The organism is Stenotrophomonas sp. STEN046 (genome assembly GCF_056759755.1).
This window is the reverse complement of the sequence record NZ_JBRRDR010000040.1, coordinates 1-44,099: the sequence shown is the minus strand read 5'-3', so window position 1 is coordinate 44,099 and position 44,099 is coordinate 1. Positions and strand designations below refer to the sequence as shown.

Here is a 44,099-nt window from a genome sequence, read left to right as displayed (position 1 = left end):
GTGGGGGGGGGGGGGGGGCGGGCGTGCGCCCCCACCACCCTCCCCCCTCGGTGGCCCGCCCCCGCCCCGCGCCCGGGGGTGGGCGCCCCCCCCCCCCCCCCCCCCCCCCCCCGCCTCCGACAATTTCCCGGTGACGGCAGTAGATCCACGCCATGCGTGGATGAGGTGTATCGGAAAACAGGAAGGGGTGGGGTACCTTTTGCGGCGGGAAACGGTGCCGGCCCCCCCCCCCCCCCCCCCCCCCCCCGGCCCAATCACGCAATCCAGCTTCTGAACCGACACCGCAGAGGGGGCTCAGCCCGGTGGCCGGGAAACCTCAGTACCCCGCCGCCTGCCCATCCTTGCGACTCTCAGACGCGCCGTAATACACGCCCGTATCCGGATCACGCAGGATCGCCTGGTAGCCACCGTAGGGACCGTCGGCGAACACCACGCGATGACCCTTGCGCATCAACGCGCGCACCGTCTCGTACGGGAATCCGGTTTCCAGATTCACTTCACCACCGTCGCTCATTGCCGTCGCCTGCCCGGTCGGTTCGGTCGAGCCTTCATGCTGGATGCGTGGCGCATCGCCGGCCTCCTGCAGGTTCATGCCGAAGTCCACCAGGTTCATCACGATCTGCGCGTGACCCTGCGGCTGCATCGCTCCCCCCATCACGCCGAAGCTGGCATACGGCTTGCCGCCCTTGGTGATGAAGGCCGGAATGATGGTCTGGAACGGGCGCTTGCCCGGCGCATAGCCATTGGGATGATTCTTCTGCAGCACGAACATCTCGCCACGGTCCTGCAGGATGAAGCCCAGCCCCGGCGGCGCCATGCCACTGCCCATGCCGCGGTAGTTGGACTGGATCAGCGATACCATCATGCCGTCGGCGTCGGCCACGGTCATGTAGATGGTGTCGCCCTGCTCCAGCTGCTTCGGCGTGCCCGGCTGCACTTCCTTCAATGCCTTGTCCATCGAGATCAGCGCGCGACGCTGCGCGGCGTATTCCTTGGACACCAGCTTCTGCACCGGTGCCGGCTGGAACGCCATGTCCGCATAGAAGCGCGCACGGTCGGCGAAGGCCAGCTTCTTGGCTTCCACGAACAGGTGCACATGTTCGGCTGAGCCGAACGGAATCTTCGAGAAGTCGTAGCCTTCCAGCACGTTGAGGATCTGCAGCGCGGCGATGCCCTGGCTGTTCGGCGGCAGTTCCCACACATCGTAGCCACGGTAGTTGCTGCTGACCGGTTCGACCCACTCACCGTGGTGGTCGGCCATGTCCTGGTAGCTCAGGTAGCCGCCGTTGGCCTTGAAGTAGTCACCGATGGTGCGGGCGATGTCGCCCTTGTAGAAGGCATCGCGGCCGCCGTCGGCGATCTTCTGCAGCGTGCTGGCCAGATTCGGGTTCTTCCACATCTCGCCCTTGCGCGGGGCATGGCCGTCGATGGTGAACTGCTCCTTGAAGCCGGGGTACTGCGACAGCTTGGGTACCGAGCGGTCCCAGTAGTAGGCAATCACTTCGGCTACCGGATGGCCTTCGCGCGCATAGCGGATGGCAGGGGCCAGGTTGTCGGCCATCGGCTTGCGCCCGAAGCGGTCGTGCAGTGCGAACCAGCCATCCACCGCGCCTGGCACCGACACCGGCAGCGGGCCGGTGGCCGGAATCTCCTTCAGGCCGCGACGCTGGAACTCGGCCAGCGTGAGCGACTTCGGCGAGCGGCCGGAACCGTTGTAGCCGTAAAGCTTCTGCGTCTTCGGGTCCCACACGATGGCGAACAGGTCGCCACCCACGCCGTTGCCGGTGGGTTCCATCAGGCCCAGTGCCGCATTGGCGGCGATGGCGGCGTCGACCGCCGAACCGCCGGACTTCATCACATCCAGCGCGATCTGGGTGGCCAGCGGCTGCGAGGTGGCAGCCATTGCATGCGGGGCAATCACTTCCGAGCGGGTGGCGAAGCTGTGGCCGGTGATGCGGTCGGCCGCCAGGACCAGTGTGGGGGCGGCAACGAGGACAGCGGCAGCCAGCAGGGAACGGGCAAGACGTCGGGACACGGTCGGGTTCCGGTGGAAGGGTGATGCCCGATCTTCGCCGTTGTGGCGCCTGGGGGATATCGGGCATAGGTCATGGACGGCACCGAGGTTCAGCCGGGCATGGCCCGGCGAGCGCAGCGGCGGATATCGCCGGAATCCGCGCAAAAAACCCGCTGAAAAGAGTGAATTCCGGTTCACCGAAACACTTTCAGGGGCAACCATCCTTGTGCCGCAAGCGATTGCGCTGGATGCAGCGGAAACCGACGGAAATTCCGTCACGAGGGTTGACACCGCCGAAAGGGCTGTGGTTTTCTCGATCACATGTTGCAACGCCACACGCCACCGCGAACCCACATTGAAGCCGCCGATACCGGCGCCGCCTCGCTGCGTTCGATTCTTGTGCTCGTACTTATTACCCAACCAACAGGTGCGGGACGAGCCAGCGTGTAAGCAACACACACACCGGAACTCATCAAAAACCCGCACCCGCCCAGGTGCGGGTTTTTTCATTTCAAGACCTGGTTACAGAAGCAACCACTCCCATGACCACTGCCTTCCGCACAACCCGAACCTGCTGCACCACAAGTCCTCGTGGTGGCAGCGCCTGTGCGACGGGCACTTCCTCCCCCGCGTTTCCCTGACCGGCCGGTACGTCGCTTCGACTGCCGGCCGTCTTTTTCTCTTCCCACCGCAAGGAACCTCCCCCATGAGCACCAACGACCTGCCCCAGACCAAGATCGCTGTCATCGGCTATGGCAGCCAGGGCCGCGCACACGCGCTCAACCTGCGTGAATCCGGCTTTGATGTGGTGGTAGGCCTGCGTCCGGGTGGCCCCACCGAGGTCAAGGCGCAGGCCGATGGCTTCACCGTCAAGGCGCCGGCCGAGGCAGTGAAGGATGCCGACCTGGTCGCCGTGCTGACCCCGGACATGGTGCAGAAGAAGCTGTACGACGACGTGCTGGCGCCGAACATGAAACAGGGTGCCGTGCTGCTGTTCGCGCATGGCCTGAATGTGCATTTCGACATGATCAAGCCGCGCGAGGACCTGGACGTGGTGCTGGTCGCACCGAAGGGCCCGGGTGCACTGGTGCGCCGCGAATACGAAATCGGCCGTGGCGTGCCGTGCATCTGGGCGGTCTACCAGGACAAGAGCGGCAAGGCCGCCGAGTACGCCCTGGCCTACGCCGCCGGCCTGGGTGGCGCCCGCGCCAACCTGATCCAGACCACCTTCAAGGAAGAAACCGAAACTGATCTGTTCGGTGAGCAGGCGGTGCTGTGCGGTGGTGCATCGGCGCTGGTGCAGGCCGGCTTCGAGACGCTGGTGGAAGCCGGTTACCAGCCGGAAATCGCCTACTACGAAGTGCTGCACGAACTGAAGCTGATCGTCGACCTGTTCTACGAAGGCGGCATCTCGCGCATGTTGGAGTTCATCTCCGAAACCGCGCAGTACGGCGACTACGTCAGCGGCCCGCGGGTGATCGATGCCGGCACCAAGGAGCGCATGAAGGAAGTACTGAAGGACATCCAGGACGGAACCTTCACCAAGAACTGGGTGGCCGAGTACGAAGCCGGGCTGCCGAACTACAACCGGTTCAAGCAGGCCGACCTGGAACATCCGATCGAGAAGGTAGGCAAGGAACTGCGCGCCAAGATGGTCTGGTTGCAAGGTCAAGCCGCGTAACCACGCGGCACCCCCACCCGCTCTGCAAGGTTCCCCCATGAACTCTTCCACACAACGCAGCGCGCCGCCCAATGGCGCGCGCTGGCTGACCCAGGCGCTGGAGGCCGAGGGTGTCGGTACGCTGTTCGGCTACCCCGGTGGCACCATCATGCCGTTCTACGACGCGCTGGTGGATTCGTCGCTGAAGCACATCCTGGTACGCCATGAGCAGGGCGCGGCACTGGCCGCCAACGGCTTTGCACGCGCCAGTGGCCAGGTCGGCGTCTGCGTGGCCACCTCGGGCCCGGGTGCCTCCAACCTGGTCACCGGCATCGCCGATGCGATGCTGGATTCGGTGCCGATGGTCTGCATCACCGGCCAGGTCGCCACCCCGCTGCTGGGCACCGATGCGTTCCAGGAGCTGGATGTGTTCGGCCTGACCATGCCGATCGTCAAGCACAGCTGGCTGGTGCGCAGCGTTGATGACCTGCCGCGCGTGGTGGCCGATGCCTTCCGCATCGCCCGCGAGGGCCGTCCCGGCCCGGTGCTGATCGACCTGCCCAAGGATGTGCAGCTGGCCGACGCCAGCCACCTGCCGGCGCACGTACCGGCCAGCGTGGAACCGCCACCGGCCCCTGCCGACGAGGCCATCAGCGCAGCCATCGCTGCACTGGCCGCGGCGGAAAAGCCGGTGGTCTATGCCGGCGGTGGCATCGCGTTGGGTGATGCAGTGCAGGACCTGCGCCACTTCGTCGAAGCCAGCGGCATTCCCACCGTGATGACCCTGCGTGGCCTGGGTGCGCTGCCGGCCAGCCACCCGCAGTCGCTGGGCATGCTGGGCATGCATGGCACCCGTGCGGCCAACATGGCCGTGCAGGAAAGTGACCTGCTGCTGGTGCTGGGTGCACGATTCGATGACCGCGCCACCGGCAAACTGGCCGAGTTCGCACCGTTCGCCCGCGTGGTGCACATCGATGCCGACGCCTACGAGATCTCCAAGCTGCGCAGCGCCGACGTCGCCGTGCCCGGCAATGTCGGCCATGCCATCCGCGCCCTGCATGCGGCCTTCCCCTCCCCCAAGGCCCACCAAGACGCATGGCGCAAGCGCTGCGCGCAGCACCGCGAACGTTTCGCCGCACGCTACGACGCGCCGGGCCAGCACATCTATGCGCCGGCCATGCTGAAGCGGTTGAGCGAACTGGCCCCGGCCGACGCGGTGATCGCCTGCGATGTCGGCCAGCACCAGATGTGGGTGGCACAGCACTGCCGCTTCAATCACCCGCGCAACCACCTGACCAGTGGCGCGCTGGGCACCATGGGCTTCGGCCTGCCGGCCGCGATGGGGGCGCAGTTCGCCTGCCCCGAGCGCACCGTGGTGCTGGTGTCCGGCGACGGCAGCTTCATGATGAACGTGCAGGAGCTGGCGACCATCGCCCGCTGCCGCCTGCCGGTGAAGATCGTGTTGCTGGACAACAGTTCGCTGGGCATGGTGCGGCAGTGGCAGGAACTGTTCTTCGCCGAGCGCTACAGCGAGATCGATCTGTCCGACAACCCGGACTTCGTGGCCCTGGCCAAGGTTTTCGGTATCGCAGCCAGCCGCATCGATGCCCGTGACGACGTCGAAGGCGGCCTGGCCGCGCTGCTGGCCGAGCCCGGCCCGGCACTGCTGCACGTGGCCATCGATGCACGCGCCAACGTGTGGCCGCTGGTGCCGCCCAATACCGCCAACAGCACCATGCTGGAAAGCAACCCTGCACATGCACGCCAGGAGATCCCCAATGCAATACCGGCTTGACCTGGTGCTGCAACCGGCCGAGGGCGCGCTGCTGCGCGTGATCGGCATGGCTGAACGACGTGGCTTCGCACCGCGCGCGATCACCGGTGCGCCGGTGGCCGCCGACGATGGCCGCTGGCACCTGCAGCTGGTGGTGGACAGCCAGCGTCCACCGGAAACCCTGTGCCGGCAGATGGAAAAGATCTACGACTGCGTTTCGGTGCAGATGACCGCACTGGAAGGAGTATCCGCATGAATGCCCGTACCGTTTCCAACACGGTGCCGGTACGGAGGCGCCTTCTTCGCCGCCCGTGCCCGCAGGCGGTGGCCTGCAGCCATCGGGTGGCCCATGCCGGCCGCTGATGGCAGCAAGGAAAGCGATGTTGGCGACGTAACCGTCGCCGATGTGCTGGCAGCGCAGGCCCGCCTGCGCCGCTTTCTGCCGCCCACGCCGCTGCACCACGCTGAACGTTTCGGCACCTGGCTGAAGCTGGAAAACCTGCAGCGCACCGGCTCCTACAAGGTGCGCGGCGCATTGAACGCGCTGCTGGCAGGCCGCGAGCGTGGCGACGCGCGGCCGGTGATCTGCGCCTCGGCCGGCAACCATGCCCAGGGCGTGGCCTGGGCCGCCTACCGCCTGGATGTTCCGGCCATTGCGGTGATGCCGCACGGTGCACCGGCCACCAAGATCGCCGGCGTTGCCCATTGGGGCGCGACCGTGCGCCAGCACGGCAACAGCTATGACGAGGCGTATGACTTCGCGGTCGAACTGGCGCAGCGCCATGGCTATCGCTTCCTGTCCGCCTTCGACGACGCCGACGTCATCGCCGGCCAGGGCACCGTCGGCATCGAGCTGGCCGCGCATGCGCCGGACGTGGTGATCGTGCCGATCGGTGGCGGCGGGCTGGCCTCCGGGGTCGCGCTGGCATTGAAATCACAAGGCGTGCGCATCGTCGGGGCGCAGGTCGAGGGCGTCGATTCGATGGCCCGTGCGATCCGTGGCGACGTGCGCGAGATCGCGCCGGTGCCGTCGCTGGCAGACGGCGTACGGGTGAAGATCCCCGGTTTCCTGACCCGTCGCCTGTGCACTTCACTGCTGGACGACGTGGTGATCGTGCGCGAAGCCGAACTGCGCGAAACCCTGGTACGCCTGGCACTGGAAGAACACATCATCGCCGAGGGCGCCGGTGCACTGGCACTGGCGGCCGGTCGTCGCGTTGCCGGCCGCCGCAAGTGCGCGGTCGTTTCCGGCGGCAACATCGATGCCGGCGTGCTGGCCGGGTTGCTGACCGACATCCGCCCGCGGCCGCCGCGCAAGCCGCGCCGCCGCCGCGCGGAAGCGGCCCGTCCGCCACCCCGCCCGCCCACCGGTGCCAACGCACCTGCCGCTTCCACTTCTTCCCCTACCCACCTGCACGTCGTCGCACCCGCTGTCGAGGAGATTTCCCTGTGACCACCATCGAACGAATTACCACCCCGCGCATCCGCATCTTCGACACCACCCTGCGTGACGGCGAGCAGTCCCCCGGCTGCAGCATGAGCCCGCCGCAGAAGCTGGTGATGGCGCGTGCGCTGGACGAACTGGGCGTGGACATCATCGAGACCGGCTTCCCGGCCAGCTCGCAGTCCGACCGCGAAGCGATGGCCCTGATCGGCCGTGAGCTGCGCCGCCCGAGCTTGACCCTGGCGGTGCTGTCGCGCTGCCTGCAGGCCGACATCGAAACCTCGGCACGTGCACTGGAAGCGGCGGTCAGCCCGCGCCTGCACGTGTTCCTGTCCACCAGCCCGCTGCACCGCGAGCACAAGCTGCGGATGACGCGCGAGCAGGTACTGGAGTCGGTACGCAAGCACGTATCGCTGGCACGCTCGTACATCGACGACGTCGAGTTCTCCGCCGAAGATGCCACCCGTACCGAGCTGGACTACCTGATCGAAGTGTCGCGCGCGGCGATCTCCGCCGGCGCCACCACCATCAACCTGCCTGACACCGTCGGCTTCACCACGCCGGAAGAGATCCGCGCGATGTTCCAGCAGGTGATTGCCGGCGTGGCCGATGTACCGAACGCGGCCAACGTGATCTTCAGCGCGCACTGCCACAACGATCTGGGCCTGGCCGTGGCCAACTCGCTGGCCGCCATCGAAGGTGGCGCGCGCCAGGTCGAATGCACCGTCAACGGCATCGGCGAGCGCGCCGGCAACTGCTCGCTGGAAGAGATCGCGATGGTGCTGAAGGTGCGACAGGCGTTCTACGAGCAGGACAGCGCGATCAACACCCCGCGCATCGTCGCTACCTCGCAGCTGCTGCAGCGCCTGGTGGGCATGCCGGTACAGCGCAACAAGGCGATTGTCGGCGCCAATGCCTTCGCCCACGAATCGGGCATCCACCAGCACGGCATGCTGCGTCACCGCGGCACCTACGAAATCATGCGCCCGGAAGACGTGGGCTGGGAAGATTCGCAGATGGTGCTGGGCCGCCACAGTGGCCGCGCCGCCGTCGAAGCGCGCCTGCGCGCACTGGGGTTCTGGCTGGAAGAGGACGAGCTGAAGCTGGTATTCGAACAGTTCAAGGGCCTGTGTGAGCAACAGCGCGTGGTCACCGATGCCGACCTGCAGACGCTGATGCAGGGCGGGTCCACCACGCAGGGCTATCGCCTGGCATCGATGACCATCAGCGACGTCGGCAGCCGCGCCAACGCGCTGGTCGAACTGTCTGACCCGGACGGCAACCGCGTGGCCGAGACTGCACAGGGCGATGGCCCGGTGGATGCGCTGTTCGGCGCCTTGTCTGCCGCCACCGGCGTACAGCTGATGCTGGACAGCTACCACGTGCACAGCGTCGGCATCGGTGCCGACGCGCGCGGTGAGGCCAACCTGAGCGTGCGTCACGAAGGCGTGGAGTACGACGGCACCGGCACCAGCAAAGACATCATCGAAGCCTCCGCGCTGGCCTGGCTGGATGTGGCCAACCGCCTGCTGCGCCAGCGCCAGGCAAACGCTGCCAGCACCACTGAAGCACCCGCCCCCGCTACTGCCTGAGGAACCTGAGATGAGCGCCTTCGACTCCGCCGTGACGCCCGCCTGCCAACAGTGGAACGCGCAGGACTATGCGATCGATGCCGGCTTCGTGCCACAGCTGGGCAGCGCCGTATCGCGCCTGCTCGACGCACGTACGGGCGAACGCATCCTCGACCTGGGCTGTGGCGATGGCGTACTCACCACCGAACTGGCACTCAGCGGTGCGCGCATGCACGGCGTCGATGCATCACCGGAGATGGTGATCGCCGCCCGCGCGCGTGGCGTCGATGCACAGTTGATGGACGGCCATGCGCTGACGTTCGAAGGCGAATTCGATGCGGTGTTCAGCAACGCCGCGCTGCACTGGATGGGCAACCCGGACAGCGTGCTGGAGGGCGTGCGCCGTGCGCTGCGCCCGGGTGGCCGCTTTGTCGCCGAGTTCGGCGGGCATGGCAACGTGGCCACGATCGTCGCCGCGGTACAGGCTGCGCGGCTGGCCCATGGTCATGCTGCCAGCACGTTCCAGTGGTACTTCCCCACTGCCGACGCCTACGCCGACCGCCTGCGCCAGCATGGCTTCCAGGTGCAGCTGATCGAATGCATGCCGCGCGCGACGGCGTTGCCGACCGGTGTTGCCGGCTGGCTGCGGGTATTTGCCGCACCGCTGCTGGACGATCTGCCGGTCGAGGCGCGCGCCACCGTGCGCGCGTCCGCCACGGCCCTGCTGGACGAGCTGCCGCGCAATGCCGGCGGACAACCGCTGGCCGACTACGTGCGGCTGCGTGTGCTCGCACGCCGCCGCTGACCCGCCCCTGTTACTTTCATTCCCGATGTCCGCACCTTCGTACTCCTGCCAGGCAAACGCATGACTTCCGCACCCCGCACCCTGTACGACAAACTGTGGGACGCCCACGTGGTGGTTCCCGAAACCGACAGCGCGCCTGCCGTGCTGTATATCGACCTGCACCTGATCCATGAAGTGACCTCGCCGCAGGCGTTCACCGAGCTGCGCGAGCGCGGCCTGGCGCCGCGTCGACCGGATCGCACCAAGGCGACGATGGACCACTCCACGCCGACCCTGCCTGTCCGCGCCGACGGCACGCTGCCCTACGCCAGCGCCGCCTCCGAGGCACAGGTCGCCACGCTGGCGCGCAACTGCGCCGAGCACGGCATCGAGCTGTTCGACATGGCCTCGGACAACCGTGGCATCGTCCACGTCATCGCCCCGGAGCAGGGTTTCACCCAGCCGGGCATGACCATCGTCTGCGGCGACAGCCACACCTCCACCCACGGCGCATTCGGTTCGCTGGCCTTCGGCATCGGCACCAGTGAGGTCGGCCACGTGCTGGCCACGCAGTGCCTGCTGCAGCGCAAAGCGAAGACCCTGGCGATCACGGTCGATGGCCAGGTCGCGCCCGGCATCGGCGCCAAGGACGTGGTGCTGCACATCATCGGCGTGATCGGCGTCAACGGCGGCACCGGCCATGTCATCGAGTTCCGTGGCAGCACCATCGAAGCAATGGACATGGAACAGCGCATGACCCTGTGCAACATGTCGATCGAGGCGGGCGCGCGCGCCGGCATGGTCGCCCCGGACCAGGTGACGTTCGACTTCGTTGCCGCCACCCCGCGCGGCCCCAAGGGTGCCGACTTCGAGGCGGCCGTCGCACGCTGGACGCAGCTGCGCAGCGACGAAGGCGCGCGCTTCGACAGCGAGGTGCATATCGACGCCGCCGATATCCGCCCGACGCTGACCTGGGGCACCCATCCCGGCACCGCCATCGCGGTGGATGCACCGATTCCCGCTGCCAACGACGCCGCTGCGCAGAAGGGCCTGGACTACATGCATTTCCAGGCGGGGCAGACGCTGGCCGGCACCCCGGTGGACGTGGTCTTCGTTGGCTCGTGCACCAATGGCCGCCTGAGTGACATGCGCGAAGTGGCGCAGGTGCTGCGTGGCCGCCGCATCGCCGAGCGCGTGCGCATGCTGGTGGTGCCGGGGTCGGAAATCGTCAAGCGCCAGGCCGAAGCCGAAGGCATCCATGAGATCGTGCGTGCGGCCGGTGCCGAGTGGCGCGAGCCGGGCTGCTCGATGTGCATCGCCATGAACGGCGATCTGGTCGCCCCCGGCCAACTGGCCGTAAGCACCAGCAACCGCAACTTCGAAGGCCGCCAGGGGCCAGGATCACGCACGCTGCTGGCCTCGCCGATGAGTGCCGCCTGGGCCGCCGTGCAGGGGCATGTTGCCGATGCCCGCGAGCTGTTCGCACAGGAGGTGGCGTGATGAGCGGGTTCCGCACCCTGAGCTCGGCCAGCGTGGTGCTGCGCCAGACCAACATTGATACCGACCAGATCATCCCGGCGCGGTTCCTGTCCACCACCGAGCGCGCCGGCCTGGGCCGCAATGCCTTCAATGACTGGCGCTGGCAGGCCGATGGTTCACCGGTGGCCGACTTCGCCTTCAACCAGCCACATAACGCCGGCCGCAGCATCCTGCTGGCCGGACGCAACTTCGGCTGCGGTTCCTCGCGCGAGCATGCGCCCTGGGCGTTGACCGACCTCGGCCTGCGCGCGATCGTCAGCAGCGAGATCGCCGACATTTTCCGTGGCAACTCGCTGAAGAACGGCCTGCTGCCGATCGTGCTGGACGAGGCCGATGTGCAGGCGCTCATGCAGCGCCCGGACGATGAACTGACCATCGATGTGGCCAGCCGCGAGCTGCGCACGCCCGATGGCCGCGTCTATACCTTCCCGCTGGACGGCTTCTCGCAGACCTGCCTGCTGGAAGGCGTCGACCAGTTGGGGTATCTGTTGGGCCGTGTCCCTGAAATCGAACGTTACGAGAGTGAGCATGCACGCTGAGATCGTTGTACTCCCCGGTGATGGCATCGGCCCGGAAGTGGCCGCCGCTGCGGTTGCCGTCCTGAAAGTCGTCGCCGAGCGCTTCAACCACACCTTCACCTTCAGCGAGCACGATATCGGTGGCATCGCCATCGACCGCCATGGCGAGCCGCTGCCCGCTGCCACCCTGACCGCCTGCCAGGCCGCCAACGCGGTGCTGCTGGGCGCCGTCGGCGGCCCGAAGTGGTCCGACCCGAACGCCAAGGTGCGTCCGGAGCAGGGCCTGCTGGCGATCCGCAAGGCGCTGGGCCTGTATGCCAACCTGCGACCGGTGCGTACCCACGATGCGGCGCTGCATGCCTCGCCGATCAAGGCCGAGCTGCTGCAGGGCGTGGACTTCGTGGTGGTGCGCGAGCTCACCGGCGGCATCTACTTCGGTGACAAGACCCGCGACGCCGACAGTGCCAGCGACTTGTGCCGCTACACCGTGGCCGAGATCGAGCGCGTGCTGCGCAGTGCTTTCCGCCTGGCCCGGCAGCGCCGCGGCAAGGTCACCTCGGTGGACAAGGCCAATGTGCTGGAAACCTCACGCCTGTGGCGTGATGTGGCCGCGCGCATCGGCCGCGAGGAATTCCCGGACGTTGCGCTGGAGCACCAGCTGGTCGATTCGATGGCAATGCACCTGCTGGCCAAGCCGCGCGAGTACGACGTGATCGTGACCGAGAACATGTTCGGCGACATCCTCACCGACGAGGCCTCGATGCTGGCCGGCTCGCTGGGCCTGCTGCCGTCGGCATCGCTGGGCGAGCCGGGCGCGGTCGGCATCTACGAACCCATCCACGGTTCGGCGCCGGACATCGCCGGCAAGGGCATCGCCAATCCCTACGCAACGATCTTCAGTGCGGCGATGCTGCTGCGCCATTCGTTGGGGCTGGAAGCAGAAGCCGCAGCCGTGGAGGCGGCCGTGCATGCCGTGCTGGACGATGGCGTGTTCACTGCCGACCTGGCCGCGAAGGGAACAGCGGTGAGTACGGCGGCGGCCACCGATGCGGTGCTGGCCAGGCTGGGCTGAGTGATCGGGGTACCGGGCGGCGTCCGGTACCCGCTCTCTGCGCATCCCGCACTGGCTCACTCCGTGCGGGATGTTCGCGCTCTGCGGATCGCTCGCGGCCGCGCGCATCTGCGAACTGCTGCATCCGGTCAGGACAGTGCCGTCGTCAGCTCTGGCCACCACGCGTTCATTGATTCGGAGGCTGCCCGAAGGCAAGCCGCTGCGCGACGCTTCGCGTTGCCAGACCTGCACGCCGGCCTGCTGGTGAGCAGTTGTCAGACCGGCATCGAGCAACACGCCTGCCACGTTGATTCTGCCAAGGTCTGCAGCGAACAGGCCAGCCGGTGCGACCAGCACCTTGTCGGTGGCGATGCCCTGGATCTGCAGCGGCGTCTGCAGTTCGATCTGGAAGGCGGGAAGCACCGTGCCCTTGATCGCATGCGAAGACGCCGACACTGCACGGACCTGTTCCGGCCATCCGCTCTGCGGCTGTTCCATCACCTGCTGCAGCAAGCGCCCGACACGGCGCAGGGCCGCATCGTCGGCACGGCACTCGATGGCCGCCGTGAGGTCATTGGCATCTGCACGCTGCTGCCGATCCAGTGGCAACGTTTCCTGCGTGCTGGCAGCTGGGGCAGTACATCCCAACCGATAGCCGTCGCCATCGCTGCTCACCATGATCGACGGGGCCGACGTGTTGCCATCAACCGGTCGTGTGGTCCACACCCGGAAGGGTTCACGCAGCGTGCTCGACTGCAGCTGCAGGCCATGGCGGGCAACGATGCGATCACGCGTTGCAGCGTCGATGACAATGGACAACCCCTGCGCGTCTGCGAAAACGCGCTGGGTCCGGACGCCCTGCGCGGTCAACGGCACCGGCATATCGATGACCGTCACCGAAGCAGCGTCGGCGTCTCCGGCCTGCTCGAAATGCCAGTCACGCAGATGTAGCGGGCGACCGGCTGGATCGCCGTAGCGTGCCGTACGCAGGGTGCTGGCGACGCTCTGCCGGGTATCTGCGCTGGCGCGGCATTCCAGCACGGCAATCAGGTCCTGCTGGAACCGCAGGGTATCGGTCGCTGCCGGCCTTGCATCGGCAAGACCGCTGCAGGCAACCAGCATCAGCGTGCAGGCGGGGATCGTGCGAGGGAACATGCAGGCACTCCGGCCGCTGGACAGCCGGCTATTGTGCCGCGATCCCAGCCAGGATCGCGGCACTTTCTACCGTCCACTCGGAATGTTGCCAATCTGCCGGGGGTTGGCAGTAGATCCACGCCATGCGTGGATGAGCGCAGCCAGAACAAGGAACACCCACGCATGGCGCTCGCACGGCGTGCCTCTACTTGGTGGTGTAGCCACCATTGACCAGGATGGTCTGGCCGGTCATCCACCAGCCATCGGTGACCAGGAAGCGGATCCACGGCACGATGTCGGCGATGTCGGTCAGGCCGGTTCGGGTGAACGCCGACAGCGCCGCCGCCGTCTTGTGGTACGCCTGCGCATCGGCACTCTCGGCCGGATAGAAGAACGGCGTGTCCATCGGGCCCGGGCCGATCGCCGTCACCGAGATACCGCGCTCACCGAATTCCTTCGAGGCCGCACGGGTGAAATGCTCCACCGGCGCCTTGGTGCCGGCATAACTGGAATAGAACGGCGTGTACGCGCCCAGCAGTGAAGTGACCAGGGTGCAGATACGGCCACCGTCATTGACGTGTCGACCCGCTTCCTTGAGGAAGAAGAACGCGGTCTTCGCATTGACCGCACTCATCTGGTCGTACTCGGCCTCGCTGATGTCGACCATCGGCTTCTTCAGCACCTTGCCGACGGTGTTGATGGCGATGTCCGGCCGGCCAACAGCGGCCACGGCATCGGTGAACAGGCGCTCCATCGCTGCCGCCGAGGTCAGGTCCGCCTGCAGCGCCACGGCCTTGCTGCCGGCGGCCTGCACCGCCGCCACGGTCGCCTCGGCGTCGGCCTGGCTGGCGGCACTGTTGTAGTGGATGACGATGGCGCTGGCACCCTGTGCGGCAAAATCGCGGGCAATCAGGCCGCCGAGGTTCTTGGCACCGCCGGCGATCAGCACGGTCTTGCCCTTGAGGGAATGGTCGGTCATGGCGTCGGTCTCGGGGAGGGGCTGGCCGGAGTGGCAACCCTGCCCTGACGACGATATCGTGCAGAAATCGCGGATAAAGCCCGCTACATTGACTTAACCTTCCAGGGCTGGCGAACAATGGACAGGATCGAGCGTTTCCGCATCTTCACCCGGGTCGTGGAGTGCACCAGCTTCACCCGTGCCGCCGACCAGCTCGGCCTCCCGCGCTCCACCGTGTCGGCCGCAGTGGCTGAACTGGAGCAACGCCTGGGCACGCGTCTGCTGCAACGGTCCACCCGGCGTGTATCGACCACCCATGACGGCGATACCTTCTATGTCCGCTGCCTGCGCCTGATCGCGGAAGTGGAAGACGCCGAGTCGCTGTTCCAGCAGGAAGACGCGCCGCCGATGGGCACGCTGAGGATCGACGTGCCCAGTCGCATCGGCCGCTGCATCATCGCGCCGGCGTTGCCCGGGTTCTTCGCGCGCTTCCCGCAGGTGGAACTGGACCTGGGCATGACCGATCGCGCGGTGAACCTGATCGAGGACGGCTGCGATGCCGTGCTGCGGGTTGGCCACCTGGGCGATTCCAGCCTGGTCGCGCGCACCCTGGGCATGCTCGATTTCGTCAACGTGGCCGCGCCCACCTACCTGCGCGAGCACGGCGTGCCGCAGCATCCTGCCGATCTGCATCAGCACCGCGCGGTGAACTACGCTTCACCGACGACGGCGCGGGTGGAGCCCTGGGAGTGGCAGGAAGGCAGCCAACTGCACACGCAGCCGATGCCCGGCTGGGTGCGGGTGAACAGCGCCGAGGCGTCCATTGCCTGCTGCGTGGCAGGCTTGGGGCTGCTGCAGATTCCGCGTTACGACGTGCAGGCGGAACTTCAATCGGGCGCACTGGTGGAAGTGATGCCGCAGTACGTGGCACAACCGTTGCCGGTGACGCTGCTGCAACCGCATCGGCAGCACCGTGCGCAACGCGTGCAGGTGTTCATCGAATGGCTGCTGCCCCTGCTGCGGAACAGCCTTCAGCTGCAGTAGATCCACGCCATGCGTGTCCACCCCGGTAGATCCACGCCATGCGTGCCCACCGCGGTAGATCCACGCCATGCGTGGATGAAGCCTCAATGCCAACCAAGGTTGGCACCTACCAGGCCCACCCCAGTAGATCCACGCCATGCGTGGATGAAGCCTCAGTGCCAACCAAGGTTGGCACCTACCAGGCCCACCCCAGTAGATCCACGCCATGCGTGGATGAAGCCTCAGTGCCAACCAAGGTTGGCACCTACCAGGGGCGGCGGCCGCAGAACCCGGGGCATCACGCCCCGGATTCATCCGGCTTGACCCGGAACCATGCCGCGTACAACGCCGGCAGGAACACCAGGGTCAGCACCGTACCCACGATCAGGCCACCCATGATCGAAATCGCCATCGAGCCATAGAACGCACTGCGCGAGAGCGGAATCATCGCCAGCACGGCCGCCAGTGCAGTCAGCACGATCGGGCGGAAACGGCGCACCGTCGCATCGATGATCGAATGCCAGCGGTCATGCCCGGCGTCGATATCCTGCTGGATCTGGTCGATCAGGATCACCGAGTTGCGCATGATCATGCCGGCCAGCGCGATCGTGCCCAGCAGCGCCACGAAGCCGAACGGGGCGCGGAACAGCAGCAGGAACAACGTGGCACCAATGATGCCCAGCGGCGCGGTCACCAGCACCATCGCCGCGCGCGAGAAGCTGCGCAGCTGCAGCATCAGCAGCGTGGCCACCACGATCAGGAACAACGGCATGCCGGCCTTGATCGAGTTCTGTCCACGTGCCGAATCCTCCACCGAGCCGCCGGTTTCCAGCAGGTAGCCACTGGGCAGCCCTGCCCGGATGCCGTCCAGCGTCGGCACGATCTGCTGCACCACGTCCAGCGCCTGCATGCCGTCGCTGATGTCGGCACGCACGGTCACCGTCGGCAGGCGGTTGCGATGCCAGATGATGCCGTCCTCGAAGGCGTACTCCAGCCGCGCGACCTGCGACAGCGTCACCGCCGTGCCACTGCTGGTGGGCATCGCCAGGCTGCCGATCAGGTCCAGCTGCGCGCGCTCGTTGTCCGGGCCACGCAGCAGCATCTCGATCTGGCGGTTGCCTTCGCGATAGGTGCTCACGCTCATGCCCGACAGCGAACTGCTGAGGAACTGGCTGACCTGGGCACTGCTGACACCCAGCGCACGTGCACGGTCCTGGTCGATCACCAGCCGCACCACTTTGCTCGGCTCGCTCCAGTCCAGATTGACGTTCATCACGTGCGGGTTCTCCCGCACCTTGGCCTCGACCTGGCGCGCGATCGCCTGCACCTGCGCGATGTGCTCGCCGGATACGCGCATCTGCACCGGGTAGCCCACCGGCGGGCCGTTCTCAAGCCGGGTCACGCGCATCTGCACGTCCGGGAACTGCTTGATCACGTCCTTCAGCATCCAGTCGCGGGTCGCTTCGCGGGCCTTGGCGTCTTCGGTGAGCACCACGAACTGGGCGAAGTTGGTCGCCGGCAGCTGCTGGTCCAGCGGCAGGTAGAAGCGCGGCGAACCGGTGCCGACGTAGGCCACGTAGTTGCTGATGCCCTCGCGCTGCTTCAGCAGCGTTTCCAGCTTGGTGGCCTGCGCCTGGGTGGCGGCCAGCGATGCGCCTTCGGCCAGTTCGATGTCCACCATCAGTTCGGGCCGGGTGGAATCGGGGAAGAACTGCTGCGGCACGAAGCGGAACAGCATCAGCGAGCCGATGAACAGCGCGATGGTCGCACCGATCACCCACCAGCGATGGCGGAGGCAGGTATCCAGGAAACCCCGGAAGCGGGTGTAGAACGGCCGCTGGTACGGATCATGGTCGTGCGCATGTTCCTTCGGCGCGATCCAACGCGCGAGCGCCGGGTGGCGGTCGGCCCACTGCAGGCGCTTGGCACGCCAGCGACCGGCAAGACTATCCGGCTTGGGCAGCTGCGGATTGAACAGGTCCGGCAGCATCTTGTCGCCCAGGTACGGGATGAACAGCACCGCTGCGATCCAGGACACCACCAGTGCGATGGTCACCACCTGGAACAGCGAACGGGTGTACTCGCCGGTGCTCGAGGCCGCCGTTGCAATGGGCAGGAAGCCGGCCGCGGTAATCAGCGTACCGGTCAGCATCGGGAACGCGGTCGATTCCCAGGCGAAGCTGGCCGCACGCAGGCGGTCGTAGCCCTGCTCCATCTTGGTGGCCATCATTTCCACCGCGATGATCGCATCGTCCACCAGCAGGCCCAGCGCCAGCACCAGCGCGCCCAGCGAGATCTTGTGCAGGCCGATGTCGAAGTAGTGCATGACGAAGAAGGTCATCGCCAGCACCAGTGGAATGGTCACGCCCACCACCAGGCCGGTGCGCAGGCCCAGCGAGAAGAAGCTGACCAGCAGCACGATCACCACCGCTTCGGTCAGCACCTGCACGAACTCGCCCACCGACTCTTCCACCGCATGCGGCTGGTCGGACACCTTGCGCAGCTGCATGCCGGCCGGCAGGGTCTTCTGCAGGCGCTCGAACTCGGCATCCAGGGTGGCACCGAGTTTCAGGATGTCGCCACCATCCTTCATCGCTACCGCCAGGCCGATCGCATCCTGGCCCATGAAGCGCATCTTCGGCGAGGCCGGATCGGCAAAGCCACGCTTCACCTCGGCGATGTCGCCCAGGTGCAAGGTCCGCTCGCCGGCCTGGATCGGGAACTTGCGGATGTCCTCGATCGAATCGAACTGGCCGGTCACGCGCAGCTGCACGCGGTCGGTCGGGGTTTCGAAGAAGCTGGTGGCGGTCACCGCGTTCTGGTCGGCCAACGCCTGCTGCACCTGCTGCAGCGACACGCCCAGCGTGGCCAGCTTGGTGTTGGACAGCTCGATCCAGACCTTCTCGTCCTGCAGGCCGACCAGGTCGATCTTGCCGACGTCGGGCACGCGCTGCAGTTCCAGCTGGATGCGGTCGGCATAGTCGCGCATCACCGCGTAGTCGAAGCCTTCGCCGGTCAGCGCATAGATGTTGCCGAAGGTATCGCCGAACTCATCGTTGTAGAACGGCCCGACGATCTCGCGCGGCAGCGTCGCCTTGATGTCACCCACGCGCTTGCGCACCTGGTACCAGAGGTCGGGAATCTGCTTGGAACGCAGGCTGTCGCGGGCCATGAAGATCACCTGCGATTCGCCCGGGCGCGAGTATGAGCGGATGAACTCGTACTCGCCGGTGTTCATCAGCGCCTTCTCGATCGGCTCGGTCACCTGCCGCGAGACCTGCTCGGCGGTGGCACCGGGCCACATCGTGCGCACGACCATCGCCTTGAAGGTGAACGGAGGATCTTCAGACTGGCCCAGGTGCTTGTAGGACCATGCACCGATGACGGCGAAGGCAAGCATCGCAAACAGCACCAGCGGGCGATTGCCCAATGCCCATTCGGAGAGATTGAAGCGGCGCACGGATCAGTGCCCCTTGCCTGCGGCCGGCGCAGCGGCCGGCGTGGACGCCGGTGCCAGCACAGGACGATTCTGGCGGTCGACCGGCGTCACCACCTGGCCTTCGCGCAGCAGGTGGCCGCCGGCGGCCACCACCCAGTCGCCGGCGGCCACGCCGGACAGCACCGGCACCGCCTGCGCACCGTAGGCACCGACGGTCACCGGGGTGGCCTTCAATGCACCATTGGACGGATTGACCACCCACACGCTGGCCTTGCCATCACTGCCGCGCAGCACCGAGCCGAGCGGCAGCTGCAGGGTGCCACTGCGGCCAGCGGCGGCGAACACCCGCGCGCTCTGGCCCAGTTCCACTTCGCTCAAGGCTTCCGGTGCCAGGCTGACCCGCGTGGCATAGGTGCGTGCCTGTGCATCGGCGGCCGGCGCGATCTCGCGCAGGGTGCCCGGCAGCAGCTGGCCCGGGCGGTTCCACAGTTCCACCTGCACCGCCTGCCCCACCTTGTAATCACGGATGCTGCTTTCCGGCAGCGCGATCAACACTTCGCGGCCACCGTCTGCGGCCAGGGTGAACACCGTCTGCCCGGCACTGACCACCTGCCCGGCTTCGGCCTGGCGGCTGGCGATCACACCGTCGACCGGCGCGCGCAGCTGCGCGTACTCGGCCTGGTTGCGGGCCACCGCCAGGTTGGCGCGGGCGGCATTGGCCTGGCCCTGTGCGGCCTTGAACGCGGCAGTCTGCTGGTCCAGCGTCGAGCGGCTGACCAGCTGGTCTTCGGCCAGCTTGGCGTAGCGCTTCTGGTCATCGCGCGCGCGCACCAGGTCGGCTTCCGCCGCCGCCAGCTGCGCCTGCGAGGCGGCCGCCTGCGAGGAATAGTCGGCCGCGTCCAGTTCGGCCAGCAGCTGGCCCTTCTTCACACGTTGCCCGGCGTCGACATGGCGCTTGACCAGGTTGCCACCGACGCGGAACGACAGCGGACTCTCCTGGCGGGCACGTACCTCGCCGGGGTACGCCGCCGGTGCCTGCCCGTCCTGCGTGGTGGGATGCACCACCAGCACCGGGATGGCCACCACCGGCTCAGCGGCCTGCCTGCCACAGGCTGCCACTGCCACCGCCAGCACGCCAACGCCCAACCAACGCATGTTTTTCATGGGGTACAAGACCTGAAAAGGAATCCCGGGGGGACGCGCCGGCAACATACTGTTGCGACACGGCCATTAGTGAACCAGCCGGTATAGTATAAATATCGAACCGCTTGGTCTAGTATTAGCGCGATGATTTCTCCCACTTCCCGAAAGCCGTCGGCCAAGCCGGCTGCCAAGGCTGCCGGCCCCGGGCGCCCCAAGGACCTGGGCAAGCGCGCGGCGATCCTCGAGGCAGCCAAGACACTGTTCATCGAACAGGGCTACAGCGGCGTGAGCATGGACAGCATCGCTGCCCAGGCCAACGTGTCGAAGCTGACCGTATACAGCCATTTCGGCGACAAAGAGACCTTGTTCTCCGAAGCTGTGCAGTCCAAGTGCATGGAGATGCTGCCCGACGCCTTGTTCGTGGCAGACGTGGAAGGCCCGCTGCGCGATCAGCTGATCGGCATCGGCATGGCCTTCTTCGAGATGATCACCTCCGATGCTGCGCTCTCCATCCAGCGGGTGATGATGGCGCCGGAGACCGATGAACGACTGCGCGAGCTGTTCTGGCAGGCCGGCCCCAAGCGCACCTGTGAGGCCCTGGCCGATTTCATGCGTTCGCGCAGCGAGCGCGGCGAGCTGGACATCCCCGACCATGCAATCGCCGGCCAGCAGTTCCTGACGCTGGTGAAGGGCGAAGTGCACATGCATATGATGTGCGGCATGCCACTGTCCCCGGTCGAGACCGATGCGGCGATCCATGTGGCGGCCAGTGTCGATTTCTTCCTGCGCGCCTATGCGCCGCGAGGGGCCGGGACGGCTGGATAACCAAAACTGAACGAACCGGAGGTCGCGATGACTTCCGGCACTGCGACCCCGGCCACCCGGCAGCTGATGCTCTGGGCGCGCCGCCGGCCTCCGGCACCGGTAAAATGGCCGGCCCACTGCGCTGGATTTGAACCTCATGACGATTGATTACGCCCACGCCCGCGAACTGATGGTGGAACAGCAGATCCGTCCCTGGGACGTGCTGGACATCAAGGTGCTCGACGTCCTCGCCCGCCTGCCGCGCGAGGCCTTCGTCGCCGACGCGCACCGGGCGCTGGCCTACGCCGATGTCGAACTGCCGATCGGCAACGGCCAGAAGATGATGAAGCCGGTCATCGAGGGTCGTACCCTGCAGGCACTGGATCTGCAGCCGGGTGACGAAGTGCTGGAAATCGGCACCGGCAGCGGCTTCCTCTCGGCCTGCATCGGCGCGCTGGCGCGCGACGTGCTGAGCCTGGAAATCGACCCGGACCTGGCCGCCGCTGCCCGCGCGCGCCTGGATGCATCGGGCCTGGGCACCAACGTACGCGTGGAAGTTGCCGATGCGCTGAGCTGGCAGACCGAGCGTCGCTTCGACGTGATCTGTGTCACTGGCGCGGTTGACGTGGTGCCGTCACAGTTCGCTTCATGGCTGCGTCCGGGTGGTCGCCTGTACGTGATCCAGGGCCGTTCGCCGGCCATGGAAGCACTGCTGGTGAAGGCCGATGGCAGCACCGAATCGCTGTTCGAGACCGATATCGATTACCTGCGTGGTGCCGCCCCGGCCCCCCAGTTCCACCTCTGAGTCCAAGGAAGCCGCAATGATCCGCCGATCCCTCGCTGTTGCGCTGGCCACTGCCCTGCTGCCGTTGTCCGCCCATGCTGCCGACCTGCTGCAGGTCTACGAAATGGCGCGCAATGGCGACCCGCAGCTGTCCGCCGCCGAATCCACCCGGCTGTATGACAAGGAAGGCGCCGTGCAGGCGCGTGCTGCCCTGCTGCCGCAGATCAACGGCCAGGCGCAGCTCAGCCGCACCCGCACCGAAGCCGACCACGATGCCAACTCCGGCACCGTCACCAGCAAGCGCCGCAACTACACGATCGACGGTTCGCAGACGCTGTTCAACTGGACGCAGATCAACAACCTGCGTTCGCAGCGCGAGCTGAGCAAGGCGGCGGATTTCACCCTGGATTCGGCCAACGACAATCTGATCGTGCGCACCTCGGCCGCCTACTTCAACGTGCTGGTGGCGATCGAATCGCTGAACGCCGCACAGACCAATGAAGCGGCCGCCAAGAAGCAGTTCGACTTCGCCGACAAGCGCCTGGAAGTGGGCCTGGCGCCGATCACCGACGTGCACGAAGCGCGCGCGCAGTACGACCAGGCGCGTGCCAACGCGATCGTTGCGCAGAACACCCTGGCCGACAATTACCAGGCCCTGACCGAACTGACCGGCCAGCCGGTGGTCAACCTGAAGGGCCTGCCGGCCGACTTCCGCCCGGAAGTGCCGGCCAACCGTGGCAACATCGACCAGCTGGTGGCCCAGGCCAGCGGCCAGAACCCGGCGCTGAAGGCGCAGGAACTGAAGGTCAGCGCCGCTGAAGCCGGTGTGCAGGCCGCCCGTGGTGGTCACTACCCGACCCTGTCGCTGGGCGGCAGCTGGGGCAAGAGTGCAACCTGGGGCGACAGCGTCGGCGCAGGCTCGCTGTCCCCGGATGCGCGTACCAACAGCATCGGCCTGACCCTGAGCGTGCCGATCTTTGCCGGTGGCGCCACCCAGTCCGGCGTGCGCCAGGCCCTGGCCCAGCGTGACATCGCGCAGGATGGCTACGAGCAGCAGAAGCGCGCGCTGGACCGCAACACCCGCAATGCCTACCAGACCCTGGTGCAGGGCATCAGCGAAGTGGAAGCCCGTCGCCTGGCGGTGGTCTCCGCACAGAGCGCCTACGACGCATCGCAGGTTGGCCTGGAAGTCGGCACCCGCACGGTGCTGGACGTTATCCAGAACCAGCGCATCCTGTTCTCCGCACAGCTGGACTACGCACAGGCGCGCTACACCTTCCTGCAGAACCGGCTGCTGCTGAGCCAGTCGCTGGGCGCCCTGGATGTTGCCGAGCTGCAGGACATCAACCGCCTGCTGACCCTGGATGCAGGCAACCCGGCGACGACCACGACCTCGAACTGAGGTTGGATGGCGCATCCACGCTGAAGCGTGGATCCCCTCGAAAAGCCACCCGCACGGGTGGCTTTTTCGTTGCGCGATGGCATGGCCACCGATGGCGTGGCGCTACCCCGCGCGCCCTGCACGCTGACGCAGGAACTGGACCGCCAGCAGCACCGCCAGCAGCACCAGCATCGGCACGAACATGCGGGACATGACCGCCGGCAACAGGCACAGCGCCGTCGCCAGGGGGGCCAGCACATTGGCGATGAGTGCCCGGTTTGCATGTGCAGTCGTGGCATGCCATGGGCCGCGGGCGACGCCCAGGCACACCGCGGCAAGCACCAGCAGGCCCGTGGGGCCCGGCAGCTGCGGCAACCATCCCTCCGTCAGCGACACCGCCAGTGCTGCCGCCAACACGGTCAGCGATATCGTCACCGCCACGGCCGCGTGGTCGCTGCCATCATCCGAACGGGGCAGCCACACTTCCAGCCCCAGCCGCGCGGCCAACAGCAGCGATACCACCTGCAGTGCCGCCAGCCCCGCCGCACCGGCCAACGGCAACAGCGGCAGCAGCCATTGCAGCTGCGGCACCCCCTGCAGGGCCACCGACAGCGGGCGCGTGCTGGCCAGTGCGGAAAACTCGACCAGACCCGACTGCAGGGCAGCCAGCAGCATCAACCACACCATCACCGCCAGCACCGTCGCGCCAGCCGTCCGCGAAACCTGTGAGCGGGGCCGCTGCAGCACCCCGGCAAACCCGGCCAGCAAGCCGGCACCCAGCAGCACACCCAGCAACGGCACGCTGGCCGCAAGCACACCTCCCAGTCCGAAGCGATAGGGCGCGGTGGCCGAGGGCAGCCAGGGAATCCAGTGCGCGTAGTGCACGTGGCGTGCGGCCAGCAGCAACAACAGCAGGCCGATACCCAGCTTCACCGCCAGCAGCGCGCTCGCCAGCAGCAGTGCGCGTGGCGTGCGCAGCAGCGCCGTGGCAATGCCCAGCAGCAACAGCATGATCGACGCCGCCAGTGGCAATGGCATCCACTGCGCGGGCGCTGCGTCCACGACCACGCCGGCGGCATACAGATGGCGCGCCATTGATTGCGCCAGGCCGGCGACAGTGGCGGTCAATTCAATCAGCAGGGCCATCACCAGCAGGTCGGCCACCGGCTTGCCCCAGGCGGCGCGAAGCAGGCCATGCAGGCCGGAGGCCCCCGGCGTGCGACGCATCGCCTCGCGCAGGCAGTACAGCATCGGCGCGGCACCGAGCGCCGCCAGCAACAGGCTCAGGACAATGGCCGGGCCTGCCCGCGCCGCCGTGTACTGGCCCACCAGCGCGATGACACTGCCGCCCATCAGCAGCGTCACCGCCACGACCCACAGGTGATCGGTACCCAGCCGGTCGGTCTCCGCGCTGGCCTGTGGTGCATCCCTGTTGTCGCCGATCATTCAAAGCTCCCTTGATGTCGCCCAAGCGTGGTCGACAGCAGGCTGGCAGCCTGACGCGGGATGCGGAATCGGAATCTGTGCAAACGCCACCATGATGTGATGGCTTGCACGCCGCCGAGGGCAGAACAGGGGCGCCTACGACAGACCGAGCACCATCAAGCAGGCTTGATGCAGGTGATCACGACAGGCGCGCAGCGCGCCGTTCGGTGCAGGCCATGCGGCGGCCGGCGTACTGTCAGCTGCGCGGAGGCGGCAGATGCGGTGAAACCAGCTGTACCGTCCGCTGCAGCGCGCCACGACCATTGCTGACCAGCGTGCAGCCAGCACGCGCCATGTCCTCGCGCACCTGCGCATCGTCGAGCAGGTGCAGCAGCAGGTCGCCCACGGCCTGCGCGTCCTCGCCGATCAGCAGTGCCCCGGCCTCGCGCATGCGCCGCGAGATCTCTGCGAAATTGTGCAGATGCGGGCCGGTCACCGCAGCGGTTCCCATGGCGGCCGGTTCCAGAAGGTTGTGTCCACCGATGGCCTGCAGGCTGCCGCCGACGAAGGCGACCTGCGCGCAGCCGTAGAACGGCATCAGCTCGCCGAGCGTGTCGATGACGAAGACATCGCAGCCAGCCACCGGCCACTTCTGCGCGCGACGGGTGGCCACGTTCCAGCCCTGCTCGCGTGCCAGCGCCTCGACCCGGGGAAACCGCTCGGGGTGGCGCGGTGCCCACAGCAGCAGCAGATCCGGATGCTGCTGGCGCAGGCGACGGTGCAGGTCGATGACCGCCTGCTCCTCGCCTTCATGGGTACTGGCTGCAATCCAGACCGGGCGCGAGGCAGGCACATGGGCGCGGAACTGTTCGATGAAAGGCTGCACGTCGGGAGTGGCGATATCGAACTTCAGATTGCCCAGTGCCTGCACCTGCTCCGGCGCCGCACCCAGCTGCACGAAGCGCGCGGCATCGTCCTGCGACTGCGCCGCCACGCAGGTGACCGTGCGCAGCGCACGACGGATAAGTGCGGCCAGCACGCGATAGCCACGCAGCGAGCGCGCCGACAGGCGGGCATTGAGGATGTAGACCGGGATGCGGCGGTCGCGGCAGCCAAACAGCATGTTCGGCCACAGCTCGGTTTCCAGGATCAGCGCCAGGCTGGGCTGGAAGTGGCCCAGGAAGCGATTGACGCTGCCCGGCACGTCGTAGGGCAGATACACGTGGTCCAGGGCATCGCCCCATAGCGCGCGTACCCGCTCCGAGCCCGTCGGGGTGATGGTGGTGATGACCCAGCGGATATCCGGACGCTGCTCGCGCAGCGCATTGACCAGCGGCGCGGCGGCATTGACCTCGCCCACCGACACCGCGTGCAGCCAGACCCTCGGCTGCCCGGTCGGCTGCGGGTAGGAGGCGTAGCGCTCATCCCAGCGCCGGAAGTACTCGCGGACCCGGAAACCCCGCCAGACCAGGTGATACACGGTGATCGGCAGCAGGAGGTAGAGCACGGCCGAATACAGGCCGCGCAGGATCCATTCGACAGGGTCTTTGCGCATGCGGCAAGGATACGGGAGCCCCCCGGGAAAGACACGCGGCCGGGTTGGTAGAATGGCCCCATGTCCGATGCCTCTACCGCCGTCCGTCCGTCGCTGCGCGATCCCCGCAACTGGCCGATGTTCGCCGCCATGTTCGGCGCCTTCGCCATTGCCCGCCTGCCCTGGTTGCTGCAGCGGGCACTGGGCCGTGGCGTCGGCTGGGTCAGCTGGCGCCTGCTCGCCAGCCGCCGCCGCGCCGCCGAGGTCAACCTCACGCTGTGCTTCCCGGAAAAGGACGAAGCGTGGCGCCAGCGCCTGGTGCGCGACAGCTTCGACGCACTGGGTGTGGGTGTGTTCGAGTGCATCCGCGCCTGGTGGGGCAGCATCGCCAGCATCCGCCCGCATGTGCAGATCGAAGGCCTGGAGCACCTGCGGCAGATGCAGGCCGAAGGCCGCGGCGTGCTGCTGGTTTCGGGCCACTTCATGACCCTGGAAATGTGCGGCCGCCTGCTGTGCGACTACGTCGACCTGTCGGGCATGTACCGCAAGCACAAGAACCCGGTGTACGAGTGGGCGGTGAAGTTTGGCCGCCTGCGCTACGCCAAGGCGATGTACGCCAACGAAGACATCCGTGCCACCGTGCGCCACCTGAAGAAGGGCGGCTTCCTGTGGTACGCGCCGGACCAGGACATGCGCGGCAAGGACACCGTATTCGTGCCGTTCTTTGGCCATACCGCATCCACCATCACCGCCACCCACCAATTGGCGCGCATGACCGGTTGCGCGGTGATTCCGTACTTCCACCGTCGCGAAGGCGGCAAGTACTTCCTGAAGATCGGCGCACCGCTGGAGAACTTCCCCAGCGAGGACGTGGAAGCCGATACCGCGCGGGTCAACCAAGCCATCGAGCAGATGGTGCGCGAGGCACCGGACCAGTACCTGTGGATCCACCGTCGCTTCAAGCGCCAGCCCGGCGGACGCAGCGATTTTTACAAGTAACACGGTGGTTGCGGTGGCTTGATCCACTTCATCCACGCATGGCGTGGATCTACTGCCGGTTCGGGTGGCTTCATCCCATCCACGCATGGCGTGGATCTGCTGCCGGTTCCGGTGGCTTCATCCCATCCACGCATGGCGTGGATCTACTGCCGGTTCCGGTGGCTTCATCCCATCCACGCATGGCGTGGATCTACTGCCGGTTCCGGTGGCTTCATCCCATCCACGCATGGCGTGGATCTACTGGCCGGCTTCTGCAGTAGATCCACGCCATGCGTGGATGCTCTGCGGACAGGTACCGGGGTCTACAGCGGCCATCGGCACCATGCATGTGGATACTCTCCCACAGTGCATGACAACCCGGCCCGGACCGGGTTGGCCAGGATGTACCTGGCCTTCTCATGAAGGGCTTCATCGGTCCGTACTGCATGGTCGTGGTACCCGTGCTGCCACAACGCGCCCCGACGGCCGAGATGTCGATTCAACAGGCGGCTGCTACGGGATTTGAGCAAAGACATGCACTCGGCCAACGTTCCTTTCTTCAGCTCCATGAGCCAATGCAGGTGGTCGGGCATCACCACCCACGCAAGGCTGTGGCTGAAGCCGCTACGTTCGACAAAGCGCAGGGTGTCCACCAGCAAGGCAACATTGGAAACATCGGAGAAGAAGCGTTGCCGCCCCGACGTCGCCGTCGTCAATGCGTACACGTTGCCGGTGCTGGAGTACCGACCGTAGCGGAGGCGGGGGCTGGCCATCGGCATAGCGTCGGGCCAATGCGTCAGTGACACCATCGGCCGATGGCGTGTTGCCGCCTCGGGAAAGCTTCATCCACGCATGGCGTGGATCTACTGCGCCCGGCTGTCGGGCGATGCTTCCGGTTCGCGCGACAACAACGTGCCGACGAACAGCGCGGCCAGCAGCACGGTCAGGCCGCCCCAGAACGCGGAATAGAACGCGAGATGGGTATTGAACGGGAACACGGTGACCGCCAGTGCCAGCATCGCCGGCCGCGCGCGCTCACGTGCGGCTGCGGGTGCGAAGCGCCAAGCGCGCCACGCCTGCGCCGCAGCTGCCAGCGATAGCAGCAGCCCCAGCACGCCGGTTTCGGCAAGGATTTCCAGCACGATCTGGTGCGCGTGCAGCGCCGGGGCATCACCCCACACCGCCGTCCCCTGCGCGGCCACACACTGCGGGTAGGCGTCGCGGAAGCCACGTGCACCCACCCCGTTGATCGGGTGTTCCTCAATCATGCACAGCGCCGCCGACCAGATCCGCGCGCGCCCCGACAGCGCCTGTTCGACGCCATCATCGCCGCCTTCCCAGGCCTGCGCCGTGCGCGCCACACGATCACGCAGCTGCGGCACGCTGGTGGCAAGCACGCCGGCACCCAGCAGTGCAGCCAGCGCCAGCATGCCCAGCCGCAGCCATCCCAACTGGCGCACGCCGCTGTAGAGCACGACCAGACCGAAGGTGATCCACGATGCGCGCGAGCCCGCCAGCAACACCACCACGCCCACCGCCATTACCGCCAACAACCAGCCCGGCGTGCCGAAGCGGCGCACGGCGGGCAGCACCAGGAACGGCGAAAGGCTGGCCAGCACCTGGCCGAACTTCAGGTTGCACGGCCCCAGCGCACCGCTGAGGCGATCGGCCAATGCGGCTTCTTCGGCCGGACATAGTGCACGCCCGCTGATGGCAAGCTTGATTTCCTGCAGCGACCAGAACCACGGGCTGGTACCGGCCACGGCCTGCACCAGCGCGTCCAGTGTCCACAGCCCGGTGATCAGCGCCAGCCCGCCCAGGGTCAGGCGGCGCCTTTGCGGTGTGGCCACGGCAATGGCCACCAACCACATGAAAGGCAGATAACGCAGCCCCGCAGCGGCTTTGGTCCACGCCGCCGACGGGTCGACCGCATCAAAGGCCGAGAGCGCCTGCGGCAGCCAGTAGCCCAGGAACAGGATGGACGTCAGTGCCCACGCTGCCGGACTCAACAGGAGCGGACGATGCTGCACGCGGCGGATGACCATGCGTGCGGCGGCATACAGCGCGCCCAGGCCCAATACCGTTTCTGCGATGCCGGGCAGCGGCCACAACGCAACGTAGGCCAGCACCCACCAGGGCGCCCAGCGCCCGGCGCGTTCGTCGCGCAGGGGCGGTGCGGCGTCAGCCGGCGAGGTCGGCATAGAGGCGGAGGGTATCGCGCTGCATGGCCTGCAGGGTAAACGGGATACGGGCGGGCAGTGAGGGCGGCTGCGCCAGCAGGGCCAGCGCACGTTCACCCAGGGCCTGCGCGTCGCCCAGCGGCACCGCACCTTCGGGCTGCAGCTGCTGCAGCAGTTCGCCAACGCCGCCATGGTTCCAGCCCAGCACCGGACGGCCTACCGAAAGCGCTTCAACCACGGTGCGGCCGAAGGCTTCCGGCTTGTCCGACAGCTGCAGCACCAGATCGCTGGCAGCATAGGCCTGGGCGATGCGTGCGGTAGGTGTACTGATGTGCACCGCCTCTGCCACGCCGAGCCGCGTTGCCTGCCTGCGCAGGTCCGCCACGTAGGCTTCACGGCCGGGTTCATCGGTGCCCAGCATCCACAGCTGCGCCGGCACCCCGGCCGCGCGGACATCGGCCAGCAGCTGCAGCGCATGCGCATGGCCTTTCAGCCGGGTGCCGCGGCCGGGCAGCAGCAACAGCGGCCCGTCGATCCCGGCCAGCCAAGGGTAGTCGGCAGCCAGTGCCAGCCGTGGCCGCCGGTCAGCCCGCGCCACACGCGGGAACTGGCTGACATCAACGCCGCGCGGGATCACCTGCAGCGTGCTGTCGGGCACGGTGGGGTAATGCGTGCGCACGTAGTCGCGAACGCTGTTGGAAACGCAGATCACGCGTTCGCCACTGGTCATCACCGCGCTGTAGCGGCTGGGCGAATTGAGCCCGTGCACGGTGGTCACCCAGCGCGGGCGCTGGGCCGGTTGCATCGCGCGGATCGCATACAGGCCCAGCCATGCAGGCAGGCGCGAACGGGCGTGAACGATGTCCGCCCCGACTTCGGTGAACAGACGGCGCAGGGTCGGCAGGTGGCGCAGGGTCAGCAGCGACTTGCGGCCGATATCCAGGGTCAGGTGCTCGGCGCCGCTGTCGAGCAGCGGCTGCACCAGGCGGCCACCGGCCGACACCACCAGCGCGCGATGGCCGGCAGCGACCAGTGCCGCAGCAATTTCCAGGGTCGAGCGCTCGACACCGCCGGAGTGCAGCGCCGGCAGCAACTGCACCACGGTCAATCGGCGCATCGGGGAGAGCCTCTGGTCAGTCGACCAGCACGAACACGGAGCCGCAGTACGCGCACTTCGCTTCGCCGTTGGGCTCGTCTTCGATCGGCAGGTACACCCGCGGATGCGAGTTCCACAGCGCCATTTCCGGGGTCGGACAGCTCAGCGGCAGATCGCTGCGGTGCACGGTGTAGCGCTTTTCGGCGTTGGCGGGCGCGGTGGCGGTATGGCTCATGGCAGATGTCGATGAACGGATTGCGAGGCCTGCGATTCTAGCATCTGGGCCACGCCAGCACTGCGCTGCAACAGGGCAGCGGGCCAACCGCACCGATCCTGCACAGCGTGGGCGTCGGGTTGGCGCCGCCGGCCACGGCGATTTCTTCAATCGATCCAAGGGCTTCCCGCCGGATACCGGCCCAGCGGCGTATTTTCCGCATTTGGATCGAACTAAATGGCACTTGTCAGCGCGCCGCGAGCTGTTGCAGCATCGGCCCAGGTCCTGAACGGACCGATTGCCATTCCGACCCGATCGCACGGCCTGTCCCCCACCAGACCTGCATCGCCTGCCACCGCTGCCAGCGCAGCGGGCCGGGCGATGCTGTCTGCAGCGCACGCTGATGCGGGTTCTGCCTGCCGCCTGCCTTGTTGGAGACCCTGCATGACCTTGTCCGATCCGCGCCGCGCCCTGCTTCCGCTCGCCCTGGCCCTTGCCTGCGCGACCACTGCGACGCCGGTGCTGGCGCAAGGCCTGCAGACCTCCTTTGAACCGGGCCAGCCGGTACCCACCACGGCCGAAGCAGCGCTCGCGGTCGAGATCGGCCGCGGCCCCGCCGCGCCGTATGCCGCCAAGCGCAATGTCGGCTACAGCGGCCTGCACGCCCTGCGCTACAGCAGCAAGGGCGGCCAGGCCCAGCGCGAACTGTTCAAGACCGACCTGCTGATCGAAGCCGATACCACGCTGTCCTGGCTGGTGCTGCCGGAGATCGTCGGCACCGACACGGTGGCCTCGACGCATGTGTCGCTGGACCTGCTGCTGGACGATGGCAGCCGCGTGTCCGCCAGCGCCGCGCGTGACCAGCACGGCATCGCCCTGGGGGCCCAGGCGCAGGGCGAATCGAAGACACTGTATCCGCAGCAGTGGGCGCGCAAGGCCGTGCGCCTTGGCGATGTGCCGGCACTGATGGGCCGCCGCGTACGGGCCATCGAACTGGCCGTGGCCAGCGCCGATGGCGCGCCCGTGGCCGGCTGGATCGACGATGTGCGGCTGGACGCACAGCCACGACAGGTACCGCAGCGCGCATCGGACTGGGTACTGACCACCCGTGGCACACAGGCCAACGGCACCTTCTCGCGCGGCAACAACTTCCCCGCCACGGCCGTGCCACATGGCTTCAACTTCTGGACGCCGGTGACCGATGCCGGTGCGCTGAACTGGCTGTACCGCTGGAATGAACAGAACGATGCGCAGAACCGGCCGCAGCTGCAGGCGTTGGCGCTCAGCCACCAGCCCAGCCCGTGGATGGGCGACCGCCAGACCTTCCAGGTGATGCCCTCGGCCACCCGCGGTGTTCCCGAGGCCGACCGCAGCAAGCGTGCGCTGTCATTCGACCGTGCCCGCGAGAGCGCCCGCCCCTACCGCTATGACGTGCACTTCGACAATGGCATCGCCGCCGCGATCGCACCGACCGACCACGCCGCACTGTTCCGCTTCGACTTCCCGGCAGGGGGTGATGCCAACCTGTTGTTCGACAACGTGGATGCACGTGGCGGACTGACCCTGGACGCCGCCACGCAGACCCTGTCCGGCTACACCGACACCCGTAGCGGCCTGTCCAACGGCGCTACCCGCATGTATGTGGTGGCCAGCTTCGACAGGCCATGGCGCAGCAGTGGCCGCATCGACACCGGCCGCCCCAGTGGCTACATCAAGTTCGATACCGCGCAGGGACGCACGGTGACGATGCGCATTGCCACCTCGTTGATCTCCATCGAACAGGCGCGGCACAACCTCGCACTCGAGATCGCCGCCGCCGATACGCTGGAAACCGTGGCCGGGCGTGCACAGGATGCATGGGATGAGCGCCTGGCCCGATTCGATATCGGCACGGCCAGCGACGACCAGAAGACCACGCTGTATTCCAGCCTGTACCGTCTCTACCTGTACCCGAATTCCGGCCACGAGAATGCCGGCACCGCCACCGCACCGGACTGGCGCTATGCCAGCCAGGCCAGTGCCGAGGACAACAACACCGATGGCAGCGCCACGCGCAGCTTCGCACCGGTGCGCGACGGCAAGGTGTTCGTCAACAACGGCTTCTGGGATACCTTCCGCACCACCTGGCCGGCGTATGCGCTGTTCACCCCGCAAGATGCGGGGCAGCTGGTGCAGGGCTTCATCGAGCAGTACCGCGCCGGCGGCTGGATCGCGCGCTGGTCCTCGCCCGGTTATGCGGACCTCATGGTCGGCACCAGTTCCGATGTTGCCTTCGCCGATGCGTGGCTGAAAGGCATCGGTGGCTTCGATCCGCAGGAGGCCTATGCGGCAGCACTGAAGAACGCCACCGTGGTGCCACCGGATCGTCATGTCGGCCGCAAGGGCATGCAGCGCTCGACCTTCCGCGGCTATGCAAGCGCCGATGTGCACGAAGGCATGTCGTGGACGATGGAAGGGGCGCTCAACGACTTCGGCATCGCCAACATGGCCGATGCGCTGGCCAAGCGTGCAGCAACGCCTGCCGCGCGCGAACGCTATGCCACCGAGGCCGCGTACTTCCGCTACCGCGCCGCCAGCTACGCCACCATGTTCGACCCGGCCGCCGGCTTCTTCCAGGGACGCAGGCCCGATGGCAGCTGGCGCCTGCAGGCCAAGGACTATGACCCGCGCGTGTGGGGCCACGACTACACCGAATCCAACGGCTGGACGTTCGCCTTCACCGCCGCCCACGATGGTGAAGGCCTGGCGGCACTGTACGGTGGCCGCGACAAGCTGGCCGCCAAGCTCGATACCTTCTTCGCCACGCCGGAAACGGCCGATGCCGCCTTTGCCGGTTCCTATGGCGGCACCATCCACGAGATGACCGAAGCGCGTGATGTGCGCATGGGCATGTACGCCCACAGCAACCAGCCGGCGCACCACATCCCGTGGATGTACCTGTACGCCGGGCAGCCGTGGAAGACCCAGCAGCACGTGCGCGAGATCCTGTCGCGGCTGTATGTCGGCAGTGAGATCGGCCAGGGCTACCCGGGTGACGAAGACAACGGCGAGACCTCGGCCTGGTATGTACTGGCCTCGCTGGGCCTGTATCCGCTGCGCATGGGTTCGCCGGAATACGCGATCGGTTCGCCTGCGTTCGAACATGCCCGTGTGGAGTTGCAGGGCGGCGCCGTGCTGACCGTCAATGCCGCCAACAATTCGCCGCAGAACGTGTACGTGCAGTCGCTGAAGATCAACGGCCAGCCTTGGAGCAAGACCTGGGTGCCGCACGACGTGATCGCCAAGGGCGCGACCCTGGACTTCGTGATGGGCCCGCAGCCCTCGCGCTGGGGCAGCGGTGCCGACGATGTCCCGCGCTCGCTGACCGCGCGCGGCGAGCGACCGCAGATGCTGCACGACCTGCTCGGTACCGGCGCGCAGGCTGCACTGGCCGATGGACGTGCCCTGCCGGCGCTGGTCGATGACGATGCCACCACGGCGGTGCCACTGGGGGGCGGTGCCACCATCGCATTGAGGCCTGTGGGCGATGGCGCGCCGACGATGTACACGCTGACCAGCGGCGACGGCACGATCAGCGGCGGCGAGTGGGTGCTGGAAGCGCGTGCCGGCAAGGGCAACTGGGTGACGCTGGACCAGCGACGCGGAGAGGATTTCACCTCGGCCCGTCAGACCCGCCCGTTCCGTATCGCTTCGCCCTCACGCTACGCCGAGTACCGTCTGCGCCTGGCTGCGCCTGGGCGCCTGCAGCTGGCCGAGATCGAACTGCTGGCACCCTCCCCCGTACAATGACGTCCATGCACCTACGCTTGCTCCCCCTCACTCTTGCCGCTCTTGCTGCGCTTGCCCTCCCCGCCGTCAGCCACGCCCAGCCGCAGACCCAGGCCTTCGATGGCCAGGTCAGCCGGGACGGGGTGACGCTGTATTACCAGGACGCTGCCGGTGCGCTGGCCGCCCCGGTGCGCAAGCGCATCATCGATACGTTCTACTTCGCCTATCTGCGCGAGCGTGCGGATTTCCGTCCGGGGGCGCCGAACGAGGTGCGCATCGTGATCGATCCGGCCTACAACGGCGTGGCCTACGTGGGTGACAAGGACAAGGCCAGCACCATCACCATCAATCCCGGCTGGCTGGCCCAGCATCCGGATGACATCGACCTGGTCACCCATGAGGCGATGCACATCGTGCAGGGCTACCCCGGTTACGGCGACAAGCGTGCGCCGGGCTGGCTGGTGGAGGGCATCGCCGACTACGCGCGTGATCGCTACGGCATGAACAACGCCGCTGCAGGGTGGGCGCTGCCGGACAAGGTGAGCAAGGGACAGACCGCCGAGAGTGGCTACCGGGTGACCGGCGCGTTCCTGAAGTGGGCCGATGCGGCGCACCCCGGGCTGGTGCTGGCACTGGACAAGGCCCTGCGCGACGGACGCTACGCACCGGCACTGTGGCAGAAGCACACCGGTAAGGCGCTGCCGGCGCTGTGGGCCGAGTACGCCAAGCCGCGTTCGGAGGCCCCGCCGCCGGCCCCGGCACGACGCGGCAAGCGCTGACAGGTAGCACCGGGCCATGCCCGGCGGAATGCAGGAAGCGCCGTGCTGCGCGCCCGCCGGGCATGGCCCGGCGCTACCCGATCCCACAACCCGTGTGATCTCTGCACTGTGGCCGGCTGACGCCTCAGCGCGAGTGCACGATACCGGCGTACAACGCGAACAGCTGCTGGAAGTAACGACGCGTCACTCGATTGCGCATGGCACCCTCGCCGATTCAAGGAAAGTTGGTCGGGCCCAGGGTGGGAAGGCCGGTCCGGTCCCTTCCCACGGCCGGGCCGCGTGGGCGTATTGAGCCGTAGTGGCGTTGCAGGGGAATGACCGGGTTGCGTAGCGCGTGTGGCAGGTTCGGCGGCCGTTGCGGCAAATGAAAACACCGGGCAATGCCCGGTGTTTTCATTTGCGCGACGTCCAACCGCGCCAGCGCCATCATTCTTCCGACCAGGAGCCCCTTCTTGTTGAAGGGGCGCGCCGAAGGCGGGGGTAGAGGAAGAATGCGTGGGCAGCGGAAGTGGGAAAGAAGGCTTACGCCTTCTTTTCCGCTTCCAGCTGCTTCCTGATCTGCGCATCCACCGCGGCAATCGCGGTCATGTTCAAGATCCGGCGCGAGGTCGCGCTGGTGGTCAGGATGTGCACCGGCTTGTTCACGCCCATCAGGATCGGACCGATCGCCACGCCGTCGGTGAACACGCGCACCAGGTTGTAGGCGATGTTGGCCGCTTCCAGGTTCGGCAGCACGAACAGGTTGGCGCGGCCCTGCAGCGTCGAGCCCGGCAGCAGCTTCTGGCGCAGGGCTTCATCCCATGCGGTGTCGCCCTGCATTTCGCCATCCACGTTCAGACGCGGATTGCGCTTGAGCAGCAGCTCGCGCACCTGGCGCATCTTCAGCGCATCCTTGGAATCGTGGCTGCCGAAGTTGGAGTGCGACAGCAGCGCCACCTTCGGTTCGACACCGAACAGCTTCATGCGGTACGCCGCCTGCAGGGTGGCTTCGCACAGCTGCTCGGCGGTCGGATCTTCCTGCACGTGGGTGTCGACGAAGAAGAACACGCCCTGCTGGTTGATCACACCGGTCATCGCCGAGGTCGAGGTGACCTTCGATTCCAGCGGCAGCACGCTGCGCACGTAACCCAGCTTCTTGTGGAAGCGGCCGACGATGCCGGTCAGCATCGCATCGGCTTCGCCACGGGCCACCATCACCGCGGCAATCAGGGTCGGGCGCGAACGCATCAGGTTCTTGGCCGCGGCCACGGTCACGCCACGACGGCCGGTCAGGCCGTGGTAGTACTGCCAGTATTCGTTGAAGCGCGGGTCGTCATTGATGTTGGTGACTTCAATGTTCTCGCCGATCTTCAGGCGCAGGCCGAGGCGTTCGATACGCGATTCGATCACGTCCGGGCGGCCGATCAGGATCGGGTGCGCCAGGCCATCGTCGACCACGTTCTGCACCGCCTGCAGCACCACTTCCTCTTCGCCTTCGGCATACACCACGCGCTGCTTGTCGCTGCGCGCGCGATCGTAGACCGGCTTCATCATCAGGCTGGTGCGGTAGACGAACTGCGACAGCTTCTGCCGATAGGCCTCCATGTCGGCGATCGGGCGTGCGGCCACGCCCGAATCCATCGCGGCCTGGGCCACGGCCGCGGACAGCTCCACCAACAGGCGGCGGTCGAACGGACGCGGAATCAGGTATTCACGGCCGAAGCTCGGAGTCTCGCCGCCATAGGCCGAGCCCATGTCGGTGGCTGCACGACGCGCCAGCGCGGCGATCGCGCGCACGCAGGCGATCTTCATTTCTTCGTTGATCGCGGTCGCACCAACGTCCAGCGCACCGCGGAACAGGTACGGGAAGCACAGCACGTTGTTGACCTGGTTCGGGTAGTCCGAACGGCCGGTGCCGATGATCGCGTCAGGACGCGCGGCGCGCACCAGCTCCGGCATGATTTCCGGGGTCGGGTTGGCCAGGGCGAAGATCACCGGGTCCGGCGCCATCGTCTTGACCATGTCTGCGGTCAGGATGCCCGGTGCCGACAGGCCCAGGAAAATGTCCGCGCCATCGACGATCTCGGCCAGGCTGCGCTTGTCGGTGTCGCGTGCGTAGCGCAGCTTTTCCGGGTCCAGATCGGTACGGCCGGTGTGGATGACACCCTCGCGGTCGAAGGCCAGGATGTTTTCCGGCTTCAGGCCCAGCTGCACCAGCATGTTCACGCAGGAAATACCGGCCGCGCCCATGCCCGTGGTCGCCAGCTTCACTTCCTCGATCTTCTTGCCGGTGATCGCCATGGCGTTGAGCACTGCCGCACCGACGATGATCGCGGTGCCGTGCTGGTCGTCATGGAACACCGGAATCTTCATGCGCTCACGCAGCTTGCGCTCGACGATGAAGCACTCCGGAGCCTTGATGTCTTCCAGGTTGATGCCACCGAAGGTCGGCTCCAGCGAGGCGATGATGTCGACCAGCTTGTCCGGGTCGTTCTCGTCCACCTCGATGTCGAACACATCGATGCCGGCGAACTTCTGGAACAGCACGCCCTTGCCTTCCATCACCGGCTTGCCGGCCAGCGCGCCGATGTTGCCCAGGCCCAGCACGGCGGTGCCGTTGGAGATCACCGCGACCAGGTTGCCGCGCGCAGTCAGCTCGCTGGCCTGCTGCGGGTCGGCCTTGATCGCTTCACAGGCATATGCCACGCCCGGCGAATACGCCAGCGACAGGTCGCGCTGGGTCAGCATGGGCTTGGTAGCGGAAACCTTGATCTTGCCCGGAGGAGACATCCGGTGGTAATCGAGGGCGGCCTGTTTGAAATCTTCGTTGGACATCGATGTGGGTTACATGAATGGGCAGAAGGGACAGGGGATCATACCCCCGTTGGAGCGCTCGGACCTGTCGCTATGCTGTCGCAGTGATGCTGCGACCGCACAATCCAGACCCGTATGTCACCGTAGCAGAGCCTCAGCATCGACGCCGCTGATGACAGCCATGGGTCGGCTTGAAACGCTGCGGGGCCGTACCACTGTCGTGATCGGCCCCGCAGTACCACACACCTGGGTCAGCTCTTGGCCGGCAGCGCGTCGGCCATCGCCAGCGGCACCGCATCGACCGGCGGCGGCAGTTCGCTCTCGCGACCATCCAGCGCCAGCTTCAGGCGGTCGCGGTCCAGAGCGCCTTCCCAGCGCGACACCACCACGGTGGCCACCGCATTGCCGATGAAGTTGGTCAGCGAACGGCATTCGCTCATGAAGCGGTCCACGCCGAGGATCAGCGCCATGCCGGCCACCGGCACTTCCGGCACCACCGCCAGCGTGGCGGCCAGGGTGATGAAGCCGGCACCGGTGACGCCGGCTGCGCCCTTGGAGCTGAGCATCGCCACCGCAAGCAGCGCGATCTGGTGGCCCAGGGTCAGCTCGGTATTGGTGGCCTGGGCGATGAACAGCGCGGCCAGGGTCATGTAGATGTTGGTGCCGTCCAGGTTGAACGAATAACCGGTGGGAACCACCAGGCCCACCACCGACTTGGCGCAGCCGGCGCGCTCCATCTTCTCCATCAGCGACGGCAGCGCCGATTCGGACGACGATGTACCCAGCACCAGCAGCAGTTCGGCCTTCAGGTAGCGCGCCAGCTTGAACACCGAGAAGCCGCACAACCGGCAGACCACGCCCAGGATGACCGCCACGAACAGGAAAGCGGTGAGGTAGAACGAGCCGACCAGCCAGGCCAGGTTGACCAGCGAACCGACGCCGTACTTGCCGATGGTGAAGGCAATCGCACCGAAGGCGCCAATCGGGGCGGCCTTCATCAGGATGTGCACCAGCTTGAACACCGGGGCCACCAGCGCTTCCAGGAAGTTCTGGATGGGCTTGCCCTTCTCGCCCACCGAGGCCAGCGCGATGCCGAACAGCACCGCCACGAACAGCACCTGCAGGATGTTGCCGTCGACGAAGGCGCTGATCAGCGTTTTCGGGATGACATCCATCAGGAAGCCGACCAGGGTCAGGTCATGCGACTTCTCGACGTAGCTGTGTACCGCGGTCTGGTCCAGCTCGGCCGGGTTGATGTTCATGCCCGCACCGGGCTGCACCACGTGCGCCACGATCATGCCGACGATCAGCGCCAGGGTGGAGAAGAACAGGAAGTACGCCATCGCCTTGGCGAACACCCGGCCCACGGTACGCAGGTGGGTCATGCCGGCGATGCCGGTGACGATGGTCAGGAAAATGACCGGGGCGATGATCATCTTCACCAGGTTGATGAAGGCATCACCCAACGGCTTCATCTTCTCGCCGATCAGCGGTTCGTAGTGGCCGAGCACGGCACCCAGGACGATCGCCACGATCACCTGGAAATACAGCTGGCGGTACAGCGGCAACGGCTTGCTGGGCAGCGCCGGGGCGGTCGGGATGTGCATGGCGGACTCCGGAAGGGGCGTTTTTCAGGCACGTACGGCCCCGGAAGTGCACGGGAGCCGATACCGTGGAAACTGACCGTGGCCCCTGCCGGCATGCACAGGGGTGCGACCAATGGACGCCTTTGTACGCGCCAGGCACCGCCGCGCAGATAACCTATTGGTACTAGCCCCCCGGTTCAGCTGGCGGTGGTGCCTACACTGGCGCCGCACCGCAGATCGCGGGGACGCCGGTGGCCCGAGCTGAACGGCCGGGCGCGTCATTGCGAAAGTTCCGGCCATTGCGGCCGTTGTTGTCCTGTCCACACGCAATCTGAGAGAGCCGCACCATCATGCGCCCGATTCCCACCTTGCTCGCCCTTTCCCTGGCCGCGCTTCCCGCCTTCGCTTCAGCTGCCGATTTCGACAACTGGCCGACCAAGTACACCTTCGGCGACGGCACCGAGCTGGCCGCCACCGCCAACATCGCCTACGACTACAACGACTTCTCCTCCGGCAGCGGCATCGACGATGACGATGCGGTACGCCGCAAGGAATTCGGCGCGACCCTGAAGAAGAAGGGCGTGTACGACGCGATGGTCTATTACGATTTCCAGGCCGACACCTGGCTGGACGTGTTCGTGCGCTTCGAGAGCAAGGCCTTCTTCGGCCGTGACGTCGGCCGCTTCCGCTTCGGCTACATGAAGACCCCGGTCGGCCTGGATGCAGGCACCTCCTCGCGTGCCGGCAGCTTCCTGGAAACCGCCCTGCCCGTGCAGGCGTTCTACGAAGGCCGCCGCACCGGTGTGGAATGGGTGCTGGAGCGTCCGCAGTACCTGCTGCAGGCCGGCGCCTATGGCGGCAAGGATCTGCAGGGCGACAACCCCGGCACCACCCAGGCGGTGCGTGCGGTTTGGACCCCGGTGAAGGCACCGGGCGATGTGATCCACCTGGGCCTGGCCTATTCGCAGGAAAACCCGCGCGGCTACAGCGATGGCCGCGACGTGCACCACGAGGCCAGCGCACGCCTGCGTGCGCGCCCGGAAGCCGGCCTGACCGATATCCGCCTGGTCGACTCCGGCGCGCTGGTCACTGCCGACCAGATCCGCCGCACCGGCCTGGAAGGCATCTGGATCCGCGGCCCGTTCTCGCTGCAGGCCGAAGCACTGCAGGCCACGGTCACCCGCAACGACGGCAAGCCCGATTACACCGGCCATGGCCAGTACGCGATGGCCAGCTGGGTGCTGACCGGCGAATCGCGCCCGTACAACGCCGGCGCGGTGGCCAACATCAAGCCGGCGCACGACTACGGCGCGGTGGAACTGGTCGCCCGCTACAGCCGCCTGGACCTGGATGACGGCAGCGTGCTTGGCGGTCGCCAGCACGACCTGACCGTGGGTGCGAACTGGTACCTGACCAGTCACTTCAAGTTCCAGGCCAACTACGTGAAGGTCGATGCCAGCCGTCGCGGTGTGCGCAGCACCCCGGAGATCTTCGAACTTCGCGCGCAGATGCACTTCTGATCCCTTCCACGTGTCAGATCCCGGCGGGCGTGCACGCCACGCCCGCCGGCCCTGCGTAGACTGCCGCCATGTATTGGCTCAGCCGCCACCGCCAGCTGTTGCTGACCCTGCTGGTGATGGTCGGCGGCACCGCGCTGTGCGCGGTCGCCGCAGGCCACTACGCCTGGCGTCGCGCCCTTTCCACTGAAAGCGCGCAGGTGCAGCGGCAGCTGCAGTTGTATGGGCAAGGCCTGCAACAGCGCATCGACCGCTTCGGCACCCTGCCGCAGGTGATGGCGCTGGATCCGGACCTGCAGCACGCACTACGGGTGCCGCCCTCGCCCGCCGAGCAGCAGCGCTTGAATCACAAGCTGCAACGCGCCAACCAGGTCACCCGCACCTCCACCCTGACCCTGGTCGGCCGTGATGGCGTGGCCGTGGCCGCCAGCAATTTCGACCAGCCCACCAGCAACGTCGGCGAGGACTACAGCTACCGGCCGTACTACCAGCAGGCACTGGCCCATGGCCGTGGCCGCTTCTACGGCATCGGCATGACCACCGGCGTGCCCGGCTACTTCATGTCCGAGGCGATCCTGGATGCGGACAGCCGGCGCATCGGCGTGATCGTGATCAAGATCGAGCTGTCCGCACTGGAGCAGGAATGGTTGAGCAGCCCCGACGTGGTGCTGGCCAGCGACAACCACGACGTGGTGTTCCTGGCCAACCGCGATGCCTGGCGCTACCGCCTGCTGCGCCCATTGGGCGTGGAAGAACGCAACGAGATGCGTGCCGCACGGCAGTACGCCGACCGCTCGCTGCAGCCGCTGCGGGTACGAACCCAGGATGTACTGGCCGATGGCGGGCGCATGGTGCGCCTGCTGGACCCGGCATTGCCGCAGGCGATGCTGTGGCAGACCCTGCCGCTGCCCGACGAAGACTGGAGCCTGCATCTGCTGCATGACGCCGGCGCCGCTACCAGCGCCGGGCGCGGCGCCGCGGTGGCCGGTGCTGCGGCTTGGTTGGCGCTGGGCTTCCTGGTGCTGTTCGTGCAGCAGCGGCGACGGCTGTCCAAGCATCGCCAGCGCAGCCGCCGCGAGCTGGAAACGCTGCTCAAGCAACATGCCCAGGAGCTGCGCACCGCCCAGGACGGGCTGCTGGAAGCGGCCACCGATGCCGACAGCGGCCTCAGCCGCAGCCTGGAACATCTTCCGCAGGGTGTGGTGGTGATCGACAAGGAACAGCGTCTTGTCGCGTGGAACTCGCGCTATCTGGAATTGTTCCGGTTCCCGGCGGGGCTGGTGCGGGTGGGCCGCCCGATCGAGGAACTGTTCCGTTTCAATGCACGTCGTGGCCTGTTGGGCCCTGGCCCGATCGACGAGGCCATCGAGCGCCGCCTGACCCATCTGCGCAGCGGCCGCCCGCACATGCGCGAGAGCGAGAAGGACGACGGCACGGTGCTGGAGATCCGCGGCAACCCGCTGCCCGATGGTGGCTTCGTCACCAGCTATGCCGATATCACCAGCTACAAGAACGCAGCGCGTGAGCTGCGCTCGCTGGCCGATGCGCTGGAACACCGCGTGGCCGAGCGCACCCAGGATCTGGACGAAGCCCGCCGCGAAGCCGAGCAGGCCAACCGCTACAAGACCCGCTTCGTGGCCTCGGCGGTGCACGATCTGCTGCAGCCGCTGAATGCCGCGCGCATGTTCGTGTCGGTGCTGCGCGGCAAGCTCGGCGATCCGGCACAGCAGCAGACCGCCGACCATATCGACGCGGCGCTGGCCGCGCAGGATGCGATCCTCAACAGCCTGCTGGATATCGCCCGGCTGGAATCGGGCAGCCTGCCGACACGGGTGCAGGCGTTCCGGTTGGGGCCATTGCTGCAGACGCTGGCGCGCGAGTTCGGTATCGGCGCACAGGCGCGTGGGCTGCGCGTGGACTGGGTGGATACCGCTGCGGTGGTGGTCAGCGATGAAGCGCTGCTGCGCCGCATCCTGCAGAACTTCCTGTCCAATGCGCTGCGCTACAGCGAACGCGGCCGCGTGCTGTTGGGCTGCCGTCGCCGTGGTGGCCTGCTGTGGATCGAGGTGCACGACCAGGGACCGGGTATTCCCGATGCGCTGCAGGGCGAGATCTTCGAGGAATTCCGCCGCCTGCACGATGGCCAGCAACGCGGTGCCGGGCTGGGGCTGGCGATCGTGGACCGCATCGGGCGCCTGCTCGGCCACCCGATCCGGCTACGCTCGCAGCTGGGCCAGGGCAGCGTATTCGCCGTAGGCGTGCCGTTCGGGGAAGCCAGCGCGATTCCCGCCACCGCGCCCGCGCCGGTACTGGTGCAGGAGCCCGCTGCGGACAATCCCCTGCGCGGCTGCCGGGTGTGGGTGATCGACGACGATCCGCACGTCTGTGCGGCCAGCCGCGCCCTGCTGGAACGCTGGGGCTGCGAGGTGGTGCTGGCCGATGGACCACAGGCCGCGCTGCTGGCCGCCACCGCCGATGCGGTGCCGGAGCTGGTACTGCTGGATGTACGCATGGGCGACCACCACGGACCGGTGCTGTACGAGACGCTGGCCGCGACGTGGCAGGCACGCCCACCGGTGGTGCTGGTGACCGCCGAGCGCGATGCGGGATTACGCGAGATGGCGGCCGAGTGCGGCTGGGGGATGATGGCCAAGCCGGTGAAACCACCGGCGCTGCGGGCGTTGATGAGCCAGTTGCTGGTCCGGTATCGCGGCTGATTGCAGCCAACGGCGCAGCCCCTCGTGGGTGGCGCGTGAAGCAGTTCGTCGGTGAGGCCGGGCAGGTGGGCTGCGCAGGGGCCGCTGCAAGTACGTCCATGTAAGCTCGGTCGCCGCATCCATGCGGCTCACGCCCCTGCACAGCCCACCTGCCCGGCCACGGACACATTCCGTATTCGTCCGCCCACGGAGAAGAAAAAGAAGATCAAAAGCGGGTCGCGACGCTTCGCTTGCTCGCGAGCCGAGCATGGCTCGGCTCTACAGGGCGCGATGAAGCGGCCTTACAGGCTGCTTTTGCTTTTGATCTTCTTTTTCTTCTCCGTGGGTGACAGGCCACCGAAATCTGTCAGAGGGCGGTCGGGTTGGGGTCGCGGGGGTGTCTGATCTGGCTCCCTGAAAACGGACGCCATGAAGCCGTTTCAGGCGGCAGTCCTGAGCTGCCGGGCGTAGTTGTTAGGCGAATGGTAGCCCAGCGCCGAGTGTAGCCGGGC

General features: G+C 67.0%; 31 protein-coding genes. 19 read left to right on the top strand and 12 right to left on the bottom strand.

The window, feature by feature from the left end:
* Positions 1–316 precede the first annotated feature (316 nt).
* Positions 317–2,035, bottom strand: a complete 1,719-nt coding sequence (gene ggt, locus ACVOLJ_RS16505) for a gamma-glutamyltransferase (RefSeq protein WP_475278206.1) — start codon at positions 2,033–2,035, stop codon at positions 317–319.
* 685 nt (positions 2,036–2,720) lie between these two features.
* Between ggt and ilvC the strand changes: the two genes are divergently transcribed.
* The 10 genes from ilvC (at position 2,721) to ACVOLJ_RS16455 (ending at position 13,306) form a co-directional block, all read left to right on the top strand.
* A complete protein-coding gene (ilvC, locus tag ACVOLJ_RS16500) occupies positions 2,721–3,695 on the top strand; it encodes a ketol-acid reductoisomerase (protein WP_475278207.1) in 975 nt (324 codons plus the stop codon).
* Positions 3,696–3,732: 37 nt separating this feature from the next.
* Positions 3,733–5,469: an acetolactate synthase 2 catalytic subunit gene (gene ilvG / locus ACVOLJ_RS16495; protein ID WP_481564621.1), complete on the top strand. Its 1,737-nt coding sequence runs from the start codon at positions 3,733–3,735 to the stop codon at positions 5,467–5,469.
* Positions 5,453–5,704 carry an ACT domain-containing protein gene (locus ACVOLJ_RS16490; protein WP_089236730.1) on the top strand — a complete coding sequence of 84 codons (252 nt, stop codon included), beginning with the start codon at positions 5,453–5,455 and terminating at the stop codon, positions 5,702–5,704. Before ilvG ends, ACVOLJ_RS16490 begins: the two co-directional genes overlap by 17 nt.
* Before the next feature lie 93 nt (positions 5,705–5,797).
* The gene (locus ACVOLJ_RS16485; protein WP_475278210.1) at positions 5,798–6,901 is read left to right on the top strand and encodes a threonine dehydratase; all 1,104 of its coding nucleotides are present in this window, start codon (positions 5,798–5,800) and stop codon (positions 6,899–6,901) included.
* Positions 6,898–8,484: a 2-isopropylmalate synthase gene (locus tag ACVOLJ_RS16480; protein WP_475278211.1), complete on the top strand. Its 1,587-nt coding sequence runs from the start codon at positions 6,898–6,900 to the stop codon at positions 8,482–8,484. The genes ACVOLJ_RS16485 and ACVOLJ_RS16480 overlap by 4 nt, the downstream gene beginning before the upstream one ends.
* Before the next feature lie 10 nt (positions 8,485–8,494).
* Entirely contained in the window at positions 8,495–9,268 is a 774-nt protein-coding gene (locus tag ACVOLJ_RS16475) for a methyltransferase domain-containing protein (protein WP_481564620.1), read from the top strand.
* A 60-nt stretch (positions 9,269–9,328) separates the two neighbouring features.
* Entirely contained in the window at positions 9,329–10,747 is a 1,419-nt protein-coding gene (leuC, locus tag ACVOLJ_RS16470; protein ID WP_475278213.1) for a 3-isopropylmalate dehydratase large subunit, read from the top strand.
* Entirely contained in the window at positions 10,747–11,325 is a 579-nt protein-coding gene (leuD, locus tag ACVOLJ_RS16465) for a 3-isopropylmalate dehydratase small subunit (RefSeq protein WP_475278214.1), read from the top strand. Before leuC ends, leuD begins: the two co-directional genes overlap by 1 nt.
* The gene (leuB, locus tag ACVOLJ_RS16460; protein WP_475278215.1) at positions 11,315–12,376 is read left to right on the top strand and encodes a 3-isopropylmalate dehydrogenase; all 1,062 of its coding nucleotides are present in this window, start codon (positions 11,315–11,317) and stop codon (positions 12,374–12,376) included. The genes leuD and leuB overlap by 11 nt, the downstream gene beginning before the upstream one ends.
* 63 nt (positions 12,377–12,439) lie before the next feature.
* Positions 12,440–13,306: a hypothetical protein gene (locus ACVOLJ_RS16455; RefSeq protein WP_481564619.1), complete on the top strand. Its 867-nt coding sequence runs from the start codon at positions 12,440–12,442 to the stop codon at positions 13,304–13,306.
* A gap of 388 nt (positions 13,307–13,694) precedes the next feature.
* Here the strand turns inward: ACVOLJ_RS16455 and ACVOLJ_RS16450 are convergent, their stop codons facing one another.
* Entirely contained in the window at positions 13,695–14,468 is a 774-nt protein-coding gene (locus ACVOLJ_RS16450) for an SDR family oxidoreductase (RefSeq protein WP_481564618.1), read from the bottom strand.
* Between the two features lie 117 nt (positions 14,469–14,585).
* Here ACVOLJ_RS16450 and ACVOLJ_RS16445 point away from each other — a divergent pair, with 117 nt between their 5' ends.
* Complete coding sequence (locus tag ACVOLJ_RS16445; protein WP_475278218.1) at positions 14,586–15,491, top strand: LysR family transcriptional regulator; 906 nt, start codon at positions 14,586–14,588, stop codon at positions 15,489–15,491.
* 277 nt (positions 15,492–15,768) lie between these two features.
* Here the strand turns inward: ACVOLJ_RS16445 and ACVOLJ_RS16440 are convergent, their stop codons facing one another.
* Positions 15,769–18,930 carry an efflux RND transporter permease subunit gene (locus tag ACVOLJ_RS16440; RefSeq protein WP_475278219.1) on the bottom strand — a complete coding sequence of 1,054 codons (3,162 nt, stop codon included), beginning with the start codon at positions 18,928–18,930 and terminating at the stop codon, positions 15,769–15,771.
* Between the two features lie 3 nt (positions 18,931–18,933).
* Complete coding sequence (locus ACVOLJ_RS16435; protein WP_481564617.1) at positions 18,934–20,073, bottom strand: efflux RND transporter periplasmic adaptor subunit; 1,140 nt, start codon at positions 20,071–20,073, stop codon at positions 18,934–18,936.
* 123 nt (positions 20,074–20,196) lie between these two features.
* Between ACVOLJ_RS16435 and ACVOLJ_RS16430 the strand changes: the two genes are divergently transcribed.
* The 3 genes from ACVOLJ_RS16430 to ACVOLJ_RS16420 all read left to right on the top strand — a co-directional run bounded on the left by ACVOLJ_RS16430 (position 20,197) and on the right by ACVOLJ_RS16420 (position 23,042).
* The gene (locus tag ACVOLJ_RS16430) at positions 20,197–20,877 is read left to right on the top strand and encodes a TetR/AcrR family transcriptional regulator (RefSeq protein ID WP_475278221.1); all 681 of its coding nucleotides are present in this window, start codon (positions 20,197–20,199) and stop codon (positions 20,875–20,877) included.
* Between the two features lie 136 nt (positions 20,878–21,013).
* A complete protein-coding gene (locus ACVOLJ_RS16425; RefSeq protein WP_481564616.1) occupies positions 21,014–21,661 on the top strand; it encodes a protein-L-isoaspartate O-methyltransferase family protein in 648 nt (215 codons plus the stop codon).
* A gap of 16 nt (positions 21,662–21,677) precedes the next feature.
* Positions 21,678–23,042 (top strand): TolC family outer membrane protein, encoded by a 1,365-nt coding sequence (locus ACVOLJ_RS16420; RefSeq protein WP_475278223.1) that lies wholly within the window; start codon positions 21,678–21,680, stop codon positions 23,040–23,042.
* A gap of 102 nt (positions 23,043–23,144) precedes the next feature.
* On the opposite strand, the gene ACVOLJ_RS16415 is transcribed toward ACVOLJ_RS16420, so the two are convergent.
* Both ACVOLJ_RS16415 and waaA read right to left on the bottom strand, forming a co-directional pair.
* Positions 23,145–24,467 carry an amino acid transporter gene (locus ACVOLJ_RS16415; RefSeq protein ID WP_481564615.1) on the bottom strand — a complete coding sequence of 441 codons (1,323 nt, stop codon included), beginning with the start codon at positions 24,465–24,467 and terminating at the stop codon, positions 23,145–23,147.
* A 235-nt stretch (positions 24,468–24,702) separates the two neighbouring features.
* Entirely contained in the window at positions 24,703–26,001 is a 1,299-nt protein-coding gene (gene waaA, locus ACVOLJ_RS16410; RefSeq protein ID WP_475278225.1) for a lipid IV(A) 3-deoxy-D-manno-octulosonic acid transferase, read from the bottom strand.
* A 60-nt stretch (positions 26,002–26,061) separates the two neighbouring features.
* Between waaA and ACVOLJ_RS16405 the strand changes: the two genes are divergently transcribed.
* On the top strand, positions 26,062–26,979 hold the full coding sequence (locus tag ACVOLJ_RS16405) for an LpxL/LpxP family Kdo(2)-lipid IV(A) lauroyl/palmitoleoyl acyltransferase (RefSeq protein ID WP_475278226.1): 918 nt from the start codon (positions 26,062–26,064) through the stop codon (positions 26,977–26,979).
* A 302-nt stretch (positions 26,980–27,281) separates the two neighbouring features.
* Here ACVOLJ_RS16405 and ACVOLJ_RS16400 read toward each other — a convergent pair whose 3' ends face one another.
* The 4 genes from ACVOLJ_RS16400 to ACVOLJ_RS16385 form a co-directional block, all read right to left on the bottom strand.
* Positions 27,282–27,731, bottom strand: coding sequence for an REP-associated tyrosine transposase (locus ACVOLJ_RS16400; RefSeq protein ID WP_475278227.1), 450 nt, complete (start codon positions 27,729–27,731; stop codon positions 27,282–27,284).
* 90 nt (positions 27,732–27,821) lie between these two features.
* Positions 27,822–29,159, bottom strand: a complete 1,338-nt coding sequence (locus tag ACVOLJ_RS16395; protein ID WP_481564614.1) for an O-antigen ligase family protein — start codon at positions 29,157–29,159, stop codon at positions 27,822–27,824.
* On the bottom strand, positions 29,140–30,255 hold the full coding sequence (locus tag ACVOLJ_RS16390) for a glycosyltransferase (protein ID WP_481564613.1): 1,116 nt from the start codon (positions 30,253–30,255) through the stop codon (positions 29,140–29,142). The genes ACVOLJ_RS16395 and ACVOLJ_RS16390 overlap by 20 nt, the downstream gene beginning before the upstream one ends.
* Before the next feature lie 16 nt (positions 30,256–30,271).
* Positions 30,272–30,469, bottom strand: a complete 198-nt coding sequence (locus tag ACVOLJ_RS16385) for a zinc-finger domain-containing protein (RefSeq protein WP_475278230.1) — start codon at positions 30,467–30,469, stop codon at positions 30,272–30,274.
* 423 nt (positions 30,470–30,892) lie between these two features.
* On the opposite strand from ACVOLJ_RS16385, the gene ACVOLJ_RS16380 reads away from it, so the two are divergent.
* Entirely contained in the window at positions 30,893–34,237 is a 3,345-nt protein-coding gene (locus tag ACVOLJ_RS16380; RefSeq protein WP_481564612.1) for a GH92 family glycosyl hydrolase, read from the top strand.
* On the top strand, positions 34,234–34,995 hold the full coding sequence (locus ACVOLJ_RS16375) for a basic secretory protein-like protein (protein WP_481564611.1): 762 nt from the start codon (positions 34,234–34,236) through the stop codon (positions 34,993–34,995). Before ACVOLJ_RS16380 ends, ACVOLJ_RS16375 begins: the two co-directional genes overlap by 4 nt.
* A gap of 522 nt (positions 34,996–35,517) precedes the next feature.
* Here the strand turns inward: ACVOLJ_RS16375 and ACVOLJ_RS16370 are convergent.
* Both ACVOLJ_RS16370 and ACVOLJ_RS16365 read right to left on the bottom strand, forming a co-directional pair.
* Entirely contained in the window at positions 35,518–37,809 is a 2,292-nt protein-coding gene (locus tag ACVOLJ_RS16370) for an NADP-dependent malic enzyme (RefSeq protein WP_481564610.1), read from the bottom strand.
* A gap of 230 nt (positions 37,810–38,039) precedes the next feature.
* Positions 38,040–39,395 carry a dicarboxylate/amino acid:cation symporter gene (locus ACVOLJ_RS16365; RefSeq protein WP_475278234.1) on the bottom strand — a complete coding sequence of 452 codons (1,356 nt, stop codon included), beginning with the start codon at positions 39,393–39,395 and terminating at the stop codon, positions 38,040–38,042.
* Between the two features lie 329 nt (positions 39,396–39,724).
* Here ACVOLJ_RS16365 and ACVOLJ_RS16360 point away from each other — a divergent pair, with 329 nt between their 5' ends.
* Together ACVOLJ_RS16360 and ACVOLJ_RS16355 are read left to right on the top strand one after the other, a co-directional pair.
* Positions 39,725–40,894 carry an OprO/OprP family phosphate-selective porin gene (locus tag ACVOLJ_RS16360; RefSeq protein WP_481564609.1) on the top strand — a complete coding sequence of 390 codons (1,170 nt, stop codon included), beginning with the start codon at positions 39,725–39,727 and terminating at the stop codon, positions 40,892–40,894.
* Positions 40,895–40,962: 68 nt separating this feature from the next.
* Positions 40,963–43,608, top strand: coding sequence for a hybrid sensor histidine kinase/response regulator (locus ACVOLJ_RS16355; RefSeq protein ID WP_481564608.1), 2,646 nt, complete (start codon positions 40,963–40,965; stop codon positions 43,606–43,608).
* Positions 43,609–44,099: the final 491 nt, after the last annotated feature.

Coding starts and splice junctions, on each gene's coding strand:
- ilvC (WP_475278207.1), top strand. CDS start 2,721: ATGAGCACCAACGACCTGCCCCAGACCAAGATCGCTGTCATCGGCTAT.
- ilvG (WP_481564621.1), top strand. CDS start 3,733: ATGAACTCTTCCACACAACGCAGCGCGCCGCCCAATGGCGCGCGCTGG.
- ACVOLJ_RS16490 (WP_089236730.1), top strand. CDS start 5,453: ATGCAATACCGGCTTGACCTGGTGCTGCAACCGGCCGAGGGCGCGCTG.
- ACVOLJ_RS16485 (WP_475278210.1), top strand. CDS start 5,798: ATGCCGGCCGCTGATGGCAGCAAGGAAAGCGATGTTGGCGACGTAACC.
- ACVOLJ_RS16475 (WP_481564620.1), top strand. CDS start 8,495: ATGAGCGCCTTCGACTCCGCCGTGACGCCCGCCTGCCAACAGTGGAAC.
- leuC (WP_475278213.1), top strand. CDS start 9,329: ATGACTTCCGCACCCCGCACCCTGTACGACAAACTGTGGGACGCCCAC.
- leuD (WP_475278214.1), top strand. CDS start 10,747: ATGAGCGGGTTCCGCACCCTGAGCTCGGCCAGCGTGGTGCTGCGCCAG.
- leuB (WP_475278215.1), top strand. CDS start 11,315: ATGCACGCTGAGATCGTTGTACTCCCCGGTGATGGCATCGGCCCGGAA.
- ACVOLJ_RS16450 (WP_481564618.1), bottom strand. CDS start 14,468: ATGACCGACCATTCCCTCAAGGGCAAGACCGTGCTGATCGCCGGCGGT.
- ACVOLJ_RS16445 (WP_475278218.1), top strand. CDS start 14,586: ATGGACAGGATCGAGCGTTTCCGCATCTTCACCCGGGTCGTGGAGTGC.
- ACVOLJ_RS16435 (WP_481564617.1), bottom strand. CDS start 20,073: ATGAAAAACATGCGTTGGTTGGGCGTTGGCGTGCTGGCGGTGGCAGTG.
- ACVOLJ_RS16430 (WP_475278221.1), top strand. CDS start 20,197: ATGATTTCTCCCACTTCCCGAAAGCCGTCGGCCAAGCCGGCTGCCAAG.
- ACVOLJ_RS16425 (WP_481564616.1), top strand. CDS start 21,014: ATGACGATTGATTACGCCCACGCCCGCGAACTGATGGTGGAACAGCAG.
- ACVOLJ_RS16420 (WP_475278223.1), top strand. CDS start 21,678: ATGATCCGCCGATCCCTCGCTGTTGCGCTGGCCACTGCCCTGCTGCCG.
- ACVOLJ_RS16415 (WP_481564615.1), bottom strand. CDS start 24,467: ATGATCGGCGACAACAGGGATGCACCACAGGCCAGCGCGGAGACCGAC.
- waaA (WP_475278225.1), bottom strand. CDS start 26,001: ATGCGCAAAGACCCTGTCGAATGGATCCTGCGCGGCCTGTATTCGGCC.
- ACVOLJ_RS16405 (WP_475278226.1), top strand. CDS start 26,062: ATGTCCGATGCCTCTACCGCCGTCCGTCCGTCGCTGCGCGATCCCCGC.
- ACVOLJ_RS16400 (WP_475278227.1), bottom strand. CDS start 27,731: ATGGCCAGCCCCCGCCTCCGCTACGGTCGGTACTCCAGCACCGGCAAC.
- ACVOLJ_RS16395 (WP_481564614.1), bottom strand. CDS start 29,159: ATGCCGACCTCGCCGGCTGACGCCGCACCGCCCCTGCGCGACGAACGC.
- ACVOLJ_RS16390 (WP_481564613.1), bottom strand. CDS start 30,255: ATGCGCCGATTGACCGTGGTGCAGTTGCTGCCGGCGCTGCACTCCGGC.
- ACVOLJ_RS16385 (WP_475278230.1), bottom strand. CDS start 30,469: ATGAGCCATACCGCCACCGCGCCCGCCAACGCCGAAAAGCGCTACACC.
- ACVOLJ_RS16380 (WP_481564612.1), top strand. CDS start 30,893: ATGACCTTGTCCGATCCGCGCCGCGCCCTGCTTCCGCTCGCCCTGGCC.
- ACVOLJ_RS16375 (WP_481564611.1), top strand. CDS start 34,234: ATGACGTCCATGCACCTACGCTTGCTCCCCCTCACTCTTGCCGCTCTT.
- ACVOLJ_RS16370 (WP_481564610.1), bottom strand. CDS start 37,809: ATGTCCAACGAAGATTTCAAACAGGCCGCCCTCGATTACCACCGGATG.
- ACVOLJ_RS16365 (WP_475278234.1), bottom strand. CDS start 39,395: ATGCACATCCCGACCGCCCCGGCGCTGCCCAGCAAGCCGTTGCCGCTG.
- ACVOLJ_RS16360 (WP_481564609.1), top strand. CDS start 39,725: ATGCGCCCGATTCCCACCTTGCTCGCCCTTTCCCTGGCCGCGCTTCCC.
- ACVOLJ_RS16355 (WP_481564608.1), top strand. CDS start 40,963: ATGTATTGGCTCAGCCGCCACCGCCAGCTGTTGCTGACCCTGCTGGTG.